The sequence below is a fragment of the Actinomycetospora sp. genome (assembly GCF_036497245.1).
In the GTDB taxonomy this organism is placed as follows: Bacteria; Actinomycetota; Actinomycetes; order Mycobacteriales; family Pseudonocardiaceae; genus Actinomycetospora.
In genome coordinates this window covers 1-43,684 of the sequence record NZ_DASXJS010000208.1, presented here as the reverse complement: position 1 = coordinate 43,684, position 43,684 = coordinate 1, and the positions used below count along the sequence as shown (strand labels likewise).

Below are 43,684 nucleotides of genomic sequence, written 5' to 3'. Positions count from 1 at the left end.
GGTCGAGATCCAGCCCGTCCACGGCGGTCGTCTCGCCGTAGCGCACCACGAGGTCGCGCACCTCGACCGCCGGCGCGTCGGAGTCGGGGCGCAGCGGAGCGCGACCGTCGGTGCTGCCCACGGCGACCACCCTAGGTCGCGAGCGAGGCGACACGGGTGCACGGGTACGACCGGACGGCCCGCTCAAGAGGCCTCCTCGGTGACCGGCTGCCGCTCGGCCCGAACGGCGCGGGCAAGACGACGACGGTGGAGGTCTGCGAGGGCTTCCGGGAGCGGACCTCGGGCTCGGTCACGGTGCTCGGCGCCGACCCGACAGGTGCGCCCGAGGCGCTCCGCGCCCGCATGGGAGTCATGCCCCAGGGCGGCGGCGCGTACCCGATGGTCCGCGTCCGGGAGATGCTCGACCTCGTCGCCGCCTGCTCCGCCCGGCCGCTGGACACCGAGTGGCTGGTCCGCATCCTCGGGCTGGAGTCGTGCGCCCGCCTGCCCTACAAGCGGCTCTCCGGCGGGCAGCAGCAGCGCCTGAGCCTGGCCTGCGCGGTCGTCGGGCGCCCGGAGCTGGTCTTCCTCGACGAGCCCACCGCCAGCCTCGACCCGCAGGGACGCCACCTGGTGTGGGGCCTGGTGCAGGCCCTGCGCGCGGACGGTGTCGCCGTGCTGCTCACCACCCACCTCATGCAGGAGGCCGAGGCGCTCGCCGACGACGTGGTCATCGTCGACCACGGCCGGGTCGTCGCCGCCGGGTCGCCCGACGAGCTCACCGCCACCGGCTCCGAGCGGCGGATGCGTTTCCGCGCCGCGCCGGGCATGAACCTGACCCTGCTTGCCGAGGTCCTCCCCGAAGGCCACGCCAGCTCCGAGGGCCCGCCCGGGCACTACACGATCGAGGGCGCCATCGACCCGCAGGTGCTCGCCGCGGTCACCGCGTGGTGTGCGCGCCAGGGGGTGCTCGCCGACGACGTGCGGGTCGGGCGCCGCAGCCTCGAGGACGTCTTCCTCGACCTCACCGGGCGGGAGCTGCGCTCGTGAGCGCCGCACCCCCCGGGACGCCCTTCCCGAGCGGCACGTTCACGCCTGACCCCGGCGTGGGGTCGCGGGCCCGGATGCTCGCCGTCCACACTCGGACCGAGACGCTGCTCGCGCTGCGCCACTCCGAGCAGCTGCTGCTCACCCTGGTCATCCCCCTCGCGCTGCTCGTCGGGCTGACGCTGCTGCGCGGCCTCGTCGACCTGCCCGACCCGCGGGTGAACGCCGCGCTCGGCACCGTGCTCGCCCTCGCGATGATGTCGACCGGCTTCACCAGCCAGGCCATCGCGCTGGGCTTCGACCGCCGCTACGGGCTGATGCGCCGGCTCGCGGCCACCGCGATCCCCCGCTGGCTCGTCGTCACCGGCCGACTCGGCGGGATGGCCGCCGTCGTCGTCATCCAGGTGATCGTGCTGGGCGGGGTCGGCCTGCTGCTCGGCTGGCGGCCGGACGCGGCGGCGATCGGATGGGCGGCGCTGCTCGTGGTGCTCGGGGCCGCGGCCTTCGGGGCGTGCGGGCTGCTCCTCGGCGGGTCGGTGCGCGCGGACCTCGTGCTCGTCATCGCCAACGTGGTGTGGTTCGTGCTGCTGTTCGTCGGCGGGATCGTCGTGCCCGCGGACCAGCTCCCCGGCCCGCTGGGTGCGGTCGTCCAACTGCTGCCGAGCGGGGCGCTCGCCGAGGGCCTGCGCGCCGTGCTGCTCGGCGGCACGCCCACGCTCTCCCAGGTCGTGGTGCTCGTCGTCTGGACCGCCGTCGCCGGCCTCGCGGCCGCGCGGACCCTGCGCTGGGACTGACCGTGCTCCTCGTCTCCTACTCGATGGTCGAGCTCCCGCTCCGCTCCGTCTCCTACCGACTGTCGTAGGGTGAGGTGCGTGACCGGAGCGATGACACGGTGGTCCACCCCCCCGGCACTGATGCGCGTCCTCGCGGTGCTCGCCGTCATCGGACAGGGCGGGATCGCGGTCACCGGCGCGGTCGTCCGCGTGACCGGCTCCGGGCTGGGCTGCCCCACGTGGCCGGAGTGCTTCCCCGGCAGCCTCGTCCCGACCCCGCACCCCAAGGTCGCGGCGCTGCACCAGTGGGTGGAGTTCGGCAACCGCATGCTCGGGATCGGGCTCGTGCTGGTCGCCGGCGCCTGTGTGATCGCGGCGGTGTTCGTGCGCCCCCGCAGGCGACGGCTGCTGTGGCTGGCGTGCGCCATGCCTCTGGGGGTCGTGGCCCAGGCGGTCCTCGGCGGGATCACCGTGCTCACCGGACTCGCCTGGTACACCGTCGCCCCGCACTTCCTGGTGTCGATCCCGCTCGTGTGGCTCGCGGTGCTCCTGGCGCGGGACGCGGCCGCGCTGGACCGCGGATCCGAGGCGCGGGTGACGACGGTGGGGCGGCAGGTGCGCGGTCTGCTCGCGGTGAGCGCGGCGGTCCTGGGCGCGCTGCTCGTCGTCGGGACCCTCGTGACCTCCGCGGGCCCGCACGCGGGCGACGCCTCGACGCCGCGGCTCGATGCGTTCTCCGTGCCGGAGCTCGCCACCGCCCACGCCGACCTGCTGTTCGCCTTCCTCGGGCTGCTCGTGGGCCTGGGCTTCCTGCTGCACGCCGTCGGGGCGCCGCGGCCGGTGGTGGTGCGGTTCCGCGTCCTCGTGCTGGTGACGCTCGCGCAGGGGGCACTCGGCGGGGTGCAGTACGCGCTCGGCGTCCCCGAGGTCCTCGTCGCCTTCCACGTGCTCGGCGCGATGGTGACGACGGCTGCCATGGCCTGGCTGTGGGCGGCGACGACGGAGCCCGCGGCGCCGATCCGGCCCGCCGAGGCCGACGCGGTCGTTGCGCCGGCGCTCTCCGCGCCGTAGGCATCCCCCTCGGGCTCGATGAGGGGCCGACGAGGGGAGCGACGATGCGAGCCGTCCGGGTGGAGGTCCACGGCGGACCCGAGGTGCTGGTGCCGGCCGAGATGGCCGCCCCGGAGCCCGGCGAGGGCGAGGTCCTCGTCGACGTCGCGGCCGCGGGCGTCAACTACATCGACACCTACGTGCGCAGCGGCATCTACCCGGCGACGCTGCCGACCGTGCCTGGTGTCGAGGGCGCCGGGACGGTGCGCGCCGTCGGGGCGGGCGTGACGGACCTGGCGGTGGGCGACCGGGTGGCGTTCGCGGACGGTCCGGGCACCTACGCGCAGCAGGCCGTGATCCCCGCTGCCCGCGTGGTGCCGGTGCCCGAGGAGCTGGCCACCGAGCTCGCCGCCGCCGCGCTGCTGCAGGGCATGACCGCCCACTACCTCGTGCACGACACCCACCCCGTCGCGCCCGGGGATGCCGTCCTCGTGCACGCCGGCGCCGGCGGGATGGGGCTGCTGCTGTGCCGGATGGCGTCCGCGCTCGGCGCCACCGTCATCGCCACGACCTCGACCGAGGCCAAGGGCGAGCTCGCCCGCGAGGCGGGCGCACACCACGTGCTGCGCTACGAGGGGTTCGCCGACCGCGTCCGGGAGCTGACGGGCGGCCGCGGTGTCGCGGTCGTCTACGACGGAGTCGGGGCGACGACGTTCGACGGTTCGCTGGCCTCGCTGCGGGTACGCGGCGTCCTGGCGCTCTACGGCGCGGCGTCCGGGCCGGTGCCGCCGATCGACCCGCAGCGGCTGAACTCCGGCGGGTCGATCTACCTCACGCGGCCCTCGCTGGGATGGCACGTCATGACCACCGGGTCGCTGCGTGAGCGGGCGGCCGCGGTGTTCGGGATGGTGACGGCCGGGGCGCTCCCGATCCGCGTGGGTGCGCGGTACGCGCTGGACGACGCCGCGCAGGCGCACCGCGACCTGGAGGGCAGGGCGACCACGGGGAAGCTGCTCCTGATCCCCTGACCGGTGCGCCCTATGCCCGCCCTGCCTTGATCAGGAGCACGCGGGGCATGCGACCGGGCCCTCGGGAGTGCGTGGTGTGCCCCTCGTCGGACATCACGCTGGGCCTCGTTCGATCGCGCCTGATCAACAGCACATGACGCATGCGGTGAGCGCCGCGAACATGCGTGATGTGCCCGTCGTCGAGCGATGGAACCGCTGCTGCCTCGTCGCCCTCGAAGGGTCATGGAGGACATCTCCGGACCGTTCCGGGCGAGCGAGGCGATCGCGGCCGGCCGGATCACCCGCGGTCGGGTCGCGGGCCCGGCAGCGCGACGGCTCTTCCCCGACGTCCACGCGCTCACCGACCGGGTCGCCACCCCCGATGACCTCGTAGGCCGCGCTGCCGAGGCAGCTCTCTACGTGCGGGGTTCACCTGCCGTGATCGGCGGCTACGCGGCCGCGGAGATCCTCGGGGCGAGCTGCGGGCCCCGGCCGGCGGCGGTGGACCTCGTCGTCGGACGGCGACGGGTCCGTCCGCGGCCGGGTCTGCGCATCCGTCAGGACCTGCTGGCTCCCGACGAGATCGTGGAGGTCGGCTCGCTGCTCGTGACGAGCGCGGTCCGGACGGCGTGGGACCTCGTGCGTGAGCTCGACGCCGTCGAGAGGGTCGTGGCCCTCGACGCGCTGGCCCGGATCGGTCCCTTCGACCCACAGGATCTCCTGGCGTTGGTCGAGTCCCGGCCACGATCCCGTGGCGCGGGTCGAGTGCGCGAGGCCGTCGCCCGGTCGGACCCGCGGGCGGGATCGCCGCCGGAGACCCGGATGCGGCTGGCGCTCGGTGCCCACGGGGTGCCGGCGGCGGTGCCGCAGTTGGAGGTGTGCGACGCCGAGGGCTGGTTCGTCGCGCACGTGGACCTCGGCTGGAAGGAGGCGAAGGTCGCCGCCGAGTACCAGGGCGATCACCATCGCGTCGATCGCGAGCAGTGGATGTATGACCAGGCCCGGTTCGCCGATCTCGCGGGTGCGGGGTGGCTGGTCCTCCCCTGTACGGCGCAGGACCTGCGATTCCCGCGCGCGTTCGTGAAGCGGATCCTGGCGGCGTTGTCGGCCCGGACAGGATGATCAGGGGCGCACCTGGCACGGCGGACGCGCTCGGAGGGTGGGCTGTGTGCCCCTCGTGCGGCGGGCCCGACTGCCGGCCTTGATCAGGAGCACGTCAGGCATGCCGACAGCGCGTCGGATCTGCGTGGTGTGCCCCTCGCAGGAAGGGGCGACGCGCGGGCCGGAGGGCCGAGCGGGTCCTAGAAGGGCCAGCCCAGCGCGGGCCAGCCGAACGCCGAGTCCACCGCGACCGCCACGAAGAGCCCTGTGAGGTAGGTGTTCGACAGGTGGAACAGGCGCATCGTGTTGACGACCTCGTCGCGGTGCACCGCGCGGTCGAGCCGGTGCGCGGCGATGAGGAACCAGACGCCGCCGACGACGGCCGTCGCGAGGTAGATCCACGACGTGGCCGGGACGAGCAGCGCCGACCACGCCACCATCGCCCACGAATAGAAGACGATCTGGCGGCTCACCCGCTGGGGCGAGGCCACGACCGGCAGCATCGGCACCCCGGCCGCCGCGTACTCGTCGCGGTAGCGCATCGCGAGCGCCCAGAAGTGCGGCGGCGTCCAGAAGAAGATGATCCCGAACAGCACGAGGGCGGGCCAGCCGACGGTGCCCGTCACGGCCGCCCAGCCGATCACCACGGGCATGCAGCCCGCGGCGCCGCCCCACACGATGTTCTGCGAGGTCCGGCGCTTGAGGACCAGGGTGTAGACGACGATGTAGAACGCGATCGCCGCGACGGACAGGCCCGCCGCGACCCAGTTCGCCGTCAGGCCGAGCCACACCGCCGAGGCGGCACCGAGCACGAGGCCGAACACCAGGGCGTGCGAGCGGGGCACCGCGTCGCGGGCCAGCGGCCGCTTGCGGGTGCGGGCCATCTTGGCGTCGATGTCCGCGTCGATGACGCAGTTCAGGGCGTGCGCGCTGGCGGCGGCCGCGGCACCGCCCACGAGGACGGCGAGGACGAGCCACAGCGACGGCACGGACCGCTGCGCGAGCATCATGGCCGGGACCGTGACCACGAGCAGTTGCTCGATGATCCGGGCCTTCGTCAGCGCGAGGTACGCCCGGACGGTGGCCATGGAGCGGGCCCAGAGCCCGCCCAGCCTGGTCCGGTCCCCCGACGGCGCCGGACCGACCGCCGTGCTCACCCGATCACCCGGTCCTCTCCCCGTCCTGCCGACGGTGCCTCGGGAGACACCCGACGGCCACCTCCTACACGCTGTCGTCGGTGCAGTCTGCACCCCGGGCGTCCGGCCCGCTCGCCCGGCCCCCGCGCGTGTTTCACGCGTGCGAGGCACTTCACCGGGGCTCCACGTCGGGGGGCCCGGGAGACGCGGGCGCCGATGATAGGGGCCGGGTGTCCTCGCGCGCGGGAGCGGGTAGTCGCCGACCGGGTTCCGACGGTGCACCTGTGTGACGCCTCGGCGTGGCAGCATGGGTTCCCGAGGGGGCTTCGGGATCGATCCAGCCGCACAGCCGGAGAATCGGTCCCCGATCCCCCGACGGCCGGTTCGAGCCGGCGGTTCGAGAGGGACCGGGACAACCGAGCTGTGGGCGTCCGCGCCGCGGCCCACGACGCGACACCAGGGAGAACACGTTCGTGACCACGACCGACGTGGAAAGCACCCGTCCGGCGAGTGAATCGCCCGACGAGATCGCCGCCCTCACCACCCCGAACCGCCCCGACGACTGGTCCGATCTCGACCAGCGTGCCGTCGACACCATCCGCGTGCTGGCCGCCGACGCCGTGCAGAAGGTCGGCAACGGCCATCCGGGCACCGCCATGGCGCTGGCCCCGCTGGCGTACACGCTGTTCCAGCACACCATGCGCCACGACCCGGCCGACGCCGACTGGCCCGGCCGCGACCGGTTCGTGCTCTCGGCGGGCCACTCGAGCCTGACGCTGTACATCCAGCTCTTCCTGGCGGGCTACGGCCTGGAGATGAAGGACCTCGAGGAGCTGCGCACCTGGGGCTCGCTGACCCCGGGCCACCCCGAGTTCCAGCACACCACCGGCGTCGAGATCACCACGGGCCCCCTCGGTCAGGGTCTCGCCTCGTCGGTCGGCATGGCGATGTCCGCGCGCCGCGAGCGGGGTCTGTTCGACCCCGACGCCGCGCCCGGCGGGAGCCCCTTCGACCACTTCATCTACGTCATCGCCTCGGACGGCGACATCGAGGAGGGCGTGACGGCCGAGGCGAGTTCGATCGCCGGCCGCCAGCAGCTCGGGAACCTCGTCGTCTTCTACGACGACAACCACATCTCGATCGAGGACGACACCACGGTGGCGCTCTCGGAGGACGTGGTCGGTCGCTACGAGGCGTACGGCTGGCACACCCAGGTGGTGCGCGGCGGCGAGAACGTCGTCGGCATCCGCGAGGCGATCGACAACGCGAAGGCCGTCACCGACCGGCCGAGCTTCATCGCGCTGCGCACCGTGATCGGCTACCCGGCGCCCGAGAAGATGAACTCCGGGGCCGCGCACGGCGCCGCCCTCGGGGACGACGAGGTCGGGGCGGTCAAGAAGATCCTCGGGTTCGACCCCGACGAGTCCTTCCAGATCGAGGACGAGGTCCTGGCACACGCGCGCCAGGTCAAGGATCGCGGGCGCGAGGCCCACCAGGCGTGGACGAAGCGGTTCGACGACTGGGCCGCGGCCAACCCGGAGCGCCGTGCGCTCTTCGACCGCATGGCCAAGCGCGAGCTGCCCGCGGGCTGGACCGACGCCCTCCCGACCTGGGGTACCGACGACAAGCCGCTCGCCACCCGCAAGGCGCTGCAGAAGATCCTCGGCAACGTCGGACCGGAGCTGCCCGAGCTCTGGGGCGGCTCGGCGGACCTCGCGGAGAGCAACAACACGACGATCCCCGACTCGCCGTCGTTCGGCCCGTCGACGGTGAAGACCGAGATGTGGGGCCAGATGAGCCCCTACGGCCGCGTGCTGCACTTCGGGGTCCGCGAGCACGCCATGGGGTCGATCCTCAACGGGATCGCGCTGCACGGCGGCACCCGCGTCTTCGGGGGCACCTTCCTCATCTTCTCCGACTACATGCGGCCTCCCGTCCGGCTCGCGGCGCTGATGAACCTGCCCACCATGTACGTCTGGACCCACGACTCGATCGGGCTCGGCGAGGACGGCCCGACCCACCAGCCGATCGAGCAGCTGGCCAGCCTCCGGGCGATCCCGCGGATGTCGGTGGTCCGCCCGGGCGACCCGAACGAGACCGCCCACGCGTTCCGGGCGATCCTCGAGAACCCGACCGGCCCGGCCGGACTCGCGCTCACCCGCCAGAACCTCCCGGTCCTCGAGGGCACCTCGGCCGAGGGCGTCGCGAAGGGTGGCTACGTGCTCGCCGACGCGACCGGCGGCGACCCACAGGTGGTCCTCATCGCCACCGGCTCGGAGCTCCAACTGGCCGTCGAGGCCCGCACGACGCTCGAGGCCGACGGCGTCCGCACCCGCGTGGTGTCGATGCCCTGCCTCGACTGGTTCGAGAACCAGGACGAGGCCTACCGCGAGAGCGTGATCCCCGCGAAGGTCACCGCGCGGGTCTCGGTCGAGGCCGGCGTGGCCCAGCCCTGGTACCGGCTCATCGGCACCGTCGGGGAGCCCGTCTCCATCGAGCACTTCGGGGCGAGCGCCGACTACAAGACCCTGTTCGAGAAGTTCGGCTTCACCGCCGAGGCCGTCGTCGACGCGGCGCGGCGCACGCTGGCCCGCACGTCGTCCTGACCCGGCCACCCACGTCCCTTCCGGAGGACACCATGAGCTCCACTCCCCTGGCCGACCTGTCGGCGGCCGGCGTCTCCATCTGGCTCGACGACCTCTCCCGCCAGCGCATCGAGAGCGGCAACCTCGCGTCGCTGATCTCCGAGAAGCACGTCGTCGGCGTCACGTCGAACCCGACGATCTTCGCGAGTGCCCTCGCCGACGCCGACTACTACACCGAGCAGCTCGACGACCTCGCCCGCCGCGGCGCCTCGGTCGACGACGCGGTCCGCGAGATCACCACCGACGACGTCCGCCGCGCCTGCGACGTGTTCCGCGGCGTGTGGACCGAGACGGACGCCGCCGACGGCCGCGTCTCCCTCGAGGTCGACCCCCGCAAGGCCCACCAGACGGACGCCACCGTCAGCGAGGCCGTCGACCTGTGGAAGACGGTCGACCGGCCCAACCTGATGATCAAGATCCCGGCGACCCCGGAGGGCCTCCCGGCGATCACCCGCACCCTCGCGGAGGGCATCAGCGTCAACGTCACGCTGATCTTCTCGGTCGACCGCTACCGCGCCGTGATGGACGCGTTCCTCGCGGGCATGGAGCAGGCGCGGGCCAACGGCCACGACCTCTCGACGATGGCCTCGGTCGCCTCCTTCTTCGTCTCGCGCGTGGACTCCGAGGTCGACAAGCGGCTCGACAAGATCGGCACCGACGCGGCGCTCGCGCTGCGCGGGACGGCCGCGGTCGCCAACGCCCGGCTGGCCTACCAGGCCTACCTCGACGTCTTCGGCACCGAGCGCTGGGCGACCCTGCAAGGCGCGGGCGCCAAGGCCCAGCGGCCGCTGTGGGCGTCGACCGGCGTGAAGAACAAGGCCTACCCGGACACGATGTACGTGACCGAGCTATCCGCCCCGAACACGGTCAACACGATGCCCGAGGCCACCCTCGACGCGTTCGCCGACCATGGCGAGCTCCACGGTGACGCGGTCTCCGGCACGGCCGACGCCGCCGCCGAGGTCTTCGCCGCCCTCGCCGAGGTCGGCATCGACGTCGACGACGTCTACCACGTCCTCGAGAACGAGGGCGTGGACAAGTTCGACGGGTCCTGGAAGGAGCTGCTCGACACGATCTCCGAGCAGCTGACGCGCCGCAGCCCGGAGCAGGCGTGAGCGCCGCGGGAGACCCGGGCGTCTCCGTCTCGCTGGTCGACCCGCAGCTGGCCGACGCCGCTGCCGCCCTCGTCGAGAAGCTGGTGGGCGACGGCGTCGCCTCCGCCCTGGCCCGTCAGGACCCCACGCTGTGGGGCCCGGACGCGCAGAGCGAGGCGTCCAAGCGCCTGAGCTGGGTGACGCTGCACGAGTCCTCGCGCCCGCTGGTCGACCGCCTCACCGCCCTGCGCGGTGACCTGCACGCCGAGGGCGTCGACCGCGTCGTCCTGGCGGGCATGGGCGGCTCGTCCCTGGCCCCCGAGGTCATCTGCCACACCCGCTCCGGCTCGGCGGTCGGCGGGCGGCACCCGATCACGGTGCTCGACACGACCGATCCCGGTCAGGTCTCCGACGCGCTCGCCGGTGACCTCTCGCGCACCGTCCTGGTGGTGAGCTCGAAGTCCGGCGGCACCGTCGAGACCGACAGCCAGCGCCGCACCTTCAGTGAGGTGTTCGCCGCGAACGGCATCGACGCCGCCGGTCGGATGGTCGTGGTGACCGACCCGGGCACGAAGCTCGCCGACCTCGCCGCCCGCGCGGGCTACCGCGCCATCGTCGAGGCGGACCCGGCCGTGGGCGGGCGCTACTCGGCGCTCACCGCGTTCGGCCTGGTCCCCTCGGCGCTCGCGGGAGTCGACGTCGGGGCACTGCTCGACGAAGCCGCCGCGGCCGCCCCGGCCCTGCGGGCCGACAGCGCCGACAACCCCGCGATCCTGCTGGGCGCGGCGCTCGCCGCCGCCCACAACGCCGGCGCGGAGAAGGTCGTCCTCGCCGACTCGGGCTCCGGGCTGATCGGCTTCGGTGACTGGGCCGAGCAGCTCATCGCCGAGTCCACGGGCAAGCAGGGCCTCGGCCTGCTGCCGGTCGTCGTCGAGTCCACCGACGCGCCCGGATTCGCCGACCACGGCAACGACGCCACCGTGGTGACCATCGGGCCCGCCGCCGGGAACGCGCAGATCGCGGCCGAGGGCACCCTCGGAGGCCAGTTCCTGCTCTGGGAGACCGCGGTCGCGCTCGCCGGACGGCTGATCGGGATCGACCCGTTCGACCAGCCCGACGTCGAGTCCGCGAAGCAGGCCACCCGCGACCTGCTCGACGAGGCAGGCTCCGGAGCGAGCCAGACCAAGGACGAGGCGCCCGTGCTCGTCGACGGGTCCGTCGAGGTGCGGGGCGGACCGTGGCTCGGATCGCCGAGCACGCTCGGCGAGGCGATCCGGACGCTGGTGAGCGCCGCCCCGGACCACGGCTACATCGCCGTGCAGGCCTATCTCGACCGGCTCGACGACGCCTCGGCCGCCGTGCTGCGCGCCGAGTTCGCGGCCCGCACCGGCCTGCAGACGACCTTCGGCTGGGGCCCCCGGTTCCTGCACTCCACCGGGCAGTACCACAAGGGCGGACACCAGAACGGCGTGTTCCTACAGATCACGGGCTCGGTGGCCGACGACCTGGCCATCCCCGACCAGCCCTTCACGTTCGGTCAGCTCCAGCACGCGCAGGCCGCGGGCGACGCCAAGGTCCTCTCCGACCACGGGCGCCCCGTGCTCCGCGTGCACCTCGCCGACCGGGCGGCCGGGTTGGTGGCTCTCGCGAACGCGGTCGCCGGGGCGACGGGGAGAGGAAGCACGGAGGTGACGCGGTGAGGCGTGTCGGTTCCCCCGACTCCGCCCGTACGGACTGGAGCAATCCCCTGCGCGACGCGCGGGACAAGCGGTTGCCGCGGATCGCGGGCCCGAGTGGGCTCGTGCTGTTCGGCGTGACCGGCGATCTCGCGCGCAAGAAGCTCATGCCCGCGATCTATGACCTCGCGAACCGGGGGCTGCTGCCGCCCGGTTTCGCGCTCGTCGGGTTCGCGCGCCGGGACTGGACGCACGAGGACTTCGCCGAGGTCGTGCACGACGCGGTGCGTGAGCACGCCCGCACGCCGTTCCGGGCCGAGGTGTGGGACCGGCTCCGCGAGGGCCTGCGCTTCGTGCAGGGCACGTTCGACGACGACGACGCGTTCGACCGGCTCGCGGCGACCGTCGCCGAGCTGGACACCGAGCGGGGCACGAACGGCAACCACGCGTTCTACCTGTCGATCCCGCCGGACGCGTTCCCGACCGTGTGCAAGCAGCTCTCCCGGTCGGGGCTGGCGGAGTCCACCGAGGACGCCTGGCGCCGCGTCGTCATCGAGAAGCCCTTCGGCCACGACCTGCGCTCGGCCAAGGAGCTCAACGCCATCGTCAACGACGTCTTCCCCGAGGAGTCGGTGTTCCGCATCGACCACTACCTCGGCAAGGAGACGGTGCAGAACCTGCTGGCGCTGCGCTTCGCCAACGAGCTCTTCGAGCCGATCTGGAACGCCCACCACGTCGACCACGTGCAGATCACGATGGCCGAGGACATCGGGGTGGGCGGCCGCGCCGGTTACTACGACGGCATCGGCGCCGCCCGCGACGTCATCCAGAACCACCTGCTGCAGCTGCTCGCGCTCACGGCGATGGAGGAGCCGCTCTCCTTCTCTCCGGACGACCTGCGCGAGGAGAAGATCAAGGTCCTGTCGGCGACGACGCTCGCCGAGCCGATGGACGAGACCACCGCCCGCGGGCAGTACGCCGCCGGGTGGCAGGGCTCCTCCGAGGTCAAGGGCCTCCAGCAGGAGGACGGGTTCCCACCCGACTCGGTCACCGAGACCTACGCCGCGATCACGTGCGAGGTGAGCACCCGCCGGTGGGCGGGGGTGCCGTTCTACCTGCGCACCGGCAAGCGGCTCGGCCGGCGGGTCACCGAGATCGCCGTGGTGTTCAAGCGGGCGCCGCACCTGCCGTTCGACCAGACGATGACCGAGGAGCTCGGGCAGAACGCGCTGGTCGTCCGGGTCCAGCCCGACGAGGGCGTGACGCTGCGGTTCGGCTCCAAGGTGCCCGGGTCGGGCATGGAGGTCCGGGACGTCACGATGGACTTCGGGTACGGCACCGCCTTCACCGAGGCCTCCCCCGAGGCCTACGAGCGCCTGCTGCTCGACGTCCTGCTCGGTGAGCCGTCGCTGTTCCCCACCAACACCGAGGTCGAGCTCTCGTGGCGGATCCTCGACCCGGTGATCGAGAAGTGGCACCGCGAGGGAACCCCCGACGCGTACGCCGCGGGCACGTGGGGGCCGAAATCGGCCGACGAGCTGCTGTCGCGCACCGGACGCGTGTGGAGGAGGCCCTAATGATCGTCGACCTGCCGTCGACCGACACCTCGGCGGTCAACCGCAAGATGGTGGAGCTGCGCGAGAGCGCGGGTGCCGTGGCCCTGGGTCGGGTGCTCACCCTCGTGATCTCCACCGAGGACGGGCCGGGCGCCGAGAGCGCCATCCAGGCGGCGAACGACGCCTCGCGCGAGCACCCGTGCCGGGTGCTGGTGCTGGCCCGGGGGGCGCGGCGTGCCGCGTCCCGCCTCGACGCCCAGATCCGGATCGGCGGCGACGCCGGCGCGAGCGAGGTCATCGTCCTGCGGATGTACGGGCCCCTGTCCGAGCAGGGCGGCAGCATCATCGTGCCGCTGCTGCTCCCCGACGCCCCGATCGTCGCGTGGTGGCCGAGCGAGCCCCCGGCCTCGCCCGCGGAGGATCCGGTCGGCTCGGTCGCGGGCCGCCGGATCACCGACGTCGCCACGACGCGGTCGCCGTCGAAGACGCTCGCCCGTCTGGCGGGGCGCTACCACCCGGGCGACACCGACCTCGCCTGGACCCGCATCACCTCGTGGCGGGGCCTGCTCGCCGCGGCGCTCGACGAGCCGCCGCACGACGACGTCACCCGCATCGAGGTGTCGGGTGAGGCGAACTCCGCCTCCGCGGACCTGCTGGCCGGATGGCTCTCGTCCCGCCTCGGGGCGCCCGTGGAGACCACGGTCTCCGAGGTGCCGGGTGGTGGCATCGGCTCGGTGCGTCTCGAGCGTCCCTCCGGGCCGGTGGAGCTCCGCCGCGTCGACAGCAAGACCGCCCGCCTCTCGCAGCCCGGTCAGCCGATCCGTCGCGTGGCCCTTCCCCGGCGCACCGTGCGCGAGTGCCTGGCCGAGGAGCTGCGCCGCCTCGACCCGGACGAGATCTTCCAGGAGGCCCTCGACGCGGTCCCCCGGTCCGGGAACCGCCGCTCGTCCTCGCGCGCGAAGGCCAAGGCATGAGCGCCGGCGCCCGCATGGTCGCGGGCCGCGAGGTGGTCGTGCACGACGACGACGAGGCGGTCGCGGCCGACGGCGCCGCCCGCCTGCTCACGACGCTGGCCGCGGCACAGTCCGCGCGGGGCCACGCCTCGGTGGTGCTCACCGGCGGGGGCGTCGGCATCGCGATGCTGCGCGCCGTCGCGGCCTCGCCCGACCGGGACACCGTGGACTGGTCGAGGGTCGAGGTCTTCTGGGGCGACGAGCGCTTCGTGCCCGCGGGCGACGCGGACCGCAACGACACCCAGGCCCGGGAGGCCCTGCTCGACGCGCTCCCGGTGGACCAGGCCCGGGTGCACCCGATGGCGTCGTCGACCCCGGGCCACGCCGCGCTCGAGGCGGGCGACGTCGAGCTGGTGGGCTCCGCGGACCCCGACCAGGGGGCCGGGGCCTACGCACAGGTCCTCACCGCGGCCGCGGCACGGCTCGGTGAGGCGGCGGAGGTGCCCGGCGTCCCGGCGTTCGACGTGCTGCTCGCCGGCTGCGGTCCGGAGGGTCACACGCTCTCGGTCTTCCCCGACTCCCCCGCCGTGCACGCCACGGCGCCCGGGGTCGTCGCGGTCCGGGACTGCCCCAAGCCGCCGCCGACGCGCATCTCGCTCACCCTCGCCGCGTCCCGGGCCGCCCGCGAGGTCTGGCTGGCGGCGACCGGGTCGGGCAAGGCGGAGGCCCTGGGTCGCGCGGCCCGGGGGGCGAGCGAGGTCGAGATCCCGCTCGCGGGGCTCGCCGGCACCGAGCGCACGCTCTGGTTGCTCGACGGCGGGGCCGCTTCCGAGCTGTAGGTGGCCTCCGGCCTCGTGAGCACTTTCGGGTGCTATGACCCCAGAAAGTGCTCACGAGCGCGTCAGCGCACCTTCTCCTGCTCCCACGGCCGCAGGGCCCGGTCGTAGGCCTCCCACGCGCGACCGTGCGCGGCGACGCGGCGCCCGAACGCCGCCAGCAGCGCGAGGTCGGCCGCCGGGGTGTGCGCGTACTGCGGGCCTCGCGGCCGGGCGGGATCCCGCGGGTCGGGCCCGGAGTCGAAGCGGGTGTCGGCCCCGTAGCGGGCGACCGCCAGGACGGCGACGACGACGAGGGCTCCGATGACGGTGATCATGGCGGTCTCCTTCGATGTGGCAGGTTCGAGGTCTAGAGTGGCTCGCTAGTGGCAGTCGATGCGAGAGCCAATGAGGGCCGAGTGGCACCTGCATTGGCAGGAGTGGCAGGTGGTCCGTGGACACGCAGCTGAACGGTTCGGCGTTCGTCCGCCACCTCGGGACGGTGTCCGGGGACGGGCGGGCCGGGTACGTGGCGCTCGCCGACCGGGTCCGGACGCTGCTCTCCGACGGCAGGCTCGCGGTCGGCACGCGGGTCCCGAGCGAGCGGGAACTGGCGGCGGCCCTCGGCATCGGGCGGGGCACGGTGGCTGCCGCGTACGAGCAGCTGCGCGAGACCGGCCACCTGGCACGTCGCCGCGGGTCCGGGACCTGGACGGCCCTGCCCACCGGCCCGTCCGCCGCCGTCGTGCCGTTCGCGCCGACGAGCGGGGCGGGCCCCTCGGAGATCACGCCCGGCGTCATCGACCTCGCGCACGCCGCGCCCGCGGCCCCGCCCGACGCCATGGCGGCCGCCGGTCAGGAGGCGCTCGCGGCGCTGCCCGCCCACCTCGTCGGACCCGGCTACGACCTGCTCGGCTTGCCGGTGCTGCGCGCGGCGATCGCGGACCGGCTGAGCGGCCAGGGTCTGCCGACGGCGCCCGACGAGGTGATGGTGACCGCAGGCTCCCAGCACGCCCACGCGCTCGTCGTGCGCGCTCTCGTCCGGCCCGGCGACCGGATGCTGCTCGAGCAGCCGACCTACCCGAACGCGATCGACCTGGTCCGCCACGCCTCCGCGCGCCCGGTCCCGATGGCGCTCGACCGTGACGGGCGCGGACGGCCCCGCTGGGACGTCGCCGCGTTCGCGGCCATCCTGCGGGAGTCCGCGCCCGCGCTCGCCTACCTGGTGCCCGACCACCACAACCCCACGGGCGGGGTCATGGACGCCGAGACCCGCGGCGCCGTCGTCGCGGCCGCCCGCCGTCACGGCGTCCCCCTCGTGGTCGACGACTGCCTGCGCGACCTGTGGCTCGACGACCCGGTCCCGCCCCCGGTCGGGGCGTGGGCGACCGTCCCCGGCGAGGCGCCGGTGCTGACGCTCGGGTCGCTGTCGAAGACGGTCTGGGGCGGCGTGCGGATCGGCTGGCTGCGGGGGCCGCGGGCGGTACTGCGCCGCGTCGCCACCAGCCGGGCCTCCGACGACATCGCCTCGCCGGTGCTCGAGCAACTGGTGGCCGCCGCCCTGCTGCGTGGCATCGACGACCTGCTGCCCGCGCGGCGCACGACCATGCGCGAACGCCGCGACCACCTGCTGGGCGCCCTGGGGCGGGCGCTGCCGGACTGGTCCGCGCCGCGGCCCACGGGTGGGCTGAGCCTCTGGGTCGACCTCGGCGCGCCCCGGTCGAGCGCGCTCGTCGAGGCCGCGGCCCGTCACGGTGTGCACCTGGCGGCGGGGCCCCGCTTCGGCACCGGCGGGGCCTTCGAAGGCTTCGTCCGGGTGCCCTACACGCACCCGGTCGACGTCATCGACGACGCCGTCGCGCGGCTCGCGACCGCGTGGGAGACGCTCGACGCCGGCACGCCGGCGATGCTGTCGCCCGTCGTCTGACCTGGTCGCCCCGGCCGCTGTGACCGATCACGGCTCGTCGGGCATCGTCCCCGCGAGGTGGTCGGAGTACGCCGCGAGGTCGAGCAGGCCGTGCCCGCAGTAGTTGACGAGGATGACCCGCTCCTCGCCCTTGGCGGTAGCGTCGTGGGCCTCGGCGATGGCCGACGCGATCCCGTGCCCCGCCTCGGGCGCGGGGAGCTTGCCCTCCACGCGGGCGAACAGCACGTTCGCCTCGAACACCGCCCGCTGCCGGTGCGCCACCGCCTCCATCCGGCCCTCGTGGACCAGCTTGGAGATGATCGGCGAGTCGCCGTGGTAGCGCAGCCCACCCGCGTGGATGCCGGGCGGCATGAAGTCGTGGCCCAGCGTGTACATGTTCATCATCGGCGTGAGGCCCGCGGTGTCGCCGAAGTCGTACTCGTAGCTCCCCTGCGTCAGGGTCGGGCACGACGCGGGCTCGGCCGCGAGGAGGCGCACCGCCCGGTCCGGGAGGAACGGCAGCGCGATCCCGCCGAGGTTCGACCCGCCGCCGCAGGGCGCGATCACGACGTCGGGCCGGGTCTCCCCCGCGAGCGCCAGCTGCTGCTGGGCCTCCAGGCCGATCACCGTCTGGTGCAGCAGCACGTGGTTGAGCACCGAGCCGAGCGCGTAGTGGGTGTCCTCGCGGCCCACGGCGTCGCGGACGGCGTCCGAGATGGCCGAGCCGAGGGACCCGGCGTTGTCCGGGTCGTCGATCGGGGACGGCACGACGCTGCCGCCCCAGGTCTCCATGATCACTTTGCGGTAGGGCTTCTGTTCGAAGCTCTTGCGGACCATGTAGACCGCGCACTCGAGGTCGTACTGCGCGCAGGCGAAGGCGAGCGCCGTGCCCCACTGCCCGGCACCGGTCTCGGTGCTCAGGCGGGCGATCCCCTCGCGGGCGTTGTAGTAGGCCTGCGGGACCGCCGAATTGGGCTTGTGCGACCCGGCGGGCGAGACCGACTCGTCCTTGAAGTAGATCCGCGCGGTGGTGCCGAGCGCGGCCTCGAGCCTGCGGGCCCGGATCAGGGGCGTGGGCCGCCACAGCCGCAGCACGTCGAGCACCTCACCCGGGATGTCGATCCACGGGTCCGCCGACATCTCCTGGCCGATGAGCTCGGCGGCGAACAGCGGCGCGAGGTCGTCCGGGCCCACCGGCTCCCGGGTGACCGGGTGCAGCGGCGGGTCCAGCGGACTCGAGAGGTGCGGGGCGACGTTGAACCACGCCGACGGGATGTCGGCCTGGCTCAGGGTGAAGCGGGTGTCGGAGATCTCAGGAGCGGCCACTCGGCCACTGTCCCAGCTCTCCCGCCGCGACGGGGCCTCAGTTCTCGCCGCGCCGCGCGCGCAGTTTGGCGAGGGCCTCCTCGAGCAGCGCCTCGCCGTCGGCGTCCGAGCGCCGCTCCTTCACGTACGCGAGGTGCGTCTTGTACGGCTCGGTGCGCCGCGCGGGCGGCGGGTTCTTCTCGTCGGTGTTGGCCGGCAGCCCGCAGCGCGGGCAGTCCCAGGTGCTGGGCAGCTCGGCGTCGTGGGCGAACGACGGCTGCGTGTGGTGGCCGTTCGAGCACCAGAACGACACGATGATCCGTTGGGCGCTCTCACCGCGCTCGGACTCCCCCGTCGGACCGGACCCGACCCGGGTTCCCCGGATCGCATTGCCAGTGGCCATGTCGGCGCTACCTCCGCATCGTCAACACCAGCGAGGCCCCGGCGTCCGTGCGGGGCCGGCCGTCAACCCTCGATCTTGATCAGCAGGCCCGTGCCGACGATCGCGATCAACCAGATCGCGCCGACGAACAGGGTGAGGCGGTCGAGGTTCTTCTCGACCACGCTGGAGCCCGCGAGGCTCGACTGCACCCCACCGCCGAACAGCGACGAGAGACCACCGCCCCGACCGCGGTGCAGCAGCACCAGCAGCACCAGCAGCACGCTGGAGACGATGAGCAGGATGTCGAGGAACAGTCGCATCTCGGGCTCCGTGACCTCCGTCTATCCGGTGCCCCGCGGTCTCGGCCTGCGGGGCGTACGTCCATCGGTCACACTACCCGGCCCCTCCCGGAGGAGAGCCTCGGGTCACACCCCTTCCGGCGCGGACCTCGTGGGGCTCAACGATCATCTGCGTCGCAGGTCACGGCCGCCCCGGAATCCGGTCCGTCGCGCCGCGCCCGGAACGAGCGAAGGGCCCCTCCGCTCGAACGGATCGAGCGACGGGGCCCTTCGGTCAGCGCCGGGAACGGCCTACAGCGGGCCGCCCGCGGCGAGCGCGCAGAGTTCCGCGAACCCTTCCGGGTCCAGCGACGCCCCACCCACCAGCGCCCCGTCGACGTCGGGCTGACCGACGAGCTCCTTGGCGTTGTTCGACTTCACCGAGCCGCCGTAGAGGATGCGGACGGTGTCGGCCACCGCGTCCCCGTGGGTCTCCCGCAGCCGCTCACGCAGGGCGTGGCAGACCTCCTGGGCGTCCTCGGTGGTCGCGGTCTTCCCCGTCCCGATGGCCCAGACGGGCTCGTAGGCGATCACGATCCTCGCGACGTCGTCACCCGACAGGCCGGCCAGCGCGCCGTCCAGCTGCGCGGTGCAGTGCCCGACGTGCCCACCCGCGTCGCGGACCTCCTCCCCCTCACCGAGGCAGAGGATGGGCGTGAGCCGGTTCTCGAGCGCCGCGCCGACCTTGCGGTTGACCAGGGCGTCGTCCTCGCCGTGGATCGTGCGGCGCTCCGAGTGCCCCACGATGACCCAGGTGCAGCCGAGCTTGGCGAGCATCGCCCCGGAGACGTCCCCGGTGAACGCGCCCGACTGCTCGGGCGAGAGGTCCTGGCCGCCGTAGCTGATCGGCATCGAGTCGGCGTCCGTGACCGTCTGCACGCTGCGCAGGTCGGTGAACGGCGGACAGACCGCGACGTCCACGTGGTCGTAGTACTTGCTCGGCAGCGCGAAGTAGAGCTTCTGGACGACCCCGATGGCCTCGAGGTGGTTCAGGTTCATCTTCCAGTTGCCGGCGATGAGCGGCTTCCGCGCCACTAGGCCTCCTCCAGAACAGCGATACCGGGGAGCTCCTTGCCCTCCAGGAACTCCAACGACGCTCCGCCCCCGGTGGAGATGTGCCCGAACCGATCTTCGGCGAGTCCGGCCGCCCGGATCGCCGACGCCGAGTCGCCGCCGCCGATGACGCTGAACGCGCCACTGGCCGCGACCGCCTCGGCGACCCCGGTGGTGCCCGCCGCGAACGGCGCCATCTCGAACACGCCCATCGGGCCGTTCCAGAACACCGTGGCGGCATCGGCGAGGTGCGACCCGAACGCCGCGACCGTCTCCGGCCCGACGTCGAGGCCCAACCAGCCGGCCGGGATCCCGCCCGCGGGCACCGTGCGGGTGTCCGCGTCGGCGGAGAACTCGCTCGCCGCCACCACGTCGGTCGGCAGCACCAGGGTGTCGGCGTAGCGGCTCAGGAGGTCCCTGCAGGTGTCGATCTGGTCGGACTCCAGCTTGGAGCCGCCCACGTCGTGGCCCTGCGCGGCGAGGAACGTGAAGCACATCGCCCCCCCGACCAGCAGCGTGTCCACCTTCGGGAGCAGGTTGGTCAGCACCGCGAGCTTGTCGGAGACCTTCGACCCGCCCAGGATCACCACGTACGGCCGGGCCGGGTCGCCGGTGAGGCGGCGCAGCACCTCGGTCTCCCGCGCGACCAGGTCGCCGCCGTAGGCCGGGAGCTTGCGCGCGATCTCGTAGACCGACGCCTGCTCGCGGTGCACCACCCCGAAGCCGTCGGAGACGAACGCCCCGCCGGGAACGAGCTCGGCGAGCTCGGTCGCCAGCGCCTCCCGCTCGGCCGGGGTGCCGGTCTCGCGCGGGTCGCACCGCACGTTGGCCAGCAGGCCGACCCCGCCCACCGCAAGGCTCTCCGCGACGTCGTGCGCCGACTCCCCGACGACGTCCTGGGCCAACGAGACCCGGTCGTCGAGGAGCTGACCCAGCCGCCCGGCGACCGGCGACAGGGTCGATCTGGGGTCGCGCCCCTGCGGCTCGCCGTCCTTCGGGCGGCCCAGGTGCGCCATGAGCAGCACCTTCGCGCCCGCGCCGACGAGCTTGGTGATCGTCGGCAGCGCGGCGCGGATGCGGCCGTCGTCGGTGATCTGATAACCGTCCAGCGGGACGTTGAAGTCCACCCGGAGCAGGACGAACCGGCCCTGGACGCCGTCACTGATGAGGTCGTCGAGGGTCTTCATCGAATGGTCCAGCTCCGCTTCGCTTCGTGTCCTCGCATCAGAGCTTGGAACCCACCAGCGTCGTGAGGTCGACGACGCGGTTGGAGTAGCCCCACTCGTTGTCGTACCAGCCGATGATCTTCACGGTGTTGCCGTTGAGGACCTTCGTCATCCCCGAGTCGAAGGTGCACGACGCGGGCTCGCCGACGATGTCCGAGGACACGATCGGGTCCTCGGTGTAGACCAGCACACCTTTGAGCTCGCCCTCGGCGGCCTTCTTGAAGGCCGCGTTGACCTCGTCGGCGGTGACCTCGCGGTCCAGCGTCGCGGTCAGGTCGGTGACCGAGCCGTCCGGCACCGGCACGCGCATCGCGACGCCGTTGAGCTTGCCCTCCAGCGCGGGCAGCGCCAGGGCGGTGGCCTGGGCGGCACCCGTCGTCGTCGGGATGATGTTGACCGCGGCGGCGCGGGCGCGGCGCAGGTCCTTGTGCGGGGCGTCGTGGACGCGCTGGTCGCCGGTGTAGGCGTGCACCGTGGTCATGAACCCGGTCTGCAGGCCGAACGCGTCGTGCAGCACCTTCGCCATCGGGGCGACGCAGTTGGTCGTGCACGAGGCGTTGGACAGGATGTTCTGGGTGCCGTCGTAGGACGAGTCGTTGATGCCCATGACGACCGTGAGGTCCTCGCCCTTGGCCGGAGCCGAGATGACGACCTTCTTGGCGCCCGCCTTGAGGTGCTTCCCGGCGCCCTCGGCGTCGGTGAAGATCCCGGTCGACTCGATGACGATGTCCGCGCCCAGGTCGCCCCACGGGAGGTTGGTGGGGTCCTTCTCGGCGAACGTCTTCACCGTGTGGCCGTTCACGGTGAGCGAGCTGTCGTCGAACTCGACGGTGCCGTCGAAGCGGCCGAGCACCGAGTCGTACTTCAACAGGTGCGCGAGGGTCGCGTTGTCGGTGATGTCGTTGACCGCGAGCACCTCGATGTCGGCGGTGCCGGCGGCACGCTGGACCTCGAGCGCCCGGAACACGTTCCGGCCGATCCGTCCGAAGCCGTTGATGCCGATCTTGATCGTCACAGGGCGTTGTCCTGTCTCTCGTGGTCTCCCGCGCCGCCGCGGCGCTCGTGGCTCCCGGGCGGCGTTACCGCTGGCAGCGCGACCCTAACGAAGCGGACGCCTCACGCCGACCCGACGACCCCGCGGTGTGCGCAACCGCTCCCGGGTCCGGACCGTGTCAGTGATCCGGACCGCGCCTCACCGCTCGTGCCCGGCGGGGACCTCGACCAGCTCGTCCATGTCGTCGGACACCGAGGCGGAGGTGTCCGGGACCCGCATGTCCTTGGCCTTCTTGTCGGCCATCGCGAGCAGGCGCCGGATGCGCCCGGCGACCGCGTCCTTGGTCATCGGCGGCTCGGCGAGCTGGCCCAGCTCCTCCAGCGAGGCCTGCTCGTGCTGCACGCGCAGCTGTCCGGCCATGATCAGGTGGTCGGGCACCTCGTCGCCCAGCAGTTCCAGCGCGCGGTTGACGCGGGCGGAGGCGGTGACCGCGGCCTTCACGGAACGGCGCAGGTTGGCGTCGTCAAAGTTCGCCAGACGGTTCGCCGTCGCGCGGACCTCGCGCCGCATCCGGCGCTCCTCCCACGCCAGCACCGACGAGTGCGCCCCGATCCGCGTGAGCAGCGCCCCGATCGCGTCACCGTCGCGCACCACCACGCGGTCGGCGCCACGCACCTCGCGCGCCTTCGCCGCCACCCCGAGGCGCCGGGCCGCGCCGACGAGCGCCATCGCGGCCTCCATACCCGGGCAGGTGATCTCCAGGGCCGACGAGCGGCCCGGCTCGGTGAGCGAGCCGTGCGCCAGGAACGCGCCCCGCCAGGCGGCCTCGGCGTCGCACACCCCGCCCGAGACGACCTGCGGCGGCAGCCCGCGCACCGGACGGCCGCGCGGGTCGAGCAGCCCGGTCTGGCGGGCCAGCGAGTCGCCGTCGGCGGCCACGCGCACCACGTACCGGGTGCCCTTGCGCAGGTTGCCCTGGGAGAGCACGTGGACCTCGGGCTGGTGCCCGTAGAGGTCGTGGATCTCGCGACGCAAGCGGCGCGCGGCGTTGCCGGTGTCGAGCTCCGCCTCGACGACCACCCTCCCGTTGACGATGTGCAGCCCGCCCCCGAAGCGCAACAGGGCCGAGACCTCGGCACGGCGGCAGCAGGTCTTCGTGACGGAGAGCCGACTCAGCTCGTCCTTCACCGCAGCGGTCATGGCCACCGGAGGTCCTCCTCGTCGTAGCGGCGCGGGTCGCCGGTCGGGGTGAAGAACACGTCGGCGGCCCCGAGACGGCGCCGTGCTCCGCTCCCCCATGTGTCGACACGCGCGTCCCACTCGTCGGGTGGGACGCGATCCGGCGAGGCGGCACTGCCCGCCGCCTCGCGCAGTGCCCCGGCCAGAGCCACGGGATCGTGGCACGGGGCGCCGCCGGCCTCGCCGACGGCGGTGAACAGGGTCTCGGCGCCGAACGCCTCGGCGCCCCGGCGCAGCCGGTCGGGCTCCGGCACGGCCTCCGGGTCGGCGACGACGACGTCCAGACGCAGCCGCGGCGCATGCTCGGCCAGGGCGTCGAGGTGCTGCTCCGGGGAGAACCCGGCCGTCTCGCCCGGCTGCGGGGCGAGGTTGAGCACCAGCACCCGCCGGGCCTCGGTCTCGCAGAGCGCCGTGAAGATCTCCGGCACGAGCAGGTGCGGCATGACGCTGGTGAACCACGACCCGGGCCCCAGCGTGACGATCTGCGCCGTGCGGATCGCGTCGACCGCCTCGGCGCACGCCTTGGGCCTGCGCGGCACCAGCCGCACCTGCCGGACCTGGCCCGGTGTCGTCGCGACGGCGACCTGGCCGCGGATGCGGTGGGCCACGTCGGCGCCCTGGCCGCTCCCGGCCGTCTCCGAGAGCCCGAGCCCGGTGACGTCGGCCTCGATGTCGACCGGGACCGGGCTCATCGGCAGCACGCGTCCCCGCAGCCCCAGCAGCCGGCACGCCTCGTCGAGGGCCGCGACCGGCTCGCCGAGGACGTCGAGCAGGCCCGCGAGGACGAGGTTGCCGACGGCGTGCCCGGCGAGGGCGCCCGACCCGCCGAGCCGGTGCTCGAAGACCCTCCGCCACGTCGCGGTGTCGGTGGGACCGGTGTGATCGCGCTCGGCGAGGGCGTCGAGGGCCATCCGCAGGTCGCCCCACGGGAGGATGTCCAGCTCGCGGCGGATGCGGCCCGACGACCCGCCGTCGTCGCCCACGGTCACCACCGCGGTGACGTCGTCCGTCAGCCGTCGCAGCGCCCGCAGCGTCGCGTGCAGGCCGTGCCCGCCGCCGAGCGCGGTCGCCTTGAACGGCGTGCCGGGCCCGTCGGGGACGTGGCCGTTGGTGGGTCGGGTCATTCGCGCCCCACGTCCCGGTGCGAGACGGTCACCCGCACCCCGTCCTCGCCCGCCATCCGCCGGGCGAGCTCCTCGGCGATCGCGACGCTGCGGTGCCTGCCGCCCGTGCATCCGACGGCGACGGTGAGGTAGCGCTTCCCCTCGCGGCGGTAGCCCACCCCGACCAGGCGCAGCAGCGCGAGGTAGGCCTCGAGGAACTCCTCGGCGCCTTCCTGGGAGAGCACGTAGTCACTGACCACCGCCTCGCGGCCGTCGTGCTCGCGCAGCTCGGGGATCCAGTGCGGGTTGGGCAGGAACCGCACGTCGACGACGAGGTCCGCGTCGCCCGGGAGGCCGTGCTTGTAGCCGAAGGACAGCACCGTGACGCTCGACCCGACCTCGGCGGCGCTCTGGGCGAACGCCTCCTCGACGGCCTTGCGCAGCTCGTGGACCGAGCGGTGCGAGGTGTCGACGACGAGGTCCGCGAGGTCGCGCAGGGGCGCCAGCAACTCCCGCTCGGCGTCGATGCCGTTGACGAGCCTGCCGTCGCCCTGCAGCGGGTGCGAGCGGCGGTTGGCCTCGAACCGGCGGATCAGCACGGCGTCGTCCGCGTCGAGGAAGACGACCCGCGGGCGAGCGCCCCGGGTGTCCAGTTCCTTGAGCGCCGAGCCCAGGTCGGCGGTGAACGCGCGGCTGCGGACGTCCATGACGACCGCGATCCGCGTGACCTGCCCCTTCGAGCGGGCGCCCAGGTCGACGACGGTCTCGAGCAGTTCGGGCGGGAGGTTGTCGACGACGAACCACCCCAGGTCCTCGAGCACCTTCGCGGCGGTACTGCGCCCCGCCCCCGAGACCCCGGTGACGATCGCGACCTCGACGCCCCCGTCGGGCGTGTCCGGCGTGCTCACCCGTCGGCCCCTCGCCTCACGACGCCTCCCCCTGGTTCATGCTCGCGCCCTGCTGCGCGTCGTCGGATCCGTTGAGAGCGTTCAGTACCGCCTCGGCGGTCCTTCGGCCGACCCCGGGTACCTCGGTGATGGCCTCCACGGAGGCGGCCCGCAGCTTCCGGACCGACCCGAAGTGCTTCAGCAGCGCCGTCCGACGGGTCTCGCCGAGCCCGGGGACCCCGTCGAGGGCCGAGCTCGTCATCCGCGTCGACCGCTTCTGGCGGTGGTAGGTGATGGCGAACCGGTGGGCCTCGTCGCGCACCCGCTGGAGCAGGTAGAGCGCCTCCGAGGCGCGCGGGAGGATCGCGGGCGCCTCCTCACCGGGCAGCCACACCTCCTCGAGCCGCTTCGCGAGCCCGCACACCGCGACGTCGGTGATCCCCAGCTCGGAGAGCACCTCCTGGGCCGCCGCGACCTGCGGGGCGCCGCCGTCGACCACCAGCAGGTTCGGCGCGTAGGCGAACTTGCGCGGCCGGCCGGTCGTCGGGTCGATACCCGGGAGCGGGCCGTCGACCTGGGCCGGGTCGAGCTCACCGGACTCGGGCGCGTCGTCGGTGCCGGACCCGTCCTCGGCGGTCTCGCGCAGGTAGCGCGCGAAGCGCCTCCGGACGACCTCCGCGATCGCCGCGACGTCGCCGCCCTCCGCGCCGCCGCGGATGGAGAACCGCCGGTAGTCGGACTTCTTGGGCAGGCCGTCCTCGAACACGACGAGGCTCGCGACGACGTCCGAGCCCTGGACGTGGCTCACGTCGGTGCACTCGATGCGCAGCGGGGCGGAGTCCAGCTCCAGGTACTCCTGGATCTCCTCGAGCGCGGCGCTGCGGGCCGTGAGGTCCCCGGCGCGCTTGAGCTTGTGCTGGTTCAGCGCCTCGGCCGCGTTCCGCTCGACGGTCTCGGCGAGGGTCCGCTTGTCACCGCGCTGGGCCACCCGCAGGCTCACCCGGGAACCCCGCAGTCCGGAGAGCCATTCGGTGAGCACCGCCTGGTCCTCGGGCATCGCCGGCACCAGCACCTCGCGCGGGACCGGCTGCACCGCATCGTCGGCCGAGCCCGCCAGCGCGGCCTGCTCGCCGTAGAACTGCGCGAGGAACTGCCCGACGAGGCTCTCGAGCCCGTCCTCCTCGCCGCGCTCGACGACCCATCCGCGCTGGCCCCGCACCCGGCCGCCGCGCACGTGGAACACCTGGACGGCGGCCTCCAGGGGATCGAGCGAGAACGCGACGACGTCGGCGTCGGTCCCGTCGCCGAGCACGACCGCCTGCTTCTCGACGATCCGCTTCAGCGCGCCCGCGTCGTCGCGCAGCCGAGCGGCCCGCTCGAAGTCCATCTCGGCCGATGCGGCCTGCATCTCTTTTTCGATGCGGCCGATGAGCTGGTCGGTGTGGCCCGCGAGGAAGTCGCAGAAATCGTTCACGATCGCGCGGTGCTCCTCGGCGGACACGCGGCCGACGCACGGGGCGGCGCACTTGCCGATGTAGCCGAGCATGCACGGTCGGCCGATCTGGCCGTGGCGCTTGAACACCCCGGGCGAGCAGACCCGCGCGGGGAAGACCCGCGTGAGGAGCTTGAGGGTCTCGCGGATAGCCCACGCGTGGGCGTAGGGCCCGAAGTAGCGCACGCCCTTGCGACGGGGGCCACGGTAGATCTTGAGCTGCGGGTACTCCTCGTTCAGCGTCACCGCGAGGACTGGGTAGGTCTTGTCGTCGCGATACCGGACGTTGAACTGCGGGTCGAACTCCTTGATCCAATTGTACTCGAGCTGGAGAGCCTCGACCTCGGTAGTAACGACGGTCCACTGCACGGCCGCGGCGGTGGTCACCATCCGGCGGGTGCGCGGGTGCAGGGTCGCCAGGTCGGCGAAGTAGGAGTTCAGCCGACTGCGCAGGCTCTTGGCCTTGCCGACGTAGATGACACGCCCGCTCGCGTCGGAGAACCGGTAGACGCCCGGGTCCTCCGGGATGGTTCCCGGGGCGGGGCGGTAGGTGCTCGGATCGGCCATGGCGGGTTCCAGCGTAGGCGTGTCCGCTCAGCGTGTCGGCGTACACCCATGCGGGTGGAATCGGCGTGTCGGTCGGCGTGTCTCGTGCGGGGACACTTGCGCGACGGCGTGTCGGCTCGACACGTCAGAACCGCTCGGGCTGCCGCTCCTGCCACCGTCGGAACTGGGTCTCCCGCCACCGGGCCTCCCGCCGGACGTACGCGTGCCGGGCGACGACGTCGATGATCGCCGGCAGGGCGCGCAGCACCGCGAGCCGGTCGTGAGGCGGGAGCTGCGCCGCGACATGCACGAGGTCGGTGCGCAGTCCGGCCCGGTCGGCGTCGAGGGCCTCGTCGCCGAGCGCGGTGCGGCCCACCCACCAGCCGCTGCGCCCGTCCCCCTCGTCGGTGACGTGCTCGGCGTATCCCCGCTCGACGAGCCGCGCGACCGCCCGGACCGTCGCCGCATGGCTCAGCGAGCAGCGCCCGGCGAGCGCGGCCACCGACAACGGGGAGACGAGACCGAGGATCCCGAGCACCGCGAGCATCGAGTGGTCCAGCCCGAGCTTCGCGGCGTCCGCCCGCAGGAACTCGTCGACCACCGGCACCAACCGGTCCAGCACGCCGCCCGCGAACTCCGCGTTCTCCACGTCGTCGGTCGCGATCTGCGGGTCGGAATCGATGTCGCCCACGCCGACCGACGGTAGAGAGCGCGGACGTCCGCCGGGTCCGATTCGGAGGAACCGGACCGAGGGTCGGCCGCGGTCCTCGCACCGGCTCCCCGCCGCTACGGGGTCGAGTTCCGGGCAGATCGACGCGCGGCGCACACACTCGGCCGGGGACCGCCGGAGCTCTTGGGGAGACCGACGCGCCGCGCACACACTCGGCCAGGGACCGCCGATGCTCCTGGAGGGACCGACGCGCCGCGCACACACTTCGCCGGGTAACGGCGTGGCACCGGGAACGGTCGCGGACGCGCTCGGTGGGCGGTAGGTCGGGCGGCCCTGGCGGCTCGGCTCCATGCCCTCGCTCGAGGCCGACGAAGCGTGTGCGCGGCGCGTCGGTCCCCGCGAGCACGCGCGGCCGGTGGATCTCGTCGATCCAGGGCTGAGGGATGCCGCCGCCCGAGACACGATCAGCGAAGTGGCTCCGTGGGACTCGGGCCGTGCCTCGTGGTGCCCGCCGCGGCCTCGACGTGTGCGGCGCGCGTCGGTCGCTGGGGGGTGGTCCGCTGGGCCGGAGGTTGTGTGCGGCGCGCGTCGGTTTGCCGGAGGTGATGGTCGGGGCCTCGGTGTGTGTGCGCGGCGCGTCGATCTCCCCAGGAGCATCGGCGGTTCCCGGCCGAGTCTGTGCGCGGCGCGTCGATCGCGGTGCAGCCCTACTTCGTGTCGAGGACGAGGAAGCCCTCCGCATAGCGGCGCTGGTCCTCGGGCGTCCCCTCCTCGCACCATCCGGCTGCCTTCGCCTGCGCGTAGCCCCACATCTTCATCCGGTCGCCGAGTTCCTCCATGTGGCCCGTCTGGCTCTCGTGGGCGCGCAGCGCCGCGACCTTGGCCTCGATGTGGTCGGTGATGTCGATGTAGAGGTCCGCGCCCTCACCGGGGTTGGCGATCCACGTCTCACCGACCGACCACGCCTCGAGCCCCTCCTCGGCGAGGAGCTCCGGGTGCGCGAACGGATTGCGGGCGTCGGGATACACCGCGCACATCGCGGCCTCTCCCGCGGCGATGTGGTCGGGGTGGCTGCCGTAGGTGCTGCGCAGGTTGCGGGTGGGTGAGGGGACGACGACCCGGTCCGGGCGGTGGCGCCGGATCGAGCGGCTGATGTCGCGGCGCAGCTCGTGGGTGACGTAGAGCCGGCCGTCGGGGTGTCCCAGCCAGTCGATCTCGCCGACCCCGTACACGTCGGCGGCGGCCCGCTGCTCCTTGCGCCGCAGCTCGGCCATCTCGCTCCGACCGACCGCCTCGTCGTATCCACCGGCGTCGCCGTCGGTACAGATGCAGTAATCGACGGTGTTCCCCTCGGCCACCCACCGGGCCACCGAGCCGCCGCTACCGAAGTCGATGTCGTCGGGGTGCGCGACGATCATGAGGATGCGTGCCACGGCATCGTTTCTACCCGTTCTGCGTCCCGAACCTGCGGTAGAGGGGTCGTAACGCCTCCCGGACGTCGATGTCGGCGCCGTCGGACCCACCGGCGACGAGCAGCCCGAAGGGCGGCATCTCGTCGAGCAGCGCCTCCGAGCGGCCCGGGTCCGGCGACGACCTCGCCATCTCGGGCAGGGGTCCGCCCGCGGCGAAGTACCGGTCGACGACCGTGGCGAGCGGCGCGACGGCAGGATCCGCATCGTCGCGGCGCGACCGGATCCCGGCGAGCAACGTCGTCCGGTCCCGGCCGCGCCAGCGCAGGATGAGGAACGGGTCGTCGTCGAAGCGCTCCGCCACCAGGTAGGCGACCGCCGCGAGGTGCTTGCACGGCACCGACCAGTCGGGGCAGGAGCAGTCCATGGGCATCTCGCGGATGCCGGTCGGGAACAGCGAGAGGCCGACGGAGGCGAACACGTCCTCGAGGTCGTCGGGCACCGTTCCGCCGAGCAGCGACGCGGCGAACCAGGAGTCGCGGGCGAACGCGTCCTCGACGGCCTCCCACGCCTCGTCGGCGAAGGGCGAGAGGCCGATCCGGGCGCGGTAGGGCTCGTCGCGACTGCCCTGCACGGAGGCGACGATCTCGCCCGGCTCGATCGCGAGGTCGATCACCTGGCCCGCCCGGGCGTAGGTCTTGCCGCGGGTCAGACGGCCGCCGACGCCCAGCTTCTCCAGCACGGCGAGGAATCGCTCCGACCACCAGGACTCCCCGATCGCCCCGCGCCTGCTCTTCGCGGCCACGCCGCCCTCGACGGGGATCCGGCGGCCGTACTCGGAGAAGTCGGTCCGGCTGGGCTCGCCGGAGGGAGCGTCGTCGCGCGGGTCGGGGAACTTCTCGCGGAACGGCTGCTTCTTCCGCGGCGGGGGTTCAGGCGGCACCGGGGCCCCCGTCCAGGTCGACCGGCTCGGTGTCCGCGTCGGTGTCGTCCTCCTCGTCGTCGGGCTCGGAGCCCGCGGCGTCGTCGAGGGCGATGACACGGCGCAGTTCGTCGGTGGACAGCCCGGTGAGCCAGTCGGGGTCGTCGCCGTCGAGGGCCAAGCCGCCGATCACCTGGCCGGCCAGGACCCGCTTGCCCGCGATGAGGTCGTCGATGCGCTCCTCGACGGTCCCGGCGCACACCAGCTTGCGCACCCCCACGGTGCGCTTCTGGCCGATGCGGAACGCCCGGTCGGTGGCCTGGTCCTCGACGGCGGGGTTCCACCACCGGTCGAGGTGGATCACGTGCTGGGCGGCGGTGAGGGTCAGGCCCGTGCCGCCGGCCTTGAGCGAGAGCAGGAAGAGCGGTGGGCCCCCGCTGCCGTCCGGGCCGCCGGACTGGAACTCCTCGACCATGCGGTCGCGTGCCCGCCGTGACGTGCCGCCGTGCAGCCACAGGACCTCGACGCCGAACCGGGCCGCGAGGTGCGGCGCGAGCATGTCCCCGAACTCCGTGAACTGGGTGAACAGCAGCGCCTTCTCCCCCGCGGCGAGGATCTCGGCGACGATCTCCTCCACCCGGGCGAGCTTCCCCGAGCGGCGGCCCAGGGCCGACCCGTCGTGCAGCAGCAGCGCGGGGTGGTTGCAGACCTGTTTGAGCTTGGTCAACGCGGCCAGCACCCGCCCGCGCCGCTCGATGCCTGCCTTCCCCGCGGTCTCGAGGTCGTGCAGCGTCTCGGTCATCTCGTCGACGACCACCTGGTACAGCGACGCCTGCTCCGCGGTCAGGAGGCACCGCTCGATCGTCTCGATCTTGTCCGGGAGATCGTCGACGACGGCGGGGTCGGTCTTCACGCGCCGGAGGAGGAACGGGCGGACGGCGGTCTGGAGGCGCTTGGCGACGTCGGAGCGGCCGTGGCGCTCGATGGGCACGGCGTAGCGGTCGCGGAACGCGGTGACCGTTCCCAGCAGACCCGGGTTGACCGCATCCATGATCGACCACAGTTCGGCCAGCCGGTTCTCCATCGGGGTACCGGTCAGGGCGAGCCGGTGGCCGGCGTCGATGGTGCGCACGGCGCGGGCGGCCCGGGAGCGGTTGTTCTTCACCAGCTGGGCCTCGTCGAGCACGAGGCGGTGCCAGGAGTGGCGGGACAGCTCGGAGACGTCGCGGGTCAGGGTGCCGTAGGAGGTGACGACGAGGTCCGCGTCGCCGAGCATCGTCGCGAGATCACCCCGTGCGCGGCCCGCGCCGTGGTGCACGGCGACCCGCAGGTCCGGGACGAAGCGGGCCGCCTCGCGCTGCCAGGTCCCGACGACGGAGGTGGGCGCGACGAGCAGCGTGGGTCGGCTCGGACGGTCGTCGTCGGGCGCGGATCCCCCGTCGTCACGGCACCGCTCGTGCGCCTCCAGGGCCAGGACCTGCAGGGTCTTGCCGAGCCCCATGTCGTCGGCGAGCACGCCCCCGACCCGGAGGCCGGCCAGGAACGCCAGCCACGAGACGCCGCGGCGCTGGTAGGGGCGCAGCGTGGCCTCGAGTGCGGGCGGGTCGTCGAGCAGCGCGAGGTGGGACTCCGCCGCCCCGGTCAGCAGGTCCCCGAGCGCTCCCCCGGCGGTGATCTCCTCGACCGGCAGCGGCGCGGCCCAGTCGGGCGGGAGATCGTCGTGGTAAGTGGCGTGGAGGGCTAGGACGTCGCCGACGGTGGACGATGTGGGCGCCCGGTCGAGGAACTCCAGCCCGGCGCGCAGGCGGTCCCGGTCGAGCGCGACCCACTGCCCGCGCAGGAACACCAGGGGCGCCTTCGCGTGGACCAGGCTGCGCATCTCCTCGTCGGACAGCGGCTCGCCGTCGACGGCCAGGCGCCACGAGAACTCGACGAGCTCCTCGCGGCGCAGGCGCCCGGGAACGGCGACGACGCCGTCGGGAGTGGCTCCACCCTCGGCGTTCGCGGTGAGGCCCAGGGCGGCGGGCTTGGACCACCAGCTCGGCAGGAGCACCCCGAACCCGGCGCGGTCGAGGTCGGCCGCGACAGCGAGCAGGAAGTGGTGGGTCCCCTCGCGGTCGAGCTCCATGCCGGTCGGGCGCGGGACGCGCAGGGCGTCGGTGAGCTCGGGGTAGAGGCTCGCCGCGCGGCCGAGCTCGGCGAGCAGGACCTCGCTCGGGTCGTCGAGCCAGCGGCGCAGGGCTCCGGCGTCGCGCCAGATCGACTCGGCGGTCACCCGAAGGCTCGCGTCCTGGGTCGACTGCAGCGAGAACTCCAGCCAGAAGCGGGGCTCGCCCTCGACCGCGTGCCCCAGCCGGTCGACGGTGATCTCGGTCAGGCGGAACGTCCCGCGGGCCGGGCCGGCGTGCGGGGCGCCGACGACGTCCCACCGCGCGAGCCCGGCGTCGAGTCCCCCGGTCGCGGCGGCCTCGAGCAGGTCGTCCGACGGCGGGTCCTCGTCGACGAGGCGGTGGCGGGCCTCGGCGTCGACGAGCGCGGAGAGGGCCTCGGTGACGACGTCCGCGGGCTCCGGCCCGGCGCCGTCGCGCACCGGTCGGCCGTCGAGGGCCTCGGCGCGCACCGCGGGCGGGAGGGCGGCGGCGAAGGCGTCCGTCGCGACGAGGTCGCGGCCCTGCAGCACCGGACGCCAGCCGAGTGCGTGCTCCTCGTGGTGCGGGTCGGGGGCCGGGAGCACACGGCCGCGGGTGACGAGGTCGGCGGCGAAGCGACCCAGCGCCCGGAGGACCTCGAACTCGGGCCCCTCGCCCGGGAGCGGCTCGGAGCGCAGGAGCACACCGGCCTCGAGCTCCAGGACGGGCACGGTCCAGGGGGCGAGCGCGGCCGTCCGCGATTCCGCATCCTCGGTGACCGCGGACGACGGGCTCGGCGTCCGGTCGGCGGCGTCCGGTCCTCCGGTCGAGGGCAGGTGGAGCACCGCCTGCCCTTCGGCGCCCGTGGTCCCGAGCGCCGCCGCGACGGCGCGCAGCTGCTCGTGGTCGGCGGCGAACGGATGGGGTCGGGCCCCTCGGGCCCGGCTCGCACGGCGCTCTCCGCGCGCGGGGTCCTCGGCCCAGAGGCAGACACCTCGGCCCGGGGACCACGCGACATGCAGCGCGAGCATCGTCAACCCCCCCGTCGGTGTCCTCGCTCCGGTCAGGCGAACTGCACCTGGCCGTTCACGATCCGCGTCGAGATCGGCGTCAGCCCGGTGAGCGCCGGACCCTTCTTCAGCGCGCCCGAGCTCGCGTCGAACTGGCTGCCGTGGTTCGGGCACGTGATCGTGCCGCCCTCCGGCGGGTCCACCGTCGTGCCCTGGTGCGGGCACGAGGCGTTGTACGCCTTGACGACGCCCGCGCTGGGCTGGACGAGCAGCACCGGGCCGTTCGGGCCGTCGACGACGGTGCCGCTGCCGACCGGGATCGATGAGACGGGCGTGCCGGACGGAGCGGGCGTGGTGGCGGTGCCCCCTCCTCCGGGGGGCTCGCCGGACGACGAGCAAGCGGCCAGCACGCCGGGGGCGGCGAGCGCGACGACGAGGCCGCAGAGGGCGCGACGGCGGGTCAGGCCCGTCGCGCCGTCGTCCGGAGCGGCACCGTTCTCGGTGGTCTCACTGGTCACGGGGAGGGACCTCCGTGGTCTGGCGAGGCGTGGGTGGCCCGTGGGTGGCGAGCACTGTCCCGATCGTCCTCGGCGGGGATGACGCGGGTCGGGGCCCCGGGGAGCCAGGGACCGACGCTACTCCGGCAGCGCGAGCAGGCCCTCGACGACGTCGTCGAGACCTGGCCCGACGACGTGCGGGCGCAGGACGGCGTCGGGGACCCGGCCCTCGAGCCGCTCGCAGAACCCACCGAGCAGGCCGGCCGCCAGCGCCCCGTGGACGTCCCACGAGTGCACCGCCACCAGTGCCGTGCGCGCGGCCTCGACGGCATCGCCGGCCCCCGACGCTGCGGTCTCCCCGGCCACGCGCTGCACCGCGAAGTCGTACACCCGCCTCGGGGGCTTGAACGAGGAGATCTCTTCGGACGAGAAGACATCGACGAACAGGTCCCGCACTCCCCCGCCCTCCAGGGCGGCCGAGGCCGTCGCGGCCGAGCCGTGGGTGAACCCGTAGGCGGGGACCCCGGCGTCACGCAGCAGGGTCAGCGCGGCCCGGACGTCGTCGTGGACCGGCAGCTCGCGGAACCCGTCGAGGACCGAGGCGACCTGGTCGTCGGTGAGGTCGGGGCCGCTCGTACGACGGAGCATGTCCGTGGCGATCGCGCGGAACGGCGGCGCGTCGCCCGCGAGCGTGAGGGCCATCCCCTGGTGCAGGAGGCGGGCGAAGAACAGCTCCAGGTCGGTGCCGGGGCGGCCGAGCGCCACGAATCGGGGACGCAGGCCCTCGAGCTGCAGGCAGGTCTCGAAGAGGTCGAACAGCACGACCTTCGGACGGCGGGCCGGCGCGAGCTGGGGGGCGGTCACGGTCGTCCATGGTGCCGGGCGGGGGGTCGGTCAGCGCGGCGAGCGTCGCGTCCCGCCTCGGTCCTGGGCGCACCGACGCGCGGCGCACACAGTCGGGCGCCGCCGCGATGCCGTTGTGGGGATCGACGCGCCGCACACACACCGGCGCCGACGAGACGCGGAGCGGCCGGAACGGCCCGTGACGCGACCGACCAGCCGCGCGCCGCGGACCCGTCAGGCCGCGTGGCGGGCGCGTACCTGCCGCCAACAGCCCGCCGTCGTCGAGGGACCTGCGCGCGGCGCGTCGGTACGGGCTGAGCCGATGGCGGCATCCGATCACCCCGCGGCGAGGTCCGCGTTCACCCGCCCCGGCCAGACCGGCCCGCCGTAGACGAACCCGGTGTACGCCTGGATCAGCGTCGCGCCGGCCTCGAGCCGGCGGCGGGCCTCCGCGGCGTCCGCGATCCCGCCCACCGACACCAGGCAGAGCCGACCCGCGACCCGCGCGGCCAACCGCGCCAGGACCGCCCGCGCCGGCTCCACCAGCGGCGCGCCCGACAGGCCTCCGGTCCCGGCCGCCTGGACGACGTCGGCGGGGGTCACCAGGCCCGCTCGGGAGATCGTCGTGTTCGTCGCGATGATCCCGTCCAGACCCGACGCGACCGCGAGATCGGCGATCGCGTCCACGCCGTCGTCGTCGAGGTCCGCGGTGATCTTGACGAGCAACGGGGTCGGCCCGATCTCCCCCCGCACCGCGGCGAGCAGCGGATCCAGGGCGTCGACGCCCTGCAGGTCGCGCAGGCCCGGGGTGTTCGGGGAGGAGACGTTGACGACGACGTAGTCCGCGTACGGCCCGAGCGTGCGGGCCGAGTAGCGGTAGTCCTCGAGGGTCTCGTCGGGGCCCGTCGCGATCTTCGACTTCCCGATGTTCACGCCGAGCACGGTGCCGAGCGGCCCGTCGGCACGCAGCGCCGCCAGGCGTGACGCGACGGCGTCCGCCCCGGCGTTGTTGAACCCCATCCGGTTGACCAGCGCATGGTCGGCGGGCAGCCGGAAGAGCCGCGGGCGCGGGTTCCCCGGCTGCGGTCGGGCGGTGACGGTCCCGATCTCGACGGCGCCGAAGCCGAGCCGGGCGAGGCCGCGGATCCCCTCGCCGTCCTTGTCGTAGCCGGCGGCGACCCCCAGCGGCGAGGCGAAGTCGAGGCCCATCGCGGACACCGCCAGCGACGGGTCGGGCGCGCGGTGCGGCAGGACGGGCGTCGCCGCCTGGAGGGCCCGCAGCCCGATGCGGTGGGTGCGCTCGGCGGGCACCCGGACGGCGACGTGCCGGAACATCGCGCCGTAGAGCCCCGTGCTCACGACAGCTCCCCCGTCACGACAGGGGCGTCCCGTAGCGGGCGTGCAGGTCGCGGAGTCGGCCGATCCCCCGCGCCGCGTGCTCCTTGTCGACGGCCTGGATCGCGGAGACCACGAGGTACTCGTCGTCGGGGAGGTCGAGCCGGGCGAACTGCGCGCCGTCGGGGAAGCTCACCGCGACGACGTCGGCCCAGGCGACCCGGCGGGTGAGGATCGTGGCCCGCACCTCCACGCCGCCCCGTCCGGCGCGGAGCCGGGGGCGGGCGAACAGCAGCGCTCCGCCGGCCAGGATCAGGCCGAGGACGACCATCGCGACCTGGTCGGCCGGGCGGAAGTTGAACCCCGCCGACTGGACGTAGACCAGCAGCGCGCCCGTCGCGAAGAACGCGAACAGCAGCACCGCGAGGACCCAGGCGACCCAGCGGATCCGGTGCGGTCGGAGCTCGAGCTCGACCGGTCCGAGGTCGAGGTCCTCCGGCGGCACGACGACGGGCCCGGGAGCGGCCTCCTCCGGCCTGCTCACCGCGCGAACCCCACCGGGCTGCGACGGCTCCCGTCGCGCAGCACGCCGAGGGTCAGGGCGGCGTCGAGCGCCGCGACGACGGCCTCGAAGCCCTTGTCCTCGGTCGAGTCCGGCGTCCCGGCGCGTGCCCAGGCCTGGTCGAGGCTCTCGACGGTGAGCACGCCGTTGCCGACCGGGGTGCGCTCGTCGAGGCCCACGCGCAGCAGACCCGCGGTGACGGCGTCGCAGACGTAGTCGAAGTGCGGGGTCGAGCCGCGGACGACGGTGCCGAGCCCGACGACGGCGTCGTGGGCCGCCGCGAGCCCCTGGCAGACGACGGGGAGCTCCATGGCGCCGGCGACGTGCACGACGGTCGGCTCGACCACGCCGGCACGCTCGGCGGCGAGCAGCGCCCGTTCGAGCATCGTGTCCACGATCTCGCCGTTCCAGCGGGTCGCGGCGATCCCGAGGCGCAGCCCGGTGGCGTCGGGCGCCTCGATCTCCGGCCGTCCCTGGGTGCTCATGCGCCCGACCTCGAGCCCTTGCTGTTGACCAGGCCGTCCTCGTAGGTGTCGAGCCCCTCGAGGTCGTGGCCCATCCGGTCGCGCTTGGTCCGCAGGTAGCGCAGGTTCTCCGGGGTGGCCCGTGCCGGCAACGCCACCCGGTCGAGGATCTCCAGGCCGTAGCCCTCGAGCCCGGCGCGCTTCTCCGGGTTGTTGGTCAGCAGGCGCATGCTCTTGATCCCGAGGTCGGCGAGGATCTGCGCGCCGGTGCCGTAGTCGCGGGCGTCGGCGGGCATGCCGAGGGCGAGGTTCGCGTCGACGGTGTCGGCCCCGGCGTCCTGCAGCTGGTAGGCCTGCAGCTTGTGGATCAGGCCGATCCCCCGGCCCTCGTGCCCGCGCACGTAGAGCACCACGCCGCGGCCCTCGGCCGCGACGGCGGCCATGGCGGCGTCGAGCTGCGGTCCGCAGTCGCACCGGCGGGAGCGCAGGACGTCTCCGGTGAGGCACTCGGAGTGCACCCGCACGAGCACGTCGTCGCCGTCGCCGATCTCCCCGTAGACCAGGGCGACGTGCTCGATGCCGTCGAGCAGCGAGTCGTAGCCGTAGGCGGTGAACTCCCCGTGGTCGGTGGGGATGCGCGCGTGCGCGACCTGGGCGACCTGCTTCTCGGAGCGGCGCCGGTAGGCGATGAGGTCCTTGATCGTGATGATCGCGAGGTCGTGCTCGTCGGCGAAGACGGCCAGCTCCTCGTAGCGCGCCATCTCGCCGTCGTCCTTCTGCGAGACGATCTCGCAGATCGCCCCCGCCGGCTCGAGACCGGCGAGCCGCGCGAGGTCCACCGCGGCCTCGGTGTGCCCGGGGCGGCGCAGCACCCCGCCGTCGCGCGCCCGCAGCGGGACGACGTGGCCGGGGCGGGAGAGGTCGGTCGCGGTGGACCCGGTGTCGGCGAGCACCTGGATGGTGCGGGCGCGGTCGGTGCCGGAGATGCCGGTGCCGATGCCCTCGCGCGCGTCGACCGAGACGGTGTAGGCGGTGCCGTGGCGGTCCTGGTTGATCGAGTGCGCGGGCGGCAGGTCGAGCCGGTCGCAGGCCTCGCCGGTGAGCGGGACGCAGATGTAGCCCGAGGTGTAGCGGATCATGAAGGAGACGAGCTCCGGCGTCGCCTTCTCGGCCGCGAAGATCAGGTCGCCTTCGTTCTCCCGGTCCTCGTCGTCGACCACGACGACGGCCCTGCCCTGCGCGATCTCGTCGATCGCGCGCTCGATGTGCTCGAAGCCGTCCACGTGCCTCATCCCTCCGCTCCCGCTGCTGCCGTACCCGCGCCGAGAAGGCGCTCGACGTACTTCGCCAGGACATCGACCTCGAGGTTCACCGTCGCCCCGACCTCTCGTGATCCCAGGGTGGTCTCGGCCAGCGTCGTGGGGATCAGCCCGACGGAGAACCCGTCGTCGTCGACCGCGGTGACGGTCAGGCTGACCCCGTCCACCGCGATCGAGCCCTTCTCCACGATGTAGCGGGCCAGCCCGACTCCGCCGTCCGCCTCGCGGGGCGTCGAGAAGCGGATCGCCGTCCAGTGCTCGGAGGGCTCCAGGGCGGCCACCGTGGCGGTCCCGTCGACGTGGCCCTGCACGATGTGCCCGCCCAGGCGTGCGCCGGCGGCGAGCGCGCGCTCGAGGTTGACCGTGGCGCCCGGCGCGGCCCCGGCGAGGCTGGAGCGCCGCAGCGTCTCGCCCATGACGTCCACGCCGAAGGTGCCGTCAGCGGGGTCGACCACGGTGAGGCAGACGCCGTTGACCGCGATCGAGTCGCCGGGCCCGGCGTCGGAGGTCACCACCGGGCCTCGGATGCGCAGGCGCGCCGAGTCCTCCAGCGACGTGACGTCGACGATCTCGCCGACCTCTTCCACGATCCCGGTGAACACGCACTTCCCCTGTCGTCCGGCACCCGCGAGCTTCCTCGCTCAACCACGGGCGATCCCTGCATCATCCTCGGCCACCCGTTCGCGTGCCGTCGCCCGGGGCGGCGCGTGCGGTGAAACCGGCCACTGAGCTCAGATTACTTGCGGGTAGGGCTCGTGCGGTGCGGGGACGCGTGGGCGGCCTGCTCGCGCAGCGCGGCCACCGCGCGTCCCGGGTCCTCGGCGCCGTAGACCGCGCTGCCGGCGACGAAGCAGTCCACCCCGGCCTCCGCGGCCTGCTCGACGGTGTCCGTGCCGATCCCCCCGTCGATCTCGACGAGGACCTTCAGGTGCCCGGTGTCCACGAGCCGGCGCGCGGTGCGGACCTTGTCGAGCACCTCGGGCATGAAGCTCTGGCCGCCGAACCCCGGCTCCACGCTCATGACGAGCAGCGTGTCGTAGTCGCGCAGGACCTCGATCCAGTCCTCGAGCGGGGTGTTCGGCTTGACCGAGAGCCCCGCCAGGGCGCCGGCGGCGTGCAGGTCCCGCGCGAGCATGCGCGGGTCGCGCGCGGCCTCGGCGTGGACGGTGACGTTGTGGGCCCCCGCCTCGGCGTAGGGCGGGGCCCAGCGGTCCGGGTCCTCGATCATCAGGTGGCAGTCGATCGGGATGTCGGTGGCCTTCAGCAGGCTCTCGACGACGGGCAGACCCAGGGTCAGGTTGGGCACGAAGTGCGCGTCCATGACGTCCACGTGCAGCCAGTCCGCGCCATTTCCCTCCGGCCGCCTCACCGCCTCCGCCTCGTCAGCCAGGTGCGCGAAGTCGGCGGACAGGATGCTGGGCGCGATGAGAGGGGCGGGCACGCAGGGCATTGTGGCTGACCGCTCGTCAGGCGGACCGGCGCAGGGTCGCGCAGTACATGGCGTCGGTCCCGTGGCGGTGCGGCCACAGCTGCACCCCGGGTCCGTCGGGGACGGCGGTGGCGGGGATGTCGGGCAGGAACGCCGCGGTGTCGAGGAGCTCCGCGCCGGTCTGCTCCAGCACCGCACGGACCACGTCGACCGTCTCGGCGGGATGCGGGGAGCACGTCGCGTACGTGACGATCCCCCCGGGGCGCACCCGCTCCAGGCCGTGCGCGAGCAGGCTGCGCTGCAGGTCGGCGAGCTCGGCGACGTCCTCGGCGCGGCGTCGCCACCGCGCCTCGGGGCGGCGGCGCAGCGCCCCCAGCCCGGTGCAGGGGGCGTCGACGAGGACCCGGTCGTACGCCGCCTCGGGCAGGGCGACCTCGCGGGCGTCGCCGGTGTGCACGCGCACCGGCAGACCGGCGGTGGCCTTCTCGACGAGGGCCGAGCGGTGCGGGGCACGGTCGACGGCGTCGACGGTCGCGCCCTGGATGGCGGCGAGCGCCCCCAGCATCACGGCCTTGCCGCCGGGCCCGGCGCACAGGTCGAGCCAGAACTCGTCCCGGCCGGTCAGTTCGGCGCGGGCCGCCGCCAGCGCGACGAGCTGGCTGCCCTCGTCCTGCACGACGGCCAGTCCCTCGCGGATCGCCTCCAGGTCGCCGGGGTCCCCGCCCTCGGTGAGCAGCACGCCGTACGGCGACCAGGGGGCCTCGTCGCCACCGGTGATCGCGGCGAGCTCCTCGGCCGTGATCTCGCCCGGGCGGGCGGCGAGGTGGACCGCGGGGCGGGCGTCGTCGGCGGCGAGCGCGTCGCCGAGTTCGGCGTCGGCGGCGGGCCCCAGGGCGTCGCGGAAGACCTCGGCGATCCAGCGCGGGTGGGCGTGGACGAACGCGAGGTGGCCGACGGGGTCCTCGGCGGCGTCGGGCGCGAGCTGCTCGGCCCACCCGGCCTCGTCACGTTCCCCGACGCGGCGCAGGACGGCGTTGACGAAGCCCGTCGGCTTGGAGCCCGCGCGCGAGCGGACCAGCTCGACGGTGGCCCCGACGGCAGCGTGGGCCGGGATCCGGGTGCGCAGCAGCTGCTGGGCACCCAGGCGGAGCGCGTCGAGCACCACGCCGTCGAGCCGGTCGAGCGGGCGGTCTACGCAGGCCCCGAGCACGGCGTCGAGCAGGCCCTGGGCGCGACAGGCGCCGTAGGCGAGGTCGGTGGCCAGCGCGGCGTCACGGCCGGAGATCCGGCGCTCGCGCAGCAGCTTCGGGAGCGTGAGGTTGGCGTACGCGTCGTCCTCGCGGACGGCCCGCAGCGTCTCCAGCGCGGCCTCCCGCGCGGGATCGCCCTGCGGCGGGCGGCTCGGGCCGGAGCGCCCCCGGGGTGGACCGGAGCGGTGCGGCTTCTCCGGGCGGCGGCGGGGGCCGCGCCCGGAACGGTGCCCGCCGGGCGGGACGGAGCTGTCGGTCATGCGTCCCCCGTCGCTTCGCTCGCCCCGGTCATGCGTCCCCCGTCGCTTCGCTCGCCCCGGTCATGCGTCCCCCGTCGCTTCGCTCGCCCCGGTCACGCGAAGGACTCCCCCGCCGCGGGCTGTGCCCCGCGCGTCCAGTCGACCGCGGGCATGGCTGGCTTGCCCGCGGGCTGGACGGTACCGAGCGCGACGGGGACACCCGCGGTCCCGACCAGGACGCGGCGCTTCTCGACGCGCAGCTCGCCGGGCGCCAGGTCGGTCGGGGTGGGCGGGGGAGACTCCGTGCTCACGGGTCCGATCTTGACGCGTTGTCCGCGGAACTCGGTCCATGCCCCCGGGGCCGGGGTGACCGAGCGGACCAGCCGGTCGATCGCCAGGGGCGGGTCCGACCACCGGACCCGGGCATCGTCGACGGTGACCTTCGGTGCCACCGACACGCCCTCGGCGGACTGCGGGACCGCCACGAGCGAGCCGTCCGCGATCCCGTCGAGGGTCGCGGCGAGCAGGCCCGCGCCGGAGGCGGCGAGGCGCTCGAGCAGCGCCCCGGCGGTGTCGTCGTCGGCGATCTTCTCGGTGACGGCACCGAACACCGGGCCCGTGTCCATGCCCTCCTCGAGCCGGAACGTGGTGGCTCCGGTGAGCTCGTCGCCCGCGCGGATCGCCGCCTGCACGGGGGCGGCGCCGCGCCAGGCGGGGAGCAGCGAGAAGTGCAGGTTCACCCAGCCGTGGAGCGGGATCTCCAGGGCGGCCGGGCGCAATATGTTGCCGTAGGCGACGACGGGTGCGCAGTCCGGGGCGATCGCGCGCAGCCGGTCGAGGAAGTCCGGGTCGGAGGCCTTCGGCGGCGTCAGCACCTCGACCCCGGCCTCGTCGGCGAGCGCGCCGACCGGCGATCGCTGGAGTCGCCGGCGTCGCCCCGCGGGCGCGTCGGGGCGGGTCACGACCGCCACGACCTCGTGCTCGTCGGACTCCAGCAGCCGGCGCAACGAGGGGACGGCGGGCTCGGGGGTGCCGGCGAAGACCACCCTCATGACGTCCGGACTCCCCCGAAGAGCGGGTTCACCGGACCGGCGCCGGCGCCGGCGGGGGCGTGGGGGCTGGCCTTCACGCGCGGCGGGGCGGCGGGGTCGAACCAGTCGGCCTGGCGGATGGCCGCCATGGCCTCCTTGCGGGTCGCCGCGTCGAGCTTGTCGAGGAACAGCACGCCGTCGAGGTGGTCGGTCTCGTGCTGGATGGCGCGCGCGAGCATCGAGGTGCCCTCGATCTCCTGCGGCTCCCCGTGCAGGTCCCATCCGCGGGCGACGACGTGGTCGTAGCGGCGGCAGTCCCACCGGAACCCCGGGATGGACAGGCAACCCTCCGGCCCGATCTGCTCGGTGTCGTCGAGCACGGTCCACTCCGGGTTGATCATGTGACCTTCCACCAGCTCTCCCTCGAGACCGGTGGCGCGGAAGACGAACGCCCGCAGTCCGACCCCGATCTGCGGTGCCGCGAGCCCGGCGCCGCCCTGCTCGACCATCGTCTCCTGCAGGTCGGCGACGAGGGTGCGCAGTTCCTTGTCGAACGTCGTCACCTCGGTGGCGCGCTCGCGCAGGACGGGATCTCCGAAGTAGCGGACGGGCTGGACGGTCACGGTCGTCCAGTCTACGGAGACGACGCGGAGCGGGACTCGACCACCGGGGACGTATCGCGCTCGGACATCCGGCTCAGAGCGGATCCTGCGGGTCGAGCAGCACCCGCACCGGATCGGTCTCCTTGCGGGCCGAGCGGGTGGCGACGGCGGCCGCGAGCTCGGTCGCGAGCACCCGCCCGGCACGGCGCGGTACCCGGACCAGGCAGCGCTCGGCCCGTTCGGTGCGCTCGTCACCACCGGGCAGGCGCGTGTTCGCGGGCAGCTCGACGGGGCCCAGGACCTCGGCGTCGGGTTCCCCGTCCCCGGTCTCGGGCAGGTGCAGCACGGCGAGCAGTCCGCGCAGCGCCTCCGGGTCCCCGTCGAGGGCGGCCATCCGGACCGCGGGCGGCAGGCCGAGCTCGGTCCGGGCGTCGAGCTCGGCGCCCGCGTACCCCGCGGGATCCCAGCGGACGAGCGCCTGGACCGCCGCGACACTGGACTCGGCGACGACGACCACCCGCCCGCCGTCGGGACCGGGCCGCACCAGCGAGGCCGCCGCGAACCACCGTCGCACCGTCTCCTCCGCCGCGCGCAGCTCCGGGCGGGCCAGCAGCGCCGACCCGTCGAGCAGCAGGGCCGCGCCGTACCCGCCGTCGGCGACCGGCTCGGC

Annotated in this window: 39 protein-coding genes and 1 pseudogene; 12 read left to right on the top strand and 28 right to left on the bottom strand. The window is 73.9% G+C overall.

Annotated features, from left to right (window positions below; all coding sequences use genetic code 11):
• Window positions 1-156: 156 nt before the first annotated feature.
• The 5 genes from VGI02_RS21820 to VGI02_RS21800 all read left to right on the top strand — a co-directional run bounded on the left by VGI02_RS21820 (window position 157) and on the right by VGI02_RS21800 (window position 4,978).
• Window positions 157-1,029, top strand: a complete 873-nt coding sequence (locus VGI02_RS21820) for an ABC transporter ATP-binding protein (RefSeq protein ID WP_331630799.1) — start codon at window positions 157-159, stop codon at window positions 1,027-1,029.
• 74 nt (window positions 1,030-1,103) lie between these two features.
• Window positions 1,104-1,820: an ABC transporter permease gene (locus tag VGI02_RS21815; protein ID WP_331630802.1), complete on the top strand. Its 717-nt coding sequence runs from the start codon at window positions 1,104-1,106 to the stop codon at window positions 1,818-1,820.
• 78 nt (window positions 1,821-1,898) lie between these two features.
• Window positions 1,899-2,870 (top strand): COX15/CtaA family protein, encoded by a 972-nt coding sequence (locus VGI02_RS21810; protein WP_331630798.1) that lies wholly within the window; start codon window positions 1,899-1,901, stop codon window positions 2,868-2,870.
• Between the two features lie 44 nt (window positions 2,871-2,914).
• A complete protein-coding gene (locus VGI02_RS21805; protein ID WP_331630797.1) occupies window positions 2,915-3,877 on the top strand; it encodes a quinone oxidoreductase family protein in 963 nt (320 codons plus the stop codon).
• A gap of 222 nt (window positions 3,878-4,099) precedes the next feature.
• A complete protein-coding gene (locus VGI02_RS21800; protein WP_331630795.1) occupies window positions 4,100-4,978 on the top strand; it encodes an endonuclease domain-containing protein in 879 nt (292 codons plus the stop codon).
• A 179-nt stretch (window positions 4,979-5,157) separates the two neighbouring features.
• Here VGI02_RS21800 and VGI02_RS21795 read toward each other — a convergent pair whose 3' ends face one another.
• A complete protein-coding gene (locus tag VGI02_RS21795; protein WP_331630801.1) occupies window positions 5,158-6,045 on the bottom strand; it encodes a heme o synthase in 888 nt (295 codons plus the stop codon).
• Window positions 6,046-6,581: 536 nt separating this feature from the next.
• Here VGI02_RS21795 and tkt point away from each other — a divergent pair.
• The 6 genes from tkt to pgl are packed head-to-tail and all read left to right on the top strand — an operon-like array spanning window position 6,582 to window position 14,856.
• Window positions 6,582-8,699, top strand: a complete 2,118-nt coding sequence (gene tkt, locus VGI02_RS21790; protein ID WP_414638344.1) for a transketolase — start codon at window positions 6,582-6,584, stop codon at window positions 8,697-8,699.
• Window positions 8,700-8,731: 32 nt separating this feature from the next.
• Entirely contained in the window at window positions 8,732-9,853 is a 1,122-nt protein-coding gene (gene tal / locus VGI02_RS21785) for a transaldolase (protein ID WP_331630793.1), read from the top strand.
• Window positions 9,850-11,532, top strand: coding sequence for a phosphoglucose isomerase-related protein (locus VGI02_RS21780; RefSeq protein WP_331630791.1), 1,683 nt, complete (start codon window positions 9,850-9,852; stop codon window positions 11,530-11,532). Before tal ends, VGI02_RS21780 begins: the two co-directional genes overlap by 4 nt.
• Window positions 11,529-13,085 (top strand): glucose-6-phosphate dehydrogenase, encoded by a 1,557-nt coding sequence (gene zwf, locus VGI02_RS21775; RefSeq protein ID WP_331630789.1) that lies wholly within the window; start codon window positions 11,529-11,531, stop codon window positions 13,083-13,085. Before VGI02_RS21780 ends, zwf begins: the two co-directional genes overlap by 4 nt.
• Window positions 13,085-14,038 (top strand): glucose-6-phosphate dehydrogenase assembly protein OpcA, encoded by a 954-nt coding sequence (locus VGI02_RS21770; RefSeq protein ID WP_331630787.1) that lies wholly within the window; start codon window positions 13,085-13,087, stop codon window positions 14,036-14,038. The genes zwf and VGI02_RS21770 overlap by 1 nt, the downstream gene beginning before the upstream one ends.
• Window positions 14,035-14,856: a 6-phosphogluconolactonase gene (gene pgl / locus VGI02_RS21765; protein WP_331630785.1), complete on the top strand. Its 822-nt coding sequence runs from the start codon at window positions 14,035-14,037 to the stop codon at window positions 14,854-14,856. The genes VGI02_RS21770 and pgl overlap by 4 nt, the downstream gene beginning before the upstream one ends.
• Before the next feature lie 62 nt (window positions 14,857-14,918).
• On the opposite strand, the gene VGI02_RS21760 is transcribed toward pgl, so the two are convergent.
• Complete coding sequence (locus VGI02_RS21760; protein WP_331630783.1) at window positions 14,919-15,170, bottom strand: hypothetical protein; 252 nt, start codon at window positions 15,168-15,170, stop codon at window positions 14,919-14,921.
• Window positions 15,171-15,286: 116 nt separating this feature from the next.
• Here VGI02_RS21760 and yczR point away from each other — a divergent pair, with 116 nt between their 5' ends.
• Window positions 15,287-16,759: a MocR-like transcription factor YczR gene (yczR, locus tag VGI02_RS21755; protein ID WP_331630781.1), complete on the top strand. Its 1,473-nt coding sequence runs from the start codon at window positions 15,287-15,289 to the stop codon at window positions 16,757-16,759.
• A gap of 27 nt (window positions 16,760-16,786) precedes the next feature.
• Here the strand turns inward: yczR and VGI02_RS21750 are convergent, their stop codons facing one another.
• From VGI02_RS21750 to VGI02_RS21625, 26 genes and pseudogenes are all read right to left on the bottom strand, one after another.
• Window positions 16,787-18,064 carry a TrpB-like pyridoxal phosphate-dependent enzyme gene (locus VGI02_RS21750; protein ID WP_331630779.1) on the bottom strand — a complete coding sequence of 426 codons (1,278 nt, stop codon included), beginning with the start codon at window positions 18,062-18,064 and terminating at the stop codon, window positions 16,787-16,789.
• 37 nt (window positions 18,065-18,101) lie between these two features.
• Window positions 18,102-18,446 (bottom strand): RNA polymerase-binding protein RbpA, encoded by a 345-nt coding sequence (locus VGI02_RS21745; protein ID WP_331630777.1) that lies wholly within the window; start codon window positions 18,444-18,446, stop codon window positions 18,102-18,104.
• A gap of 62 nt (window positions 18,447-18,508) precedes the next feature.
• Window positions 18,509-18,745: a preprotein translocase subunit SecG gene (secG, locus tag VGI02_RS21740; protein ID WP_169183036.1), complete on the bottom strand. Its 237-nt coding sequence runs from the start codon at window positions 18,743-18,745 to the stop codon at window positions 18,509-18,511.
• A gap of 270 nt (window positions 18,746-19,015) precedes the next feature.
• Entirely contained in the window at window positions 19,016-19,798 is a 783-nt protein-coding gene (gene tpiA / locus VGI02_RS21735) for a triose-phosphate isomerase (RefSeq protein ID WP_331630775.1), read from the bottom strand.
• Window positions 19,798-21,003: a phosphoglycerate kinase gene (locus tag VGI02_RS21730; protein WP_331630773.1), complete on the bottom strand. Its 1,206-nt coding sequence runs from the start codon at window positions 21,001-21,003 to the stop codon at window positions 19,798-19,800. The genes tpiA and VGI02_RS21730 overlap by 1 nt, the downstream gene beginning before the upstream one ends.
• Window positions 21,004-21,040: 37 nt before the next feature.
• Entirely contained in the window at window positions 21,041-22,057 is a 1,017-nt protein-coding gene (gene gap / locus VGI02_RS21725; protein ID WP_331630771.1) for a type I glyceraldehyde-3-phosphate dehydrogenase, read from the bottom strand.
• A 177-nt stretch (window positions 22,058-22,234) separates the two neighbouring features.
• Window positions 22,235-23,242: a DNA-binding protein WhiA gene (gene whiA, locus VGI02_RS21720; protein ID WP_331630769.1), complete on the bottom strand. Its 1,008-nt coding sequence runs from the start codon at window positions 23,240-23,242 to the stop codon at window positions 22,235-22,237.
• A complete protein-coding gene (locus VGI02_RS21715) occupies window positions 23,233-24,399 on the bottom strand; it encodes a gluconeogenesis factor YvcK family protein (protein WP_331630767.1) in 1,167 nt (388 codons plus the stop codon). Before VGI02_RS21715 ends, whiA begins: the two co-directional genes overlap by 10 nt.
• Window positions 24,396-25,286, bottom strand: a complete 891-nt coding sequence (gene rapZ / locus VGI02_RS21710; RefSeq protein WP_331630765.1) for an RNase adapter RapZ — start codon at window positions 25,284-25,286, stop codon at window positions 24,396-24,398. Before rapZ ends, VGI02_RS21715 begins: the two co-directional genes overlap by 4 nt.
• 16 nt (window positions 25,287-25,302) lie before the next feature.
• Entirely contained in the window at window positions 25,303-27,324 is a 2,022-nt protein-coding gene (gene uvrC / locus VGI02_RS21705) for an excinuclease ABC subunit UvrC (RefSeq protein WP_331630763.1), read from the bottom strand.
• Window positions 27,325-27,448: 124 nt separating this feature from the next.
• Window positions 27,449-27,994 (bottom strand): MarR family winged helix-turn-helix transcriptional regulator, encoded by a 546-nt coding sequence (locus tag VGI02_RS21700; protein WP_331630761.1) that lies wholly within the window; start codon window positions 27,992-27,994, stop codon window positions 27,449-27,451.
• Window positions 27,995-28,680: 686 nt separating this feature from the next.
• A complete protein-coding gene (locus VGI02_RS21695) occupies window positions 28,681-29,406 on the bottom strand; it encodes a PIG-L deacetylase family protein (RefSeq protein ID WP_331630759.1) in 726 nt (241 codons plus the stop codon).
• Between the two features lie 10 nt (window positions 29,407-29,416).
• Window positions 29,417-30,325, bottom strand: a complete 909-nt coding sequence (locus VGI02_RS21690; RefSeq protein WP_331630757.1) for an SWIM zinc finger family protein — start codon at window positions 30,323-30,325, stop codon at window positions 29,417-29,419.
• Window positions 30,315-33,464 carry an SNF2-related protein gene (locus VGI02_RS21685; RefSeq protein ID WP_331630755.1) on the bottom strand — a complete coding sequence of 1,050 codons (3,150 nt, stop codon included), beginning with the start codon at window positions 33,462-33,464 and terminating at the stop codon, window positions 30,315-30,317. Before VGI02_RS21685 ends, VGI02_RS21690 begins: the two co-directional genes overlap by 11 nt.
• A 32-nt stretch (window positions 33,465-33,496) precedes the next feature.
• Complete coding sequence (locus tag VGI02_RS21680; RefSeq protein WP_331630753.1) at window positions 33,497-33,961, bottom strand: Rieske (2Fe-2S) protein; 465 nt, start codon at window positions 33,959-33,961, stop codon at window positions 33,497-33,499.
• Between the two features lie 117 nt (window positions 33,962-34,078).
• Window positions 34,079-34,804 carry an HAD family hydrolase gene (locus VGI02_RS21675; RefSeq protein ID WP_331630751.1) on the bottom strand — a complete coding sequence of 242 codons (726 nt, stop codon included), beginning with the start codon at window positions 34,802-34,804 and terminating at the stop codon, window positions 34,079-34,081.
• A 315-nt stretch (window positions 34,805-35,119) separates the two neighbouring features.
• Window positions 35,120-36,142 carry a quinone-dependent dihydroorotate dehydrogenase gene (locus VGI02_RS21670; RefSeq protein ID WP_331630749.1) on the bottom strand — a complete coding sequence of 341 codons (1,023 nt, stop codon included), beginning with the start codon at window positions 36,140-36,142 and terminating at the stop codon, window positions 35,120-35,122.
• 13 nt (window positions 36,143-36,155) lie between these two features.
• Window positions 36,156-36,662, bottom strand: coding sequence for a PH domain-containing protein (locus VGI02_RS21665; protein WP_331630747.1), 507 nt, complete (start codon window positions 36,660-36,662; stop codon window positions 36,156-36,158).
• Window positions 36,659-37,165: a 6,7-dimethyl-8-ribityllumazine synthase gene (ribH, locus tag VGI02_RS21660; RefSeq protein ID WP_331630745.1), complete on the bottom strand. Its 507-nt coding sequence runs from the start codon at window positions 37,163-37,165 to the stop codon at window positions 36,659-36,661. The genes VGI02_RS21665 and ribH overlap by 4 nt, the downstream gene beginning before the upstream one ends.
• Entirely contained in the window at window positions 37,162-38,436 is a 1,275-nt protein-coding gene (locus VGI02_RS21655) for a bifunctional 3,4-dihydroxy-2-butanone-4-phosphate synthase/GTP cyclohydrolase II (protein ID WP_331630743.1), read from the bottom strand. Before VGI02_RS21655 ends, ribH begins: the two co-directional genes overlap by 4 nt.
• The gene (locus tag VGI02_RS21650) at window positions 38,433-39,065 is read right to left on the bottom strand and encodes a riboflavin synthase (protein WP_331630741.1); all 633 of its coding nucleotides are present in this window, start codon (window positions 39,063-39,065) and stop codon (window positions 38,433-38,435) included. The genes VGI02_RS21655 and VGI02_RS21650 overlap by 4 nt, the downstream gene beginning before the upstream one ends.
• A 134-nt stretch (window positions 39,066-39,199) precedes the next feature.
• Window positions 39,200-39,913 (bottom strand): ribulose-phosphate 3-epimerase, encoded by a 714-nt coding sequence (gene rpe / locus VGI02_RS21645; protein WP_331630739.1) that lies wholly within the window; start codon window positions 39,911-39,913, stop codon window positions 39,200-39,202.
• Between the two features lie 16 nt (window positions 39,914-39,929).
• Window positions 39,930-41,402: an RsmB/NOP family class I SAM-dependent RNA methyltransferase gene (locus tag VGI02_RS21640; protein ID WP_331630737.1), complete on the bottom strand. Its 1,473-nt coding sequence runs from the start codon at window positions 41,400-41,402 to the stop codon at window positions 39,930-39,932.
• A 92-nt stretch (window positions 41,403-41,494) separates the two neighbouring features.
• A complete protein-coding gene (fmt, locus tag VGI02_RS21635) occupies window positions 41,495-42,433 on the bottom strand; it encodes a methionyl-tRNA formyltransferase (protein WP_331630735.1) in 939 nt (312 codons plus the stop codon).
• Window positions 42,430-43,035 (bottom strand): peptide deformylase, encoded by a 606-nt coding sequence (gene def, locus VGI02_RS21630; protein ID WP_331630732.1) that lies wholly within the window; start codon window positions 43,033-43,035, stop codon window positions 42,430-42,432. Before def ends, fmt begins: the two co-directional genes overlap by 4 nt.
• 73 nt (window positions 43,036-43,108) lie before the next feature.
• A pseudogene (locus VGI02_RS21625) lies at window positions 43,109-43,684 on the bottom strand (primosome assembly protein PriA); the annotation flags it as partial.

What these genes read in the sequence shown, in the direction of transcription:
- VGI02_RS21815 (WP_331630802.1), top strand. Translation starts at nt 1,104, where the DNA reads ATGCTCGCCGTCCACACTCGGACCGAGACGCTGCTCGCGCTGCGCCAC.
- VGI02_RS21805 (WP_331630797.1), top strand. Translation starts at nt 2,915, where the DNA reads ATGCGAGCCGTCCGGGTGGAGGTCCACGGCGGACCCGAGGTGCTGGTG.
- VGI02_RS21800 (WP_331630795.1), top strand. Translation starts at nt 4,100, where the DNA reads ATGGAGGACATCTCCGGACCGTTCCGGGCGAGCGAGGCGATCGCGGCC.
- VGI02_RS21795 (WP_331630801.1), bottom strand. Translation starts at nt 6,045, where the DNA reads ATGGCCACCGTCCGGGCGTACCTCGCGCTGACGAAGGCCCGGATCATC.
- tal (WP_331630793.1), top strand. Translation starts at nt 8,732, where the DNA reads ATGAGCTCCACTCCCCTGGCCGACCTGTCGGCGGCCGGCGTCTCCATC.
- VGI02_RS21770 (WP_331630787.1), top strand. Translation starts at nt 13,085, where the DNA reads ATGATCGTCGACCTGCCGTCGACCGACACCTCGGCGGTCAACCGCAAG.
- pgl (WP_331630785.1), top strand. Translation starts at nt 14,035, where the DNA reads ATGAGCGCCGGCGCCCGCATGGTCGCGGGCCGCGAGGTGGTCGTGCAC.
- VGI02_RS21760 (WP_331630783.1), bottom strand. Translation starts at nt 15,170, where the DNA reads ATGATCACCGTCATCGGAGCCCTCGTCGTCGTCGCCGTCCTGGCGGTC.
- VGI02_RS21745 (WP_331630777.1), bottom strand. Translation starts at nt 18,446, where the DNA reads ATGGCCACTGGCAATGCGATCCGGGGAACCCGGGTCGGGTCCGGTCCG.
- secG (WP_169183036.1), bottom strand. Translation starts at nt 18,745, where the DNA reads ATGCGACTGTTCCTCGACATCCTGCTCATCGTCTCCAGCGTGCTGCTG.
- VGI02_RS21730 (WP_331630773.1), bottom strand. Translation starts at nt 21,003, where the DNA reads ATGAAGACCCTCGACGACCTCATCAGTGACGGCGTCCAGGGCCGGTTC.
- VGI02_RS21715 (WP_331630767.1), bottom strand. Translation starts at nt 24,399, where the DNA reads ATGACCCGACCCACCAACGGCCACGTCCCCGACGGGCCCGGCACGCCG.
- uvrC (WP_331630763.1), bottom strand. Translation starts at nt 27,324, where the DNA reads ATGGCCGATCCGAGCACCTACCGCCCCGCCCCGGGAACCATCCCGGAG.
- VGI02_RS21685 (WP_331630755.1), bottom strand. Translation starts at nt 33,464, where the DNA reads ATGCTCGCGCTGCATGTCGCGTGGTCCCCGGGCCGAGGTGTCTGCCTC.
- ribH (WP_331630745.1), bottom strand. Translation starts at nt 37,165, where the DNA reads ATGAGCACCCAGGGACGGCCGGAGATCGAGGCGCCCGACGCCACCGGG.
- VGI02_RS21655 (WP_331630743.1), bottom strand. Translation starts at nt 38,436, where the DNA reads ATGAGGCACGTGGACGGCTTCGAGCACATCGAGCGCGCGATCGACGAG.
- rpe (WP_331630739.1), bottom strand. Translation starts at nt 39,913, where the DNA reads ATGCCCTGCGTGCCCGCCCCTCTCATCGCGCCCAGCATCCTGTCCGCC.
- VGI02_RS21640 (WP_331630737.1), bottom strand. Translation starts at nt 41,402, where the DNA reads ATGACCGACAGCTCCGTCCCGCCCGGCGGGCACCGTTCCGGGCGCGGC.
- fmt (WP_331630735.1), bottom strand. Translation starts at nt 42,433, where the DNA reads ATGAGGGTGGTCTTCGCCGGCACCCCCGAGCCCGCCGTCCCCTCGTTG.